The following is a 57671-nucleotide window of genomic DNA, read 5'->3' as shown; positions in this document are numbered from 1 at the left end:
ACTAATAGTCTATCTTTTGGAATTTTTGTTAAAATTTCGACTAGATTTTTTGCATTTTTAAATGTCAAAACCCCACCTATGCCAAAGTAAAAATTCCCAAATTTAACAAGTTCTAACAAAAGTGGTGATGCGTTGTAGCAATGAAGCACGGCCCCATCAAGCCTACTTGCATACTCTTTTAGTATGTTAAAACAGTCCTCGTTAGCATCACGAACATGAAGGATAACGGGCTTTTTTAGCTCAACTGCAAGGTCAAGTTGTTCTAAAAAAACTCGCTTTTGTTCTATTTTTTCTAAATTTTTTGCGCTCTCATCCTTTGGTAAACGAAAATAATCCAAGCCACACTCACCTATCGCTACGCACTTTTCATGCATCGCAAATTCCTTAACAACAGCTACATCAAAACCATCTTTATCATAAGGATGAACTCCAGAAGCAAAAAAGACATTGTGATTTTGCTCAGCTATTTTAGCTATTTTTGGTAAATCATTAATATCAGCTCCAGGATTTACTACAAATTTCACACCTTTTTCAGATGCCCTTTCAAGCACAGCGTCCAAGTCATCATTAAAGCGATTATCGTCTAAATGACAATGCGTGTCAATAATCACTCATAAACCTCTACACGGTTCTTGCCGCCCTCTTTTGCTCTATAAAGCGCCTCTGAGGCAAATTCTACCATATCATCAACCGTATAATCATACTGCCTAAATGAAACACCAATACTAACGGTTAAATTTATAGTTTTATCTTTATGTTTTACGCTTATTGCACCCACCTTTGATCTAAGTCCGACAAAATACTTTATCGCATCTTCGTTTGAGATGTTTTTTAAAACTACACAAAACTCATCTGCTCCAAAACGCGCAACTATATCATTGCCTTTTACATTACTAATAAGCGCCGAAGCAAGAGCCTGCAAAACCTTGTCGCCAACTTCGTGACCGTTAGCATCATTTATCTCTCTAAAATTATCAATATTTACAATGCCTATAGCAAAAGGCTCATCATTGTCATTTATATTAACCATATATTCATTCATGTTTTCATAAAAATATCGTCTATTAAAAGAGCCAGTCAAAAAGTCACGGTTGGCAAAATTTGCTATTTGCTGGATGTTTTCTATATTTTCTATGGTGTTATGAACTCGCACCGTAAGCTCTTCTTTGCTAAAAGGCTTTGCAAGAAAATCATTTGCACCACTTTTTAGAAAAGTCGCCGCACCGATGTCATCATTTGGCGATGTCATAGCTATAACACCAAGGTTGTTTTTATCAGCTTGAGAACGAAGCTCTTTTAGCACCTCAAGACCATTTTTAACTGGCATAGCATAATCAGTTATAACAAGTCTTATATCAGGATGATCTGCAAAATAACCCATCGCCTCCTCCCCATGAGCTGCTGTAAAAACTTCAAATTGTAAATTTTTAAGCATCCTTTTTAGCTCATTTCTTACAGTCATTGAGTCCTCAACTATCATGACTTTGTATTGCTTGTTCTTATAAAGTCTATCAACCATTGTAAATATAAAATTCACATCATCAACATTGCCCTTATAAACATAGTCGATAATATCTTTTTTTATAAAAGACTCTCTAGTTTTAGCATCTATACTGCCAGTTAAAACGATAACAGAAAGTCCTTTTAGCAAAGCATAATCAACCACTTCTCCATCTGGAGCATCTGGTAAATTTAAATCAAGCAAAGCCAAAAAGTACTCATCCTTATGTCTGTCAATGAGCGTCCTAGCCTCTGTAAAATCGTGAGCAACATCGACTTGCATATCAGTACTAACAGCCATTTTTTTAGCTATAAGCTTTGAGAGTGCCTTGTTATCATCAACAACTAAAATTTTTGACATCGTTCGTTCTTTCTATAATAATAAAGTGAAATTTTGAAATTTTAAATACACGACATTTTAGCAAAAAAATTTATCATTTAGCTTAAACATACATTAATTTGATTTAAGATTAAGCAAATTTTTAGCAAATTCTATCGCCTCTTTGCTTATATGCTCGCCACTTATCATTCTTGCAAGCTCGCCTACGCGCTCACTTTGATTAAGCTCTTTAACGCTTGAGCTGTCTGCATTTTTCTCAACCAAAAAGTGAGTATGGGCTTTTGAGCTAAGTTGTGGCTGATGAGAAATGGCAAAAATTTGATAAAACTCTGCTAGTTTTAAAAGCACATTTGCGATACTCATAGCCTCTTTTCCACTTAAATTTGCATCAATTTCATCTAAAATGATAACGCCATTTCCATTTTGTGTTATCTGAGTTTGAGCCGCTATAAATGCAAGTCGCAAGCGATTTAGCTCACCTGAGCTTAAATTTTTAAAGCTTGTCTCATTTAATTTTAAAATAACCTCATCACAACCAAGTTCATCAAGCTGCTTTTTTTCTACAAACAAAGATATCTCGCTCATATAAAGCTCACCAAGATAAGAGTTTATAAGTTGCTCAAGCTTAGGCAAATTTTGCTCTCTTGCAGTACTCAAAAGATTAGCAAGCCTTGTGGTTTCATCTTCAAGAGTACGAAATTTTATCTCAAGCTCACTTTTTTCAAAGCTTATATTTTCATACTTTTTAAGCTCCATTTTTCGCTTTTCAAGCACTTCTAGCGTCTCTTCTATACTTCCATAGCGTTTTATAAGTGAATTTAGACCCTCTATCCTATCTAAAACTCCTTCTATATCAATATCTTCAAGCTCTTCCATACTTAGGCTATCGCGGGCTATACGAAGCTCATTCATCGTCTCTTCAAAAAATGCAGTATCTATGTCGCTAATATGAAGCGCATCTAAAACCGCCTTTTCAGCGTGAAATACAGCCTCAGCCCTACTCCAAGCCTCGTTTATCTTATCTTTTTTACTAAGCTTCTTTTTTATCTGCATAAGTTCATCAAATTCGCCTATTTTTGGGCTTATACTTTCTATTTTAGAAATTTCAAAACTAGCAAACTCTTTTAACTCCTCAACCCTTTTTTCATCCTCTTGTATGGCTTTTAACTCCTTTGAAATTTTGCTAAATTCAAAAAATTTCTGAGAAAAGCTCTGTTTTATATCAAAAAATTTTGGATCTTTCTTGCATTCTAAAAGATCAAGAAGCTCTAAAAACCGATCGTTTTCAAACTCATTTGCCTCTTTTGCCGAAAGATATTTTATGTGTTCTTTTGCTATTGTGGCGAGATTTTTCTTTGATATTGTTTGAGAGTTTATAAAGTAACGCGTGCTCTTATCACGAAGCAACTTAAAGCTATTTATAGGCTCTGGCTCTATGCCAAACTCACTCATATCAAATGCAAAATCAACATCAGCTTCAATCAGCCTTGCTTCACTATCTTTTAGTCCAAAAACTGCCATTATAGCGCTCATAAGCACGCTTTTACCAGCACCACTCACACCAGTAAAAACACTAAGTCCGTCCCTAAAATTTAGCTCTACACTATCAAATCCAAGATAATCTTTTATCAAAATTCGCTCAATCATTATAACCCCAGTGCAATTTCTGTTTTAAAATTTGAAAATAGTCCTCATCTTGCTTGCGTACCAAATTCGTATAAATTTTACTTAATCCAACACTAACACCACTAAACTCACTCATACTAAAACTATCTTGACCATCTATAACAAGCACCTCATCGTTGCTAGCCCTAAGCTCGACGGTTAAATTTTTAGATAAAATGATAGGTCTTTGAGTTAGTGAGTGAGAACAGATTGGGGTTAATGAAAAAACATCACTAAGTGGATAGATTATCGCCCCTCCAGCACTCATATTATAAGCCGTTGAGCCAACTGGAGTACTTGCGATGATACCATCACCAAAGTAGGTGTTAAAATATTTTCCATTTAAAAATGCCTCAACTTTTGCGATGGAAACTGGTTTTTCGCGCATTATAACGGCGTCATTAAAGGCGACCTTATGAACCGTCTCTCCATTTTTTTTATGCATAAAAACATCAAGCATAAATGGTCTAGAAATTTCAAATTTTGCCTCAAAAAATTCTTTGAAAAAAATCTCACACTCATTAATGGTCACAGTTGTTAAAAAACCAAGATGTCCGGTATGTATACTCACTATAAAAGGTGAGATTTTAGCACTTTTTCTAGCAACAGATATAAGCGTTCCGTCGCCACCAAGAGAGATTAAAAGCTCGCACTCTCTAGCTAACTTTTCAAACCTAAAACCATCTTGCCCAATAGCTTTTGCTGTCAAATTTTCAAGCAAAATACAAACATTAAATTTTTTAAAAATTTCTTTTAAAATCGATAAATTTTTACCAAGGTCATTGTCTATTTTTGCGACTATGCCGACCTTTTTTATGTTTTTTATATCTAAATTTTTCATAGACATATTCTAACAAATTTTTGCTTAACAAAGCTACGCAAAAGCAAATTTTTAGTATAATCAGGCATTTTAAACTGAATTTTAAAGGAGTTTTTATGCGAAGCCATTATTGTGCCGATCTGTCAAAGTCTGACATCGGTAAAGAAGTTACGCTTTGTGGCTGGGTAAATACTTATAGAGATCACGGCGGTGTTATATTTTTTGACTTACGCGACCGCACTGGGCTTATCCAGCTGGTTTGTGATCCAGCAGACAGCAAACAAGCCCACGAAGCAGCCAGCAAAGTCCGTGACGAATATGTGTTAAAAATCAAAGGCAAAGTTCGTGCCAGAGGCGAAGGACTGGTAAATCCGCGCCTAAAAACTGGCGAGATCGAAGTCGTTGTAAGCGAGTTAGAGATCGAAAATCCAAGCGAGCCATTGCCGTTTATGATAGGCGATGAGAGCGTAAATGAAGACATCAGGCTTAAATATCGCTTTTTAGATCTTAGAAATGAGCGTTTGCAAAAGATCTTTCAAATGCGTTCAGCCGCTGCGATAGCCGCTAGAAATAGCCTTCAAAAAATGGGCTTTATCGAGTTTGAAACACCGATTTTAACGCGTGCTACGCCAGAAGGTGCGCGTGATTATCTTGTGCCTAGTCGCGTTTATAACGGGCAGTTTTACGCGCTTCCACAAAGTCCGCAGCTTTTTAAACAACTTTTGATGTGTAGCGGATTTGATCGCTATTTTCAGATAGCAAAGTGCTTCCGCGATGAAGATTTACGAGCCGATAGACAGCCAGAATTTACGCAAATCGATGTCGAGATGAGCTTTATCGAGCAAGAAGACATCCTAAATATGGCTGAAAATATGCTAAAAGACATCTTTGCAGCATGCGGATACGAAATACAAACGCCATTTCGACGTATGAGCTACCGCGATGCAACGGAAATTTACGGCTCTGATAAGCCTGACCTTCGTTATGGGCTTGAAATGGTCGATGTGATCGATATTTTCGAGCGTTCTAGCAATGAAATTTTCAGCTCTATCGCAAAAGACAAAAAGAAAAACCGCATAAAAGCCCTAAAAGTGCCAAACGGCGATAATATTTTCAGCAAACGCGAGATGAATCGCTTTGAAGAATTTGTGCGAAAATTCGGCGCTCAGGGACTAGGATACTTCCAGATGAAAGAGGACGGGCTAAAAGGTCCGCTTTGTAAATTTTTCTCTGAAAACGATCTTGCTGAGATAGTTTCAAGATGCGACTTAAAGCTTGGCGATGTGGTGTTCTTCGGCGCTGGAAAGAAAAAGGTCGTGCTTGATTATATGGGACGATTTAGAATTTTCTTAGCCGAGCAGATGGGCATCATCGATCAAGACAAGATGGAGTTTTTGTGGGTGCTTGATTTTCCTATGTTTGAGCAAAATGATGACGGATCATACTCGGCAATGCACCATCCATTTACACTGCCAAAAAATATCGACGAGCTAGATCTTGAAGATATCCTTTCTGTCGCTCACGATGTTGTTTTAAACGGCTTTGAGCTTGGTGGCGGAAGTGTGAGAATACATAAAAACGAAACTCAGCAAAAGGTCTTTAAGCTGCTTGGTATCGATGAAGCCGAGCAGAGAGAGAAATTTGGCTTCTTGCTTGATGCGCTTAGCTTTGGCGCGCCTCCGCACGGCGGTATCGCGATCGGTTTTGACCGACTCATCATGCTAGCGACCAAGTCAAGCTCGATCCGCGATGTGATCGCATTCCCTAAAACACAGCGTGCCCAGTGTCCGCTTACCAAAGCTCCAAGTGAGCCAAGCAACGAACAGCTAAGAGAGCTTGGGCTGCGTATCAGGGAGAAAGAGCAGAAATAATTATGCGTTGTTTTGTGAGTGTCTTTGAGATTTTGTAAATTTTACTTTAAAACCCCAAAATCATTTCGCGGACACAACCGCATTGAATTAATAAATTAAAGGCGAAACATCGCGACCAGCAAATGACTAAGGCAAAGCGAGACAAACCCATATTTTAAAAGGAAAAAAATGAAAAAATTGTTTTTAATCATCGGAGCTCCGGGAAGTGGAAAAACTACCGACGCAGATCTTATTGCAAAGGCTGATGAGAGTTTTGCGCACTTTTCGACTGGCGACTTGCTTCGTGCAGAAGTTGCAAGCGGCAGTGAGCTTGGCAAGCTAATCGATAACTTCATCTCAAAGGGAAACCTTGTTCCACTTGAAGTCGTTGTAAATACGATAATCTCAGCAATCAAAGGCTCAAATAAGCAAAACATCGTCATAGACGGCTACCCAAGAAGTATTGAGCAGATGAGTGAGCTTGACAAAGTCCTAGCTGCACAAAGCGAGATCATGCTAAAAGGCGTGATCGAAGTCGATGTGAGCGAAGCTGTGGCGCGTGAGCGTGTGCTTGGTCGTGCGCGTGGAGTAGATGATAATAACGAAGTCTTTAACAATCGCATGAAGGTCTATTTAGAGCCAATCGTTGCGATCCGCGAGTTTTACAAGGATAAAAATTTACTCCACACTATCAACGGCGAACGCAGTATAGAGCCAATCGTAGCTGATATGAAAGTGCTTATAAACTCACTACTTTAATTTTAGCCCACAAGGTGGGCTAAACAGCTTTTTGCCTTATAAATTTAACTTTTATCCAAAAAATATTACAATGACTACGAAAATTTTACATAAAGGATTTTTATCAAAACTCAATACATTACCCTTATAATGGGGGGGGGGAGGTAGCAGCATTACTACTTAGTGGCTGTGCAAAAGCTGGACTAAACACACCTATTCAAAACCATACAAATACAAAATTTCAAACCGCCTTTGCACTCTGCAAAGATGGCGAATACAACAAACAGATTGAGACAAAACTCAATTAGCTTCTAACCAAAGATGGCATCAAAGGCACCGCTCTGCAAATAAACTGCGAAGTTGGAGAATTTACTGAGGGCAATAGGGCTTTGAGATATTTTGTGGGATTTGGAGCAGGTAAAGGTAGCTCAAAAACAAAAGTCTCTCTCATTGACACCACTGCAAACAAAAATGTTACAAATTTTGAAGTTGAAGGTAGCATCAGAATAGGAGCTTTTGGTGGCGATGCAAAAGGCATGCTAGATGAAACGGCAGAAGAAATTTATAAACAAGTGAAAGAAAATTTCATCATAAAATAGTATAGTCTCACGGCTGGTAAATTTTAACATATTTACCAGCTAAAACTCATAATTTTAAGTAATTTTATCAGCTTAAAAGTATTTTTTTACTAATATAAGTGATAAATTTCACACAAAGGTATAAAATGGACATTTCAAAAATCAAAGTAGGCTCAAACCCTGATAAAATCAACGCCGTCATTGAGATACCTTACGGCTCAAACATCAAGTATGAGATTGACAAAGATAGTGGTGCGGTAGTGGTCGATCGCGTGATGTATTCAGCGATGTTTTACCCAGCAAATTACGGCTTCGTGCCAAACACTCTAGCTGCGGACGGCGATCCAGCAGATGTTTTGGTGCTAAATGAGTATCCGCTTCAAGCAGGCTCAGTCATACCTTGCCGTTTGATTGGAGTTTTGGTGATGGAGGATGAAAGTGGAATGGATGAGAAGTTGCTAGCAGTGCCAGTAAGCAAGATAGATCCGAGATATGATAATATCAAATCGCTTGATGATCTGCCAAAAATTACACTTGATCGCATTAAAAATTTCTTTGAAACTTACAAAATGCTAGAGCCTGGCAAATGGGTCAAAGTAAAAGACTTTGCCGACGCAAAAGAAGCACAAAAGATTTTAGACGAAGCTATAAAAAACTATAAATAAATTTTGGGGCATCTCCCCAAAATTTTACAAGCAAAGACATGAGGGTTTTATTTGTCATTTTAGTATTTTTAGTAGTATTATTTGCAAATAGCACCGAAAAACAAAAGATAGATATGCACGGCGGTAAATCTTATAATTACGGAAGTTTTAGCCAAAAAATGGATGCAAATTTTACTATTTTAAGAGATATTAACAAAACATACAAAATAAAATAAAATTTTAGCTTTTAATAAGCTTAGTTTTTGTATAATCTCAACTTCAATTCAAATGGGTTCATAGCTCAGTTGGTTAGAGCATCCGGCTCATAACCGGATGGTCCCAGGTTCGAGTCCTGGTGAACCCACCACTACTTATATTTCAATACTTTTTAATACTTTTCAGTATCTTTCACAAAATCCCTTAAAAAAGGCATTTAGCTACCTTTTATTTATTTCTTTTTGTTGCAATCTAATTTAAAATTTTCATAGTTTTTTAGATATAAAATATCTGCAATAGAATAAATTTTGATTATATTTTTAAAGTTTTTCTTTTTAAAATACTAATATATTTTGCTATTTCGCATCTAGAAAATAGATAACATAACCTATAAATAAAATAGTAAATTTGCGCCAACCTTAATAAAATACTAAAAATTTTCAGAACACAAATGCAACAAACAATCAGGAATGAAAAAGCTATACTTACTAATAGTTGTTATATAGTAAAACTTAGAATTTTATGGCTTTGAAGTTATAGATAAAATTGAAAAACTTATAAATAAAAAAGTAAAAACAAAACTACATCAGTGTTTTATCATAACAATATGTAAAAATGTAAGTATGAAAATACGGCTAAAAATAGCTGATTTATTAAAAAATAATATCGTTAATTATCAATTTGATGGCATGCATAAATATGGTGAAATTTTTTAATTACATTGATAAATTTAAATTTGATCCATTTGATAACAAATATACAAACATACTGCCTACCAAAAATTTTATCTTGACTATCTTCAGAAACAAAACGATACTGTTATTGCCAGTGATTTTTATTTTTAGGCAGTCACAACAAGAACAAAAAAGAGAATATAATCATATTTGCAAAATATAACCTTTACTAAAAAACATTGACTTATCGTAAAATTTTAGAAAATATCAGAAAATCAAAAGTTTTAATTGACTTTGTTATAGATATACATCTAAACTTTCACTTAGAACATTTGAAGCACTTAATCATAATAAAAAACCAATAACAACGAATAAACCATAAAATACTATGACTTTTATAATCCAAACAATATCTTTATACTAGATAATAACTTTAAAGAAATTGATAGTTTTTTAGCAAAACCTTACACCATTGACAAACAAATTAGGTCAAATATGGTTTTGGCAATTGGATACGATATGCACTAGATATTCGGTCATAAGAGACTATAAAATTATAAGATATAGAGTAAAATTATGACTTTAGTTCACTACAATTTACAAAAATTAAAGAATACCAATAAATAGCGGATTTTAATATTAAAACTTAGTATTTTTATAAAAAGTGGCTCCGGATGCTGGGTTCGAACCAGCGACCAAGTGATTAACAGTCACCTACTCTACCGCTGAGCTAATCCGGAACATATAAAAGAAGTCGTATTATAGACAAAAAAACGATTTTTGTCAATAAAATTTAGCTTAAAATCTATAAAATTTCAAGCTAAATTCTGTATTTTTACACAAAAAGTCCATTTACACTTTCATTATGATAGACGCGGCGTATAACTTCACCAAAAAGTGGTGCAACAGTTAGTACTTTTATACAACTATGGTCTTGTTTTAGAGGTATCGTATCAGTAACGACTAGCTCATCAAGATAGCCTTTGTCTAAATTTTCATATGCTGCACCGCTTAAAACTGGATGCGTACAAAATGCCATAACGCTAGTAGCTCCACGCTCTTTAAATACCTTTGCTGCCTTTACGATCGTACCTGCAGTGTCTATCATATCATCTACCAAGATAACATCTTTGCCATTTACATCGCCTATGACATTCATTACTTCGCTTTCGTTTGCCTTTTCGCGACGCTTATCGACGATAACCATATCAACATCAAGGGTCTTAGCAAGCGCTCTAGCACGAGAAACACCGCCTACATCAGGGCTTGCAACGATAGGATTTGGCAAATTTTTTGACCTAACATAATCAGTAAAAACCATGCTTCCATAAAGATTATCAACTGGTATATCAAAAAATCCCTGAATTTGCCCAGCATGCAAATCCATAGTAACCACACGGCTAATGCCAGCCGTTTGCATCATATTTGCCACAAGTTTTGCAGTTATTGGCACTCTTGGAGCGGCTTTGCGGTCTTGGCGAGCATATCCAAAATATGGCACTACTGCCGTTATCGAGCTAGCAGAGCTTCGCCTAAGAGCATCTGTAAGGATTAAAAGCTCCATTAAATTTATGTTTGCTGGGGCACAGGTCGGCTGAACAACAAAAACATCCTTTCCACGCACACTTTCGCCCACTTGCACACTAATCTCTCCATCACTAAAACGCTTGATACTAGCCTCACTAAGCGGAAGTGATAGATACTGTGAAATTTTCTTTGAAAATTCCAAATTTGCCGTTCCAGAAAAGATCTTATAACCCCTCATAATCCAACCTTAAAATTTATTTTTGCGCCATTTTAGCCAAAGTGAGCTTAATTTTTCTATCTTACTTGCTTAGATCCATTGCCAAAACAGTATTGCCATCGGCATCAGTAGCTATGTCAGCCATACCCATTATATTATAACCACAATCCACATAATGAACTTCACCAGTCACACCGCTAGCAAGATCGCTTAGCAAATACATAGCCGATTTGCCTACATCTTCGGTACTTACATTGCGTTTAAGTGGAGAATTTACCTCATTATATCGTAGTATCATTCTAAAATCACCTATTCCGCTAGCCGCTAGCGTCTTAATCGGACCTGCCGAAATGGCATTTACGCGGATATTTTTTGCGCCCAAGTCGTGTGCTAGGTAGCGAACCGCACTTTCTAGCGCCGCCTTTGCAACGCCCATTACATTGTAATGTGGCACAAATTTTGGACCGCCCAAGTAGCTTAGTGTAAGCACCGAACCGCCCTCTTTTAATACAGGTAAAACCGCTCTTGTAAGCGAAAGAAGCGAATAAACAGAAGTTTGCATCGCTACATCAAAAGCCTCTTTTGTGGTATTTATAAACTCGCCCTCCAAAGCCTCTTTTGGAGCATACGCCACAGCATGCACGATAAAGTCTATCTCACCTAGATCAGCCCTTATCTTATCAGCTATGCCCGCAAGATGTGCTTCGTTATTTACATCAAGTTCATATACAAATTTACTTCCAAACTCCTGTGCTATGGGCTCTACACGCTTTTTTAGAGCGTCATTTAAATATGTAAAAGCCATAGTAGCGCCCTGCTGACGACAAGCTTGTGCGATACCATAAGCTATTGATTTAGCGTTTGCAACGCCTACTATTAGACCCTTTTTGCCATTCATTATCATATTTGCTCCTTTTTGCTTTTATTTGTTAAGCATTTTAAAATAGCAAGAAAATTTAAAGCCAAGTATCTAGTATGACTAAAATTTTCTTACAAATTTTAACCCTCATTTGTCTTTATCAAATTTAAAAAATTTGCTGCATCCCAGCTCGCAGTACCTACCAAAACGCCATTACAGTTTGTGATATGGCAAATATCGCTAATATTTTTAGCATTTACACTGCCTCCGTAAAGAAGCGGTGCAGCGGTCAATGTACGGACAAAATCAAGCACCTGCGTTATCTGCTCTACACTAGCACTACTTCCAGATCCTATCGCCCAGATCGGCTCATAGGCGATGATTAGCTTGTCATAAGATAGGTTTATAAGCTCAAGTTGTGCTTTTAAAATTTCCCTTGTCTTGCCAGCCTCTCGCATCCATAAATTTTCGCCTATGCAATAAACCACCTGCCAGCCATTTTTAACAGCAAAATCAAATTTACTAAGCAAAAGCTCATCGTTTTCTTTTAAGACTCCACCATGCTCATGCAAAAGCTCGCGCCGCTCAGAGTGTCCGATAAGAACACTTGTTATGCCAAACTCATCTAAGTGAGCCTTGCCTATCTCACCAGTATAAGCACCACTTTGACAAGGGTAGAAATTTTGTGCTCCTATGCTAAATTTTGCCCAGGCAAAGTCATCTAATGCCGTAAAAGGCGGAAATATCAGCACCTTTTCATCATCCAAGCCATCATTTAGCACCTTTGCATACTCAGCAAAGCTTGCCCTTGTGTGGTTGCATTTTAAATTTGCCGCATAAATAAAACTATTCAAAGCTTGCCCTTCTAAGTGGTTTTACGCCCGGTAGCTCTTTGCCCTCTATAAGCTCCAAACTAGCTCCGCCACCAGTTGATATAAAAGTCATCTCATCAGCATTTCCAGCCCTTGCAACCACATCAGCCGTATCTCCGCCACCAACTACTGTTGTGGCATGAGTTTCGGCGATGGAGTGGCTCATTTTGATACTGCCTTTTGAAAATTTATCCATCTCAAAAACACCCATAGGCCCGTTCCACCAGATAGTTTGAGCATCAATGATAGCCTCTTGAAAAAGCCTAATAGACGCAGGTCCTATATCTAAACCCATCCAGCCAGATGGGATCTCTTGTGCTGTTACATATTTGACCGCCGTATCAGCCGAGAAGGTCTGAGCCGCTACAACATCAACTGGTAAATAAATTTTAACACCTAGCTCTTTGCCCTTTTTAAGCACCATCAAAGCCTCTTCAAGCAATTCCTCTTCAAGCAAAGAGTTGCCGATATTTTCGCCCAAAGCCTTTAAAAATGTAAAAGCCATGCCCCCGCCAATTATCAGCTTATCTACGCGTGGAAGCAAGTTTTTTAGGGCTTGTAGCTTACCGCTTACCTTGCTACCGCCTACAACTGCGACAAACGGACGAGCGGGCTTTTTGATAAGTCTCTCAGCAAAATCAATCTCCTTTTGCAATAAAAATCCAGCTGCCCTATGTTCCTCATCATAAAATTTTGTAATCGCCTCAACCGAGCTGTGAGCTCTATGACAAACACCAAAGGCGTCATTTATGTAAATTTCAGCAAACTCGCTCAAAGCCTTTGCCAAAGCTTCATCGTTTTTAGTTTCACCTTTTTCAAAGCGTAAATTTTCAAGTAGCAAAACCTCGCCAGCTTTTAAGTTTGCCACCTTTGTTTGAGCGTCTGTACCGATGACATCGCTAGCAAATATCACATCTTGATGAAGCGCGAAGCTTAGGCGTTTTGCAACTGGTTTTAGTGAAAATTTCTCTTCAAAGCCATTCTTTGGTCGCCCCAAGTGAGATGCTAAAATAATCTTGCAACCTTGATCTAGGCAGTAACGGATAGTTGGCAACGCCGAAAGTATGCGACGATCGTCAGTGATGTTTAAAAATTCATCCATAGGCACATTAAAATCGCACCTTATAAAGACGCTTTTACCGCTTAAATTTAGCTCTTTTATTGAGATTATGCCATCCATTTTAGCCCCTTTTTGATGCCCACACAGCCATATCGATAAGCCGTGCAGAGTAGCCCCACTCATTATCGTACCACGCCATAATTTTTACCATGTCATCGCAGATAACTTGCGTGATATCAGCAGCAATCACCGAACTATACTCGCTCGTGCAAAAGTCACTACTAACGCGCTGATCATCATCAACGATCATAATACCCTTCATCGCTCCCTGCGAAGCTTCGCGAAATGCGTTGTTTAGCTCTTCAACGCTAACAGCCTTGCCTAAAACTGCAGTAAGATCTACCATTGATACATTTGCCGTTGGTACTCTCACACTTTGTCCGTGAATTTTACCTTTTAAATTTGGCATAACTTTGCCGATCGCCTTTGCCGCACCAGTGGTTGTAGGTCCGATATTTAGGGCTGCGGCACGACTTCGGCGAAAGTCTTTTGACTTCACATCAACCAAACTTTGTCCGTTTGTGTAGGCGTGAATCGTGGTCATCAGTGCCTTTACGATACCAAATTTCTCATCTAGCACCTTTGTAACTGGTGCAAGGCAATTTGTGGTGCAGCTAGCATTTGAGATGATGTTTTGACCTGCGTAAGTCTCGTGATTGACCCCATAGACAAACATCGGCGTATCATCCTTTGCAGGAGCACTCATAACGACCTTTTTGATGCCCTTTGCAAGGTATGGCTGGCAGCTTTCAGTTGTTAGAAATTTTCCTGTGCATTCAAGCACGACATCAACCTCATAAGCAGCATAATCAAGCTCGTTTAAGTCTCTCGTTGAAAAAACTCTTATCTTTTTGCCATCAACTTCTATATGATCGTCATCTATAACTTTTACATCTTTTTTAAATTCGCCATGAACGCTGTCGTATTTTAACAAATACCTTGTCATGTCGCGTTTTGCAGTGTCATTTATCGCAACAAGCTCGCAATCATCGCGGTCTAAGATAATGCGTGCAGCGCACCTGCCGATACGCCCAAAACCATTGATAGCTATTTTTACAGACATTTTTACTCCTTAAAATTTGGAATTATCATAATTTTACAAAAAAAATTTACAAAAACAGCTAAAAACAAAAAATTTTCACGCCAAACCTAACTTTAATTTTATTATGCTACAATCACAAGATTTGATTGTAAGGCGAAATTTGAATATAGCATTTTTTGGCGGCAGCTTTGACCCACCCCATTTAGGACATGATAGCATAGTAAAAATGGCGCTTAGCGAGCTAGACATCGACAAGCTTATCATTATGCCAACTTTTATCAGCCCATTTAAAAGCCAATTTTCAGCACCACCAGAGCTTAGGCTAAAATGGGTAAAAAAACTTTGGAGAGAGCTAAAGCGTGTAGAAATTTCAGACTTTGAGATCACTCAAGAGCGCCCAGTTCCGACCATTGAAAGTATAAAGCACTTCTATGAGATTTACGACATACAGAAATTTTATCTCATCATCGGCGCCGATCATATCGGCTCACTAAACAAATGGCACGAGATAGATACGCTAAGGCAACTTACACAAATTATCGTAGCCGAACGCGATCACATCGTCATACCTGGCGAATTTGCCAAAATGGACATACGCGTTGATGTTTCAAGCTCAAAAATACGCTCACATCTTGCGACCGAGCAAATCCCAAGCTCAATAAAAGATGAAGTTATTAAATTTTACCAAGGAAAAAAATGCAAAAGCGAATAGAAACAATAGTTAAAATTTTAGACGAGAAAAAGGCGGAAGCGATCGAGGTTTTTGATATGAGCGATCGCGACTATTTTGTAAAACAGGTCATCATAGCAACGACGATGGCTGAACGACACGCACTCTCACTGACAGATGATTTAAAAGAAAAGCTTAAACCAGCTGGCGAGCAGTTTTTAGGCGTTGAAAGCTCTGGGGAGTGGGTTGTGTGCGATCTTGGCGACATACTTATACATCTTATGAGCTCAGAATATCGAGCTAGATACAACATCGAAGAATTTTTAAATAAGATAAAAGATAATAAAACCATTTAATACAAGGAGAAAAAATGAGTATGAAAAAAGTTGGGCTTTTTGCCTTAAGTTGCTTGCTTTTAGCAGGTTGTGCGGTAAAAAACAAGGATGCTATGCTAGACGCACAAGTAGCAAATGAAGCTGTTGATGAGAGCAAAGCGCTCATACTTTTCTTGGTTGATTCGTCTGAGTCGATGTTAAAAAATGACCTTGACGCAAATATCACCCGCATGGACGCAGCACAGAAAAATTTAAAAGATATAGTTCAAATTCTAGATCTTAGCAAAGCAAATTTGGGACTTATAAACTTTGGCGGCAAATGTGAAGTAACAAATAGCATAAAAGCTACTGGCAACACAAACTACTTCACAGCAAAAGTTGATAACATAAAAGCAGACGGTTATACTCCGCTAGCAGATAGCATAAAAGCTGCAAATTCTATCATCAAAGAGCGTAACGGCAAAAATGTACACATAGTACTTTTAAGTGACGGACTTGAGACTTGCGGTGGCGATCCAAAAGCTCAGATGAGCCAGCTAATCAACGATAATCCAGATGCAAAGATAAGTGCTTTTGTGTTGGGTTATGATGTTGATGATTTTGCTAAAAATCAACTTAAAGACCTACTAAGAGGTGAAGGCAGATATTTTGATATCGCTGACACAAGAGAGATGTCAAATGCCTTAAATGCCATCGTAACACAAACCGAACTAAATAGTGATGGTTGGGAAGATGGGGTTTATAACTTTGGTATAAATTTTGACCTAAATAGCGATGTTATAAAGCCTGAATTTTTTGAAAATGTTCAGAAATTGGCTGATTATATGCTAAAAACTGGCAACACAATGCAAATTCAAGGTCACACAGATAGTACAGGTCCTGATGAGCTAAATCAAGCGCTATCTGAAAGAAGAGCAAATTCTGTAAAAAATAAGCTTATCGAGCTTGGAGTAGATCCTAGCAAATTAAGCGTGGTTGGATATGGGGAGTCTCAGCCAAAAGTTGATAACACAACAGCCCAAAACAGATATACAAACAGACGCGTAGAAGCGCACAATGTAAACTAATCTACCTGGGAGCTCTCCCAGGTTTTTTAACTCTTAATAAATCAACATTTAAAACATTTTTTGATACAATATTTAAAATTTTAAAAGGAGTAAAAATGGCAAAAGATGCAAACGGAAATGAATTAAAAGATGGTGATAATGTAACTCTCATAAAAGATCTAAAAGTAAAAGGTGCTGGATCAACTCTAAAACGAGGGACAATGGCAAAAAATATACGCCTAAGCGATAATGATAAAGAAGTTGAGTGCAGGATCGATAAAATGGGCGTCATAGTCCTAAAAACAGAATTTTTAAAAAAGGCTTGATCGACTAAGATTTATTTTATACCTTGAATCAAAAAGCCAAATATCACATACTTGCCAACTTTACTGGTTTTGCTAAAGTATAAAAGTATGATTACCAAAAGCGAGCAAAAATGACAGATGAGTTTTATATGCAACTAGCCATAAACGAGGCTTGGAAACATCAGCTTTTAACCTATCCAAACCCAGCTGTTGGGTGCGTGGTGATTGATAAAAATGGTAAAATTTTAAGCATTTCATCTCATAAAAAAGCTGGTTTTATGCACGCTGAACCAAGTGCTATACTGCAAGCACTTTGCGCTATTTCTAGCGAGTTTGCAAGCGCATTTTTGCGCGAGTATCAAATGGGCTTTAAACTAAAAAGTCAAAACATTACTAAAATCTTAGAAAATGAAAACTTGGACGCTAAATTTTGCTATGATTTTATACTTAAAAATCACTCAAATTTATTAAAAGGTGCGAGCGCTTATGTCACTCTTGAGCCATGCTCACATCATGGCAAAACCCCGCCGTGCGCTAGTTTGCTAGCAAATCTGGGCTTTAAAAAAGTGGTGATAGCAAACTACGATGAGAATGAGATCGCAAGTGGCGGTGTAAAAATTTTAAAAGAGGCTGGCGTTGAGGTAGTGTGCGGGGTTTTAAGCAAGCTTGGTAGTAAGCTTTTAGAGCCATTTACGACATGGCAGAGTGGAAATTTTAGTTTTTTTAAGCTAGCTCTTAGCGCAAACGGCGTGGCTACAGGTGGCGTCATCTCAAATCAAGCAAGTCGCACCCATATGCACGCACTGCGCTCGGTTTGTGATATGCTAGTCATCGGTGGCAACACCGTTCGCATAGATCGCCCCACGCTTGATACTAGACTTATAAAAGATGGCAAGTCGCCTGATATACTCATCTACTCACGCTCACAAAATTTTGATAAAAGCATACCGCTTTTTAGCGTGAAAGATCGAAATGTAAGTATAAGCGATAGCCTAAAATCAGCCTTTGATAGAGGGCTTGTGATGTTTGAGGGTGCCCAGGGTTTGCTAAATGCGCTACCTTGTGAAGTAAAATGGGCACTAGTGTATCAATCAAGTAAATTTAAAAACACCCAAAATTTAAGATCCGAGCGCAAATTTGAGCCACTTCATAGCATAAATTTTAATGATGATACAGCGACTTGGTATAGGATCAAATAAGTCTTTGCCCGCCTACATAAAGCCCTAATGCGCGCTTTGTGTGAAGTATGAGCTGTGTTATAAGCGTGCCCTCATCTATCTCATCAAAGCCAGCAAATACCGCGATGTCGGCTAATTTTCCCTCTTTTAAAATACCGTTTTCTAGCCCAAGTGCTTGCGCTCCGCCCTTCGTGGCTGCTAAAAATATAAATTTTGCTAGGCTATTTAACTCGTTTGTTTGATGGGTAAAAAGCACATTTCTAAGTTCGTCAAACATATTCAAGCTTATGTTTGAGCTAAGTCCGTCTGTACCAATATTTAGGCTTACATTTGCCTTTTTTAACTTGGCTAAATTTAGCGCTCGCTTACCAAGTAGTCTATTTGAGCTAGCGCAGTGAGTAACGCTGTGAAGTCCGCTTTCAAACGCACTAAAATCGCTTTCATAAACGCAGTGTGTAAATAGCGTCCTAATCCCACTAAACATCGAAAAATAGCCCTCTTTTGTGTAAAGTGGCTTTGGATCTGGTGTAAAGCGTTTAAGGTGCGATTTAAACTTACCAGAACCGTTTTTTAGCCACCTTTGCTCATGCAAGCTTTCCATAAAGTGCGTGGATACGACTAGGTTTTTGGATTTGACCAAGTTGATAGCCATTTTGGCTAGTTTTGGATGAATTGAGTAAGGTGCGTGAAGCGAGATGGCGGGTGTAAAGAGCTTGTTTTGATAGCAAGAGCTTTGTAAAAATCGCTCACTAAAAGCTTTGAAATTTTGCTCCACAAATGCCTCATTTGAGCCTAAAATTTCGTTAAAAAATACAACTCTTGCTTGCGAACTTGCTAAAATTTGTAAGTCCTTACCAAAGCTAGATATCGCTCCTATCGTGCCTACGCCACTTGCCAGCATGGAGTTTAGCGCACTTTGCATTATCTTATCATCACACGCTAGCTTTGCGCCATTTTCTACGATCGAGCTAAGCCAAGCAATAAAATCACCATAAATTAGCTGAGTTTTGTTTGCGCTAAACTCAAGGTGTGTGTGCGTATTTATGAGGGCTGGGGTAATGATAGCGTTGCCAAGATTGCTGAAATTTGCACCTTTAAAACGCTGTTTTAGCTCGCTCTCATCGCCGATAGCTAAAATTTTCTCATCAAAAGCTATGCAGGAATTTTTGTGAATAGTGAAATTTTCATCGCAGGTGATTATAAATTTTGCTTTTAAAATTTGCATATTTACCCCTTTTCTTGGGATAATTGTATCAAAATAGGAATAAAAATAAGTAAAAAGTGTGAATAAAGGCGGAATTCCGCCTTTTAATTAGTTTGCACGAGTTGCAGCGTCTGGAGTAAATAGTGGTTTATTCATAAGTTTAAACGCACCAATAAACTCTTGACCTTTTGGACTTGTTATCCATTTGATGAAGCGATTGGCATTTTCTATATCGGTTTTAGCGCAGTGTTTTGGGCTAACTGCGATAACTGAGTAGAAATTTTTAAGATCATTGTCGCCTTCATTGATGATGACCATTTCAGGGTTGCCATTTTTGTTGCTTTCATATTTTATATATGTACCACGGTCTGTTAGAGTTACGCCTTTTTGCTCAGCGGCTGCATTGATAGTAGCTATCATGCCTTGACCGATTTGAGTGTAAAAGCCATCTTTTTCAGGCACTTCGCCAATAGCTTTTTTCCATAGACCTTTTTCTTTATTATCTGTGCCTGATTTATCACCGCGTGATACAAATTTGATATTTTCAGCTTTGATTAGCTCAAGTGAAGCTTTTAGATCTTTGCCTTTAAATTTATCTGCGATTGACCTATCTGCGATTAAAACAAAGTCGTTATACATTACAGGCTTGCGCTCTACGCCGTAACCTTTTTCAACAAATTCTTTTTCTACTTTTGGTGAATGCACGAAAAGTATATCAGCGTTGCAGTCTTGTCCTAGTTTTAGTGCCGCACCTGTGCCAACAGCTGTAAATTTCACATCCACGCCAGTATCAGCCTTATAAACCTCTACCATCGCATCTAGCAAGCCAGTGTCAGCTGTGCTTGTAGTTGTAGCCATGTTTAAGTCGGTGTCAGCTGCAAACATCGCAGAAGCCAAAACTAGCGAACTAAGTAAAATTTTTTTCATATTCTCTCCTTGTATTTGGGTTGGTTTTAAAAATTTTCTGCTATTATAGCATATTAAGTTAATATAATAATACATATAAAAGGAATTTTCTTGGATTTCATTTTAGATGGAATTTTAAGTGCTTTTGGACTGCTTTTTAACGGGGACGAATCAACTTACTCAGCTATATTTGCCACACTTAAAAGCTCTAGCGTATCAATCATTTTAGCACTTTTATTAGGACTTCCGATAGGTTTTATTTTAGGATTTTACAAATTTGCTGGGTTTAAGGCATTAAGGCTTATTAGCGATACCATGCTTGCAATGCCAACAGTTGCCATCGGACTTATTATCTACGCCTTTATCACGAGAAATGGACCACTTGGAGAACTAGGGCTACTTTTTACCCTAAAAGCCGTAATGCTCGGACAGTTTGTACTAGCACTACCCATTATCGTTTCACTAAGTGCTAGCGTAGTTGAAAATATGGATGAAAAGCACCGCCTAACTATAATGTCCTACCGCCTAGAGCCACTTGAATGCGCACTGTGTGTGCTTTATGAGCTTCGCTACTCGCTTATGGTGGTTGTTGCCACTGCTTATGGGCGCATCGTTGCTGAAGTTGGTGTAGCTATGCTAATAGGCGGAAATATAAAGTATTTTACCCGCACCATCACAACCGCCATCTCACTAGAAACAGGTAAGGGCGAATTTAACATGGGTATCGCTCTAGCCCTTGTGTTAATCGCCATAGCTTTTGGCGTAAATTTATTAATTCATGCACTAAAAAGGCTAGATAGATGATAGAAATTTCAGATCTAAAATTTCAATACAAAAACTTTGATGTGCTTGATATTAATAGTTTGTTTATAAATACAAATATAACAACTGCGCTTTGTGGCTCAAACGGAAGTGGCAAAAGCACACTTTTAAAGTGTATAGCTGGGCTTTTAAAACCAAAAAGTGGCAGTGTAAAAATTTGGGGTAAGACCGTATCTAAAATGAGTCAAAATGAACTAAAAAACATAGCCATCATGCTACCAGAACCAAGCCTTTTAAAAAGAAGTGTACGAGAAAATTTTAAATTTGCCCTAAAAAGCGTGGGAGCGCAAGATAAATTTAATGAGCGAACGCAAGAAACGCTGTCGCTTGTAGGGCTTGATGAGAGTTTTTTAGAGAAGAGGCACTTTGAGCTAAGCTCAGGGCAAAATAAACGCGTGGCATTTGCCCTGCTTTTAAGCCTAAGAGCTAGATTAAATTTACTTGATGAGCCTACAAATGCCGTTGATTTAAGCACGGCTCGTCTTTTTAGTAAAGCCATCGAATATGCTAAAAAGGAGTGGGAGTCAAATTTCATCATCGCAAGCCATGATGAAAAGTGGTTAAGTGCAATAAGTGATGAGAGTGTATTTTTACACAATGGACGGATTAGTGAATTTGAGTTAAAAAATATATATGAAGCAATTAATGGTGTGATAAATTTTGGTGAATTTAGCCTTGTTTTGCCACAAAATTTACAAAATTCAAAGAAAGTCGCTATAAATCAAAATTTAGTCCATATAAACCAACCAAATGCAAATTTTAGCGGTATATTACACTCAGTCTCTCTTTACTATGGTAAAAACGCCCTTGTTAAGATAAAGGCTGGCGACTTTTTGATAAAGTGTGTTATAGAGGCTACTCGTATCAAAAAAGAGGAGCTCACAACTGGTAAAATAGTAAAATTTAACATCGACAAGCGGGCTTTTTTAAGCATAGAATAGTAAAATAATAAAAAACAAAGTTAAGGATAAAAATGATACAAACTTGCCTTTTCCCAGCTGCAGGATATGGCACTCGCTTCTTGCCAGCGACTAAATCTTTACCAAAAGAGATGCTTCCTATACTTACAAAACCGTTAGTACATTATGGTGTTGATGAGGCACGCGAGGCTGGCATGGACAGTATGGCGTTTGTTGTTGGGCGTGGCAAGAGAGCTTTGGAGGATTATTTTGACATTAGCTATGAACTTGAACATCAAATAGCCGGCACAAATAAAGATCCGCTACTTGCTGATATTCGCGCCCTTATGGATAGCTGTAAATTTTCATTTACTAGACAAAATGAGATGAGAGGCCTTGGGCACGCTATATATACTGGAAAGACACTTGTGCGTGACGAAGCCTTTGGTGTGATATTAGCAGATGATCTTTGCATAAATGAACACGGGGAAAATGTCCTTTCTCAGATGGTTAAAATTTACGAGCGCTACCGATGTAGTATAGTTGCCGTAATGGAAGTTCCTATGGATGCAACAAGAAGCTATGGAGTTATAAGTGGGCGAAATATCGAGGATGATCTCATAATGGTTGATGATATGGTTGAAAAGCCAGAGCCTGATAATGCACCAAGTAACTTAGCAATAATTGGCAGATATATCTTAACGCCAGATATTTTTGATATATTAGAAAGAACAGAGCCAGGGAAAAATGGCGAAATTCAAATCACTGACGCCCTAAAAACACAGGCTAAGCAGGGTATGGTTTTAGCATATAAATTTAAAGGCAGGAGATTTGACTGTGGTTCTATCGATGGCTTTGTAGAAGCAACAAACTACTTTTATGAAAAAGAATATGGTCAAAAATAACTTTTTTTTTAACCTTGCTAAAAGTGCTGATATATCTGCTTTTGTTACTCGTATAAACGATGAGTTTGCAAGTGGTGAGGTTGGGTACTACCATCTTCCATCAATCGCAGCTGAAATTTTAGAACAGACAAAAGAGTACGAAAAAAACCTTTATAATATAAAAAATATCGTACTTGTAGGCATTGGCGGAAGTAGTCTTGGAGTAAAAGCTATACATACCATGCTTGATGTAAAAGAGCCAAAAAGAGAGCTTTTTTTCCTTGATAATGTAGATCCGCATACATTTTTAAGCGTTACTAACAAGATTAATTTTAGTGAAACTCTATTTATCATAAGCTCAAAATCAGGCACCACAATAGAAACCATAAGCTTATTTAAATGTATATTAGAACTTTATAAACCAAGCGATATGTCTAAAAATTTTATGGTCATAACAGACCCAAATACAAGCCTAGAGGTCTACGCAAAAAGTAAAAACTTACCAGTTTTTAACATCCCAGAAAATGTTGGCGGTCGCTTTAGTGTTCTAAGTGCGATTGGCATAGTTCCACTTATGCTTTGTGGATACAATGCAAGAGCTATTTTAGATGGTGCAAAGGCATGTCAAACACGCTATATAAAGGAAGGTGATGAGAGTCTAGTCGCAAAGGCTTATCACTACGCTACACACATAAATGCTCATATAAATGTCATCTTTAGCTACTCTGATCGCTTTTTTGAATTTAATGACTGGTATGTCCAGCTTTGGGCAGAAAGCCTGGGTAAGAAAAAGGGATATAAGCGTGTTGGACGAACACCTATTGGACTTATTGGGAGTCGTGACCAACATAGCTTTTTACAACTCATAATGGACGGAATGAAAGATAAAACAATAACTTTTATAAAAATAGCACAAAATGAGGCTATAAAAATTCCAAATACCTCACTTTCTGGACTTGAAGGCTGTGACTTTGTGTCTGGACTTGAACTTGCAGAGCTACTTAATATGCAGTGCGATTCAACCATAAAAGCTCTTGTGCAAGAGGGATTAAGTGTCGATGTTATAGAGCTTGACAGGCTTGATGAGTGGCACATAGGATATCTCATCTACTACTATGAGCTACTAACTTCAGCTACTGGTATAATGCTGGGCATCAACACCTACGATCAGCCAGGCGTTGAGATTGGCAAACGCATTTTAAAAACAATGCTTTTAAAGTAATTTTATTTTCTTAAATATAAGGTGGTAAATTTACCCCTTTATCCCCTTTTTTAACTTTCGTACTAAAAATCTAGCAGAGTGTAGCTCGTTAAATAGAGACTTTTCTATACAAAGAGGTCTGCCAGTTATTAAATCACAAAGCAGTGTCGCTCCAAGAACAGCCGTACCAAGCCCTCTTGAACCATGAGCAAAATTTACAAAAACATTTGGCTCATAGCTAGCCCTTAAGGCACTTGGCTTTTTCTTGCTCCAAAAAAGATCACCAAAATCACGCATATAAGCTGCCTCATCATGCAATGCTCCTATAATAGGAAAACGATCTGAACTATAGCTTCTATACCCTACTCTTGAGCCTAAAATCTCTACCTTACTAAGGTCATTTTTTTGTATTTTTTGAGATAAATCTTGACTTAAAAACTCGCTTATTTTTTCTAAATTTTCAGCATCATCACCATCTCTTGGCAGGTCATAAATTTCATTTCTAGAGTATGTTGCACCCGCCACTTGAATACCATCTTTGGCTGGCGTGATATAACCTTTTGCACTCAGTGCAGCCGATATATCAAGTATCTCATCGACATGAGTTACTTGACCTCGCACCGAGCTTATAGGTAGGTTTTTAAAAATTTGCACACTATGACTACCTGTTGCAAAGATCAAAATATCTGTTTGCACACTCTTTTGTTTATCAAATTTAACACTTATTTTACCATTTTTAAGGTGTTTATGACTTATATATCGGTGCTTAAAAAGTATATTTTGCCCACGAGCTGCTATCTTACACATCTTTTTAGGGCGAGCAGTTGCTCCATCTTTGATAAATACCGCTGGATAGGGCCTTGCCATCATATCAAAAGAAAAAATTTCATCATTTACTCCCTTATGCAGAAAATATCTACTTTTTAGCGTATCATCAAAAGCAAATTCCCAAGCGCCGTTAAATTCTATCTCTTTTTTACTCATTGTATTTTTATAAAAATTTACAGCTTGCAAAAAGGCATTTATATGCATACGACCAAGATTTACATCTGGTTTTGTTAAAAGCGGAACAAGTATGCCACAGTGGTTACCAGAGCCATTTGTGGCTAGCTCTTCATGCATCTCTGCGATAGTAGTTTTAAAACCAAGAGCACTAAGCATAAACGCGCTCACACACCCAGCAACACCAGCGCCTATTATCAGTACATTTTTACCATTTGAAGGCTTAGGACGGCTAAAATATGGCTCTTTGATAAGCTTGCTCTTTTCATTTAGTACAGCATGACTCATCTGGCGCTTTTTTGCATAACCCTTACGAAGCTCTAATAAAAAACCAGATAAGGCAAAATTTTCACGCACGATTTTTGCGCAAGAGTATGTTCTAGCAATAGCTTTTACTCTACTAAGACGAGCTATATGATTAAAAATTTCAATACTCCACATTGTTTCATTTTTACTCGGTGCAAATCCATCTAAAAACCAAACATCAGCTTGAAAATCCAGCTCTTTAAGCATCAAGCTTGCATCGCCAAGGCAAAGATCAAGTGTTATATTTGAGGTAAAATTTATACGATGAATGCCAGAAACTCGGGGTGGTAACAGCTTTGAAAGGCGAGTAGCATCTCGTTTTAGCGTGCCAAGTTTAGCATAGATTTCAACCATATCTTTAGCATCCATCAAAAACGCCTCTATGCTTACAAAGTGTAGTTTTTTGTGGCTATTTTTAAATTTTTGACAAAGGTTTAAAAAATTTAGCCCAGCACCAAAGCCAAGCTCAGCTACGATAAAAATATCTTGATTATCCCAAATTTCATCAACTGCGCTAGCAAAGACATATTCACTCTCGGCCCTTGCACCGTCAGTGTTAAAATAAATGTCGTCAAAATCCTCACTGTAAGCTGTATCACCCTTAAAACTTAGCCGTGGCTTTTTCATCTTTGTGTCTAAAATTTGTTGTTTCGAAAATATGCCGCTACACCGTCAGCGATACCCTTTGCAAGGGCATCTTGATATGCATCCTCATACAATCTAGGTCCTTCAACTGGATGTGTTATATAGCCTATCTCTACTAAAACTGCTGGCATAAGCGCACCTACAAGCACCCAAAAAGGTGCCTCTCTTACACCACCATCACTCACTCCCTTATATCTTGCTCTAGTATTTTTTAATAACTCACGCTGAACATCGATAGCTAGTTTATTTGAAGCGATGATCTTTTCACGGTTTAAGAAATTTAAAAATGTTTGCTGAGAGAAATAATTCATCTCTTCAATGTCAGATTTATTTTCAAGTGCAGCGGCATTTTTACTACGCTCAGAGCGTGCTGGCGAGAGGAAAAATGTCTCGATACCATCCATAGTTTTAGCTTTGGTGGCATTTGGAGCGGCATTTGCATGCACTGAGATGAAAAGATCAGCCATCTTGTCGTTTGCAAATTTTGTCCTTGAACGAAGATTTATAAAAATATCTGTGCTTCTAGTAAAATAGACCTTGTGTCCTTGCTTTTGAAGCTCCTTAGCAAGTTTTTTTGAAACTGCTAAGACGGCTATTTTTTCTTTTAAATTTCCATTTACTGCCCCAGGATCATTGCCCCCATGTCCAGGGTCTATGACAACCACAAGAGAGGGTATCTTTTTGTTTGAATTTATGGCTAAAGGAGCTTGTTTTGTCTGGCTTTGCTGCTTTGGTTTTGTTACGGCTTTATCCTTTATAGAACTACTTTGCTTTGCATTATTTACAAATTCTTTATTTGTTAAAATAAGCATATTTCCAGCAACTTGTATATCAATATTACTTTGAGATGTATCGCTAAATACTATGCGAACCGTACTTTTGTCAAATTGACTTATGCGTATCTCATCAACTAAAAAGTTTTTATAAGTAAGACCTTTGCCATTTAAAACGCCCTTTATATCTATGACATTTCGGTATTTATTGTTGTTATTTAGGGTAAAAATTTTAAGCTCATTTGAGGAAATTTCTTGATTAAATTTTAAATTTAAAACATTATCTCCCTTGCTGGCGCTAAGCAAATAAATCTGACTAGAGTTGGGCGACTTACTTTGACTAGAGTTTTTTGTATCACTTGCGCGACCACCTAGTTTTTTTAGATCATTTTCATAGCCACTAGAATTTAACCCAAGTGCCTTTGAACTTTGAATAAGGCGGGTAAGAGCTTGCATTTTTAAAGCATTATCGCTTTTTAAAATAGCGTTCATATAAAGCTTTTTAAGATCCTCATGAATTTTTGTCTTTACATTTTTTGAGCCACCATCAAAACTAGCATCAAATCTTTCAATAGCAGAGTTAGCAAATAGCGACAAAGCCATTAGTAAAAGGACAAAAATTTTACGCATTTTCACCATGAGTAAGCTTTTTTATAAGCTCTTTTACACTTATAATCTCTTTTAATTTATATCCATTTGATCCAGTAAAAAACAGACCTGTCTCTTTTATGCCACTAAAAGCATCAAATAAACGATCCGCGATACAATACCCAACCTCTTTTGCCTCTTTACCACGCTGGCATGGGGCTACACAGTTGCTGATACACTGAATTTTTGGTGCTAGCTTCTTTTCTATAAGGGAAAATAAATTTGTATTTATACCACGAGCTGGATAGCCAACCGGACTTTTTATCAGCTTTATATCCTCCTCTTTTGCCTCTATTAGCATTTGTTTTAAATTTTCATGTGCATCGCATTCATGTGTGCCTATAAACCGCGTACCCATTTGAACGCCATCTGCACCAAGCTTAATAGCCTTTTTGATATCCTCTTTATCCCAAATTCCGCCCGCTGCAAACAATGGAAAGTCGCTCCACTCTTTTATCTCAGCCTTTACTTGAGGGATTAGCTTTTCAAGCTGATACTCAGGATCTAAGCACTGCTCATATGTAAAACCTTGATGACCGCCGCTTAGCGGACCTTCAAGCACAACTGCATCTGGTAAGCGATTGTAGCGTTGCTGCCAGCGTTTGCAGATGATTTTAAGAGCTTTTGCAGAACTTACTATGGGAACTAAAGCTACATGTTTAAAATTTTGCGTAAATTCAGGCAAATTTGTAGGAAGACCCGCACCTGAAATAATGATATTAAAACCAGCTTCACAGGCATCTTTTACAACCCTTGCATAATCATTTGCCGCATACATTATATTTACTCCTAACGGCATATCCCCACACCTTTTGCGAGCATTGTCTATGATGGCTTTTAAGCCTTCACGAGAGTAAAAATTTTCACTGCCTAGTGGCTTTAAATTTAACTCTTTGCTGATATGAGCGCGGTTTTCATAATGTCCAGTACCGACTGAGCTTATAACACCAAGCGCGCCTTCTATGCTAACTGCTGAAGCAAGCTTATCCCAGCTGATACCAAGCCCCATGCCACCTTGAATGATTGGAATTTTTATCTCATATTGACCTATTTTTACTGGCTGAAGTTGCATTATTTTACCTTTAGTTTTGCAAATTTTTTCTTGCCTACTTGCAAGACATATTCGCCTGCCTCAAGCTTAAGCTGCTCATCTTTTATCTTTTGCTGATCTATGCTAACAGCGTTTGCTGCGATATCTCTGCGCGCTTGTGAGTTTGTTGGAGTTAGCTTGCACATACTAAGAGCCTCCACTATCCAAGCAGGCGCGCTCATCTCAAAACAAGGCATATCACTTGGCAATTCGCCACTTGCATGCACGCTATTAAACTCATCTCTTGCCTTTTGGGCTGCTGCTTCATCATGATAGCGAGCTGTGATCTCAAAAGCAAGGTCCTCTTTTGCCTTTTTAGGATGGTACTCGCCTTTTTCAACGGCTGTTTTAAGGGCTAAAATCTCATCATTTGACTTTGCGCTAAGTAGCTCATACCAGCGCCACATAAGCTCATCTGATATGCTTAAAGTTTTAGCAAACATATCATTTGCATTATCTGTCACGCCGATGTAATTACCCAAGCTTTTGCTCATCTTATTTGCACCATCAAGTCCCTCAAGAAGTGGCATCATGATGACAGCTTGCTCTTTGCCAACATTATAAACGCGCTGAAGGGTGCGCCCCATGAGTAGGTTAAATTTCTGATCCGTTCCACCCATCTCGATATCACACTTCATCGCGACGCTATCATATCCTTGAAGTAGTGGATACATAAACTCGCTTATACTTATCGGAGTGCCTGCTTTTAGGCGTTTTTCAAAGTCATCACGCTCTAGCATTCTAGCTACTGGAAATGTGCTAGTAAGCTCTATAACGCCAGCAGCGCCTAGCTCGTTACACCAAGTTGAGTTAAACATGACCTTAGTTTTGTTTGGATCTAAAATTTTAAAAACCTGCTCTTCATAGGTCTTAGCATTTTTCATAACAGTTTCGCGGTCTAGCTTTTTTCTAGTTACTGACTTGCCACTTGGATCGCCGATTTGTCCTGTAAAATCGCCTATTAAAAACTGGATAATCGCTCCGTGCTTTTGCAAAAGTGCCATTTTGGTTAAAATAACAGAATGCCCTAAATGAAGGTCTGGAGCTGTTGGATCAAAGCCAGCTTTGATGTAGAAATTTTCACCCTTTTCATAAAAATTTTTTATCAAATTCTCAACGCGTTGCTCATCTATCATCTCGGCAACACCGCGTTTTATCTCTTGCATTATCTTAGACAAGTCAGCCATTTTCTCTCCTTTTAGTTATTATGATAGGGATCATTTAATGACACAAAGTCAATAACCTTAAAACGATCTCTAAGCTTATCACGAACATCGTTTGCATCGATATTTTCAGCAATCTCAACACTCATCACAAAAAGCTCACCAGCTACATCAGTACTCTCATTTAGTTTAATGGTCGCTAAATTTACATCAAGCCTTGCTAAGTAGGTCAAAAACTCAGCCAACGCACCCTTACGATTTTCTAAATTTAAGATGATTTTGTAGCGATGAGGAGCATTTCTTGTCCATTTTACAAATATCATCGGCACACCTTGCTCCATCAGCTTTGCTGAACGCTCGCAAAGCTTGTGATGTACGCTCACACTATGTCCATACTGAAAGCCTATGATACTATCGCCCCTTTTTGGATTGCAACAATAATCAAACTCGACATTAGAAATTTTATGGTTTGAGTATATCACAATATTTTCAAATTTTTGTTTTTTTACCTCATATTTATCACCAAGTCCTAGTAAAAATGGGCGCTCTTTACGCACATTTTTTTTAAGCATACTCACAACATCTTTTAAAAATACCGAATCTGTTGCTATCTTGTGTAATTTTTTAGTTAAATTTTCATTCTCGCACCATTGCAAAACTTTTGCTTTTGGTACATCAAATATATTTACCAAAATATCAACGGCAGCGTTGTGATTAATATCTTTTATCTTTTGCTTGCAGTAAGAACGAATAGTAGCCCTGGCTTTTCCTGTGCGAACGCTACTGATCCACGAACATCGGTACTTTGGCTCATCATCAGTTACTATACGAACTATGTCGCCATTTTTTAACTCAGTTAAAAGGGGCATTTTTACTCGATTTATGTAAGCCTCTTTTGCGTAAAGTCCAATCTGAGTATGCACCTCATAGGCATAATCAAGCGCGGTCGCACCTCTTGGCAGGGTAAATATCGTACCTTTTGGCGAATAAACAGCTATATCTTCGATATAAAGGCTATCTTTTGCATACTCATAAAGCTCTTCTGGGTTATTCTCAGCCTCATTTTGCATACTTATGTCGCTTAACCAGTCAAGCTTTGGATTTAACAAACCCTCTTTTCCGTTTTTATACTTCCAGTGGGCGGCGACACCGTATTCTGCTGTTTTGTGCATATCATAGCTTCTGATTTGTACTTCAAATATACTTTTATCATCAAATATCGTTGTATGTATCGTCTGGTAGCCGTTTTGCTTTGGAAGTGCCACATAGTCTTTAAATCTTGATATGAGAGGACTAAAATTTATATGCAAATTCCCAAGCGCAAGATAACAGCTTTGTGGGTCATTGACCAAAATTCTAATCGCCAATAAGTCAAGTACCTCTTCGATAGAGATACCCTTGCGTTGCATTTTTAGATAGATAGAGTAGTGGTGTTTTATGCGTTTTTGTATCTCAAAACTACCGTCACTAAAACCATTTTGCAGTAAAAGCACTGAGACTTTGTCGTAAAATGCGTTAAGCTTAAGTGCAAGTTGCTGCTTATGCTCATTTAAGTAACTATCTATTTTTTCATACTCTTGTGGCAAAACATATCTAAAACTCAGATCTTCAAGTAAATTTTTTATAGACGAAATTCCAAGTCTATGGGCTATGGGTGCATAAACCATAAGCGTCTCTTCGGCTATACGCTTTTGTTTTTCAGGTTTTAAAGCCTGAAGCGTTAGCATATTATGCAGTCTATCACAAAGTTTTACGACTAAAACTCGTACATCTTCTATAGATATAAGAAGCATACGACGAAAAGTTAGTGCCGAGTTTGCCAAGCGTTCGTTGCTATCAGAGCTTGCGAGCTTATCCTCGCGGATACTAACAATCTTTGTAAGCCCCTCAACAAGCTTTGTTACCCCATCGCCAAAATCAGCTCTAATATCAGATAGCTCTGCGCTCGTATCTTCAACAACATCGTGCAAGATAGCAGCCATAAGCATATCTTCATCACCACCCATATAAGCAACAATCGATGAGACTAAGATGGGGTGTATAGCATAAGGCTCGCCACTCTTTCTATACTGTCCTGCATGCGAAGTAACACAATAATCTATCGCCTTTTCTACTTGAGCAGAAACAGGAAACAGTGAAAAAAGAAGCTCCTTAGCCGCCTGAACGCTACGACAAAGTCTTATCTCTTCGATTAGTTCATCTATAAAGATGTTATTTTTCTTCAACAAATGCCTCTAAGCCGATCTTGCCTTCAGCCACTTCAAGTAGCGCAATGTCTGCAAATTTCATCTTGCTTGTATCAGACGCGACCAAAACATTTGCGCCATTAGCAAGTGCCTCAGCACGCTTTGCAACGATAAGCGAAAGCTTATATCTGTCATCTCCAACTTGTTTTAGTGCTCTTGCTGTTATTTGTTCTGTTCTCATTTTTTTTCCTTTAAATTTTATTTTACGATTGAATAAGCTGCATTTTCTTCGTTTTGTATAATGCGTAAAAGATTACCCTCTTTAAACATGTTACAAACTAAGATCGGCAGTGAATTATCTTTTGCTAACGCTATAGCGGTATCATCCATAACTTTTATATCATCTTGCATAGCCTGCTCGTAGCTTAGTGATTTTAATAACTTTGCATCATCAAATTTATTTGGATCTCTATCATAAACTCCATCTACTTTTGTAGCTTTAATAATCATATTTGAACCAATCTCAATCGCTCGTAAAGTAGCTGCAGTATCTGTTGTGAAGAAAGGATTGCCCGTACCAGCAGCAAATATCACGACTCTATTTTTTTCTAAATGACGGTTAGCTCTGCCAACAATAAATGTTTCACAGATAGCCTCCATCTTTATAGCGCTTTGAACGCGCACATCAAGCCCACTACGCTCCAAAGCTTCACGCATAGCTATTGAGTTTATAACGGTTGCTAGCATACCCATGTGATCACCACTTGTTCGTCTTATAATTCCATCTTTTGCAGCACTTACGCCACGGATAATGTTGCCACCACCAATGACTATACCAACCTCTATGCCAGCTTCTATTAAACTTTTTATCTCATCAGCTATAAATTTTAGTATCGAGCTGTCTATACCAAAACCATTTGCACCAGCCAAAGCTTCACCTGAAAATTTTACCAAAACACGCTTTTTCTTGCCCATATCTTACTCCTTAAATTTTGCCAATTTTACCAAAAAAAGCTTTAAAAGCGGCTAATATCGTTACTTTCCGCCGATAAGTTCGAGTGGATCAATGTGGTAATTTTTTTGCGTAACTTCAAAAGTTAGCTCATCTCTAATGCGTCCTATTATTGCGCCCTTTTGCACTCTTGTGCCGACTTTTATATTTGGCGCGATATGACTAAGGTGAGCATAGATGGTGTGTATATTATTCTCATTTTCAACAATGACAACATTTTCAAGTAGTGGAGTTTGTTTAGCAAAAACAACTTTTCCATTTAAGACACTTTTTACCTTTTCGTCTGGGGTGTTCGAGCGTAGCACAACAGACTCATTAAAAATTTTGATATTATAAATCGGATCAACATAGTTACCAAATTTTTGCTTTACTGTATAATTATCAAGTGGGGCGATAGTCTTTGCACCAGTATAGCGCTTAACAGTACTTTTTTGATATCCAGAACCCACCTGCCTTACGCTATCAGAACTATCAGCTTTTTTGGCTGCAGCCGCTTGTTCTTTAGCTCTAGCAGCCTCTTCATCTTCACGCTTTGCGATGATAGAAAGCTCTTCAAGTGTCTTTCTTATCTCATCTTGTTGAGACTGAAGTTTTGCTAGCTTTTTAGTATAAATTTCCTTATCTCGGCGCAAATTTTCAAGAGTGCTTTTTTGCCTATCGCTAAGACTTAGCAGCTCAGACTGCTTGCTTTTATACTCTTTTATGCTGTCTTCTATCTTGTTTATTTTGTCAGATTTATTTTTGATCAAATTTAATGTAGCCTCATAGTCTTTTGCCATCTTTTTAAAATCATCTCTTAAGACATTGTTTAACTTAGCCAAAATTTGAGTTGCGACTATGCTCTCCTCGCTCTCACTAACACCTTGATCATCTAAGATAAGATCGAGCGAAAAGTCCTCAGCTATGATACGCACGATGTTTTGCTCTATCTCTTTTTGTGTTTGCATAAGATCTTTGTTTTGTGATGTTAGCTCTTTAAGCTCTTTGTTTGCTTCAGTCGCATTACCTTCAAGAACTGAAATTTGAGTTTTGAGCTTAGCGATATCTGCATTTATATTTTTTAAATTTTTATCCCCATTTATGATGTCGCTAGCAAGCTCGTCAAGTTTTTTATTTAGTTGCAAACTCATCTTTTCGCTTGATCTTAGCGTCTTTTTTGAGTCACTAATCTTTTCTTTTGTGCTAGGCGCACCAAGCAAGGCACAAGAAAGTAGAATGAGTACTAGAAATTTCTTATTCAACTTACTTAGCCTTCGCCATTACTACACTAACAACAAACATGCTAAGCAAAAAGGCCACACCAGCAAGCACAAACGCCTCCTCAAGCATAATGGAAGGTAACACAATGTCTATTTGTGAAACCATACTTGCTACTTGCGAGAAATTTGGCAAAAACTCAAACAAACAAACAACAGCAATGGTCGCGATGATAGCATCAAGCACAGCACTTTTATAAAGCACAGCACTTTTTAACATAAAAGATGCCCCAAAAAGGCTCATAATCTCGATACGCTCCTTATTTTGATATATCCAAAGGCTTATCTGTCTTGCCATTAAAAGCGTGCCAATAACTGCTATAAGTCCCATAAATACATACGAAAGAGTGCGTGTTATGTTTAAAATTTTATAAACTTTATCGTGTGTTTTTGAAAAAGTCTCGATCTTTGTAATGCCATCTAGTTTTAAAAGCTTTGAACGAATTTCCTTCATATACTCAGTGCTTGGAAAGGAATTTAGTTTAAGGGAGTAAAATTTTGGCAATGTGTTTTGTAGTATTGATAAATTTTTAGATGAGATGTCATTTGAAAGGCGCTCAATAATCTTTTGAGTTCCTAAATTTTCAAGCGATCTAAAAGTTGGGACTATCGGTCGGATAAAATTTTCATCTATCTCTTTTGTTGTTACTAGTACTATATTATAGTCGTTTGCCATGAGTTGCTCGTAGTTTTTAACGACCGTATTTGAAAGAAAACTAAATTGTATGCTAGCTAAAATAGCTACTAATGCCAGGATAAATCCAATGTTGTTTTTAAGCGATCTCATTAACATCTCCATCATTTATAACAAAATGGCGGTAAGGTATGCGAAGCGTGGTTGGAATATGGTGCGTAACAACAACTATAGTAGTTCCAAGATACTCTTTTGCTGAGTTTAGAAGCGACCATATAACATCGCTAGAGTACTCATCAAGGTTGCCCGTTGGCTCATCGCAAAGCAAGATGTCTGGATTATGTGCTAAAGCCCTAGCCATGGCTACCCTCTGCTGTTCGCCACCACTTAACTCAAGTGGATACTTGTGTGCTTTATGAAGCATATTTACATGATTTAGAAGTTTTGCAGCTTGGGCTTTGCAGGTGCTTTGAGAAATTCCTTTTATGATTAACGGAAGCATAACATTTTTCTCTACGCTCCACTCATTTATAAGACGGTAATTTTGAAAGATGATACCTATTTTTTGTCTTACTTTATTTAAATTTTTCTCACTAATGTCTATCAATGAGTTTAAACAAACCTCAAGCGCGCCCGCCCTAGGCACTATCTCTCCGTAAAGTGATTTTAAAAGCGTTGATTTACCGCTTCCGCTTTTTCCAGTGATAAACACAAAGTCGTTTTTTCTAATATCAAAATTCGCATCTTTTATAATAATCTCTTCATGTTCGTATGAGAGCATCAAATTTCTGGCTTGTATTATGCTTTGCATTTTACTAAAATTTCCTTTATCTTCTCATGTGCTTGCAAATTTGTACGCGTTAAAAGTGGTTTTTTTATAAAGTACTCACATTTTTTATCTTCAAATTTTATAAAGCTATGCTCTGGTTTATTAAACGATCCAAACGCAACCCTAATGACTACGATGCCGTTTTCATTATGATAAATTTCTTCAAAATGGACAAAAAAATCATCGCATTTTATCGTCTCATTTTTAAAGCTTTGTATTACTTTTTTAGTATCATAAATATCTAAAAAAACCATATCATCAAGCGCAACCAACTCATCACTTTGACTTTTAGCTGTATAAAATAGGTCAAAAATATCCTTATCTTGGCTCTTCCAGCGGTCTTCATATTTACTTGAGACTTCAAGATCGACATTTTTTTGTATTGAAATTTTTGAATTTCTTAGCTCCAAAAAAGTCGCACAAGTAAAATCAACATACATCTTACTGTCGCTTCTAAGCTCAAAAACACCACCCACTTTTAGCACACGCTCACACTCTGTGGCAAACTCAGATGAAACCACACGGCGATGTGGGCTATCATCCCATGGAACTGGAAAATGCAGGTAAATTCTATCTATAATATTTGAGCCAACAAGTGATAAAAATAGCCTTGCATCGGTATTTAAAAGCTTGATATTTTGTAAATTTTGAACACTTGCAAGCTTGCTTACTTGCTCTATGCTTGGCTTATAAACTTCTATACCAATAAATAGGGCATGTGGGTTATTTTTAGCCTGAAAAAGCAAGTGCCTTCCAGAGCCAAAACCTATCTCTATAAAAATTTTATCATAGTTTTTGATAAAATCTAAAAGCTCTAAAATTTTATCGCCTTCAACAACACTTGCAAGCTTTTGAGGCTCTTTTTTGCTCTTGTTTTGTATAGCTTCACTAAGTATATCATCCGCTAGGTTGTCTTTATAAAAACAAAGTGCCTTTTGAAGAGATGAGATTCTTGCTGGCTTACTTAGCTTATCACCTTTTACAACAAAATTTCCATCACTTTTTTGTTTTAAAGTTATAAAAAATGTCTCTCCCAAGCTTTGGGCGCAAATAAGCTTTTCGTTTCTACCTTTAACCTCCCAAAGCAACCCTACTTGATCTTTTGCAAAAGGATATTTTATGGGTTTTAGTTTTTTTGCTATGAAATTTGGCATTATTTTGTACTTACTTTTATAGTGTTTGAGGCTTTTGATGTGATACCGTATTCATCAACCGCCATTATCTTATACTCATAACTTTGACCCTGCTGCAAAGCTGTATCTGTGTAGGTAGTTGCATTAATGCCATTTATCTTTTTGTCTGTACCACCGCTTCGTACTATCGTATAAGAATTTGCTCTAGCAACCTCACTCCAAGAAAGATATATGCTGCTACCATCAAAATTTGCTGATATTAGTACTGGTGCAGCTGGTTCGCCAAGCGTCATGCCAACAATACCTTCATCCTGCCTTAAGCTTTCAAGCTCATCTTTATCTACAACAGTTATTTTATAATACATCGTAACACCATTATCATTTACAAGGTCTTCATAACTGTTGCCACTAACTTTTGCGATATGCGAATATGGTAAAAATTTACTTGAAGTCCTATATATATTATAGTGCGAAAAGTCATCAAAACTCACACTATCCCAAGTTAGTATGATCTTTTTTGGGGCGTTTTTGCTTGCTACTATATTTTTTACCCCCTTAGGGTAACTCCTTTGTTGTTGCTGTAACTATCTCGCTTGGTTTTGAGAGCGTTTTTTGTGCAGTTTTTACATGCACCGTGTATCTGTATGTGTTACCAGGCTTTACTTTTTGATCGATAAATTCGGCACTAAGTCTGCCCTTAACCTCTGCAACTTCACTAAAATCACTAGACTTTGCGTCAGCTCTTTTTATCACATAGCTTATGACGCTGTTATCTGGATGTGGGCGCCAGATAAGCTTTACTCTATTTGGAAGTCCATTTATAGCTTGTACAAATGGGACAGAATTTAAAAGTGGTTTTGTAGCAACCTTTACGGTTTGGCTAGCTGGCGAAACCGCATTGCTTGAGTAGCTTCTAATCTGATACGAATATGTGGTCTCTGGCGCCAAATCCCTATCGACATAATGCGTTGCATAACGGTCATTTATATGACCAACAACAAAAAATTTATTATCGCTTGGGTTTAGCCTATAAAGATAGTAGCCAAGCACATTTTCATCATTAATCGGAGTCCATTCAAAGCCAATCTCAGTCGTGTCAGCTATGGTTAAAAAGTTATTTATAGTTGGTAGCGACGCGCTTTGTTGAGTCGGAACTTTTGAGCCACAACCAGCTAGGATGATCGCAAAAAGCGGCACTAAGAGAGCTAGGGCAAATTTTTTCATCAAGTAACTCCTTGGTTATTTTTTTCTCTAATAAATTTTTAAAATCTTCATACAAAGGTGCTATAAACTCAACCATCTCGCCACTTCTGGGATGAATGAAGTAGAGCATATAAGCATGAAGCATAACTCTATTTATTTTACCTTTTTCGCTCTTAAATCCGTATAAATCATCACCCAAAATATATCGATTTATCGAAGAAAGATGCACTCTTATCTGATGAGTTCTGCCAGTAAAAAGCTTTGCAGCTATCAAATTTACGCCATCATTTGAAATTAAATTTAAAAATGCGCTTTTTGCCTCTTTTGCCCCACTAACAATAGCCCTTTTTAGCCTATTTGAGCTATTTCTTCCGATAGGGCGATCGACTATGCATTTTTCTTTAAGTGCTAAATTTGTGAGCGCAAGATAAATTCTGCCCATGCTTTTATCACTTAACTGAGCAGATAGTGCGGCGTGAGTAGCGTTATTTTTAGCTACAACAATAGCTCCACTTGTGCCCTTATCAAGCCTGTGAACTATACCAGCGCGCACATCTCCGTTTAAATTTGAGAGCATACAACCTTTTTTCTCTAACCACTCAACCATACTAGCCTCTTTTACACTTGGCGCACCATGAACCACTACATGAGGCGGTTTGTTTAAAACAAGCAAGTCATCATCTTCATAAATGATGGGTATATCAAATTTGACTTCGTATTGACTTACGCTCTCTTTTCTTTCACCAAATTTTACGCAAATTTTATCATCTGGCTCAATTTTTAGAGAAGCTTTTGTTGCTGGTTTTAAATTTACGCTTACAAGGCTATCTTTTATCAAATTTAGAGCTTGATTGCGTGAAATTTTAAGCTCATTTGCAACTGCAATATCAAGTCTTTGTGGCTGTGTCGGAGAAAATTCAACCAAATTTTTACCTTTTCGTGTTATAATTAAGCTAAAAACAAGGTTAGCTCATTTGATAGTTTTTGATAGGCGTATTTTAACACATTTTGACTTTTTACAGCCTTTGCTCGTTGTACCAATTATAATTTTTTCACACATTTTAGTTTCAGAAGCAAGCCAAATGCTAGCAAATAAACAGCTTGTGTATTTTGGTGTTGGCTTTGTTGTTTTTTGTATATTTTTTATATTTCCCATTAGAAAACTTGAGTGGCTGATACCTAGTTTTTACTGGCTTTGTATCGGACTTTTAATCGCAGTTGAAATTTTTGGAGCAAGCAGACTTGGAGCACAAAGATGGCTTGAGATACCTTTTGTTCATTTTACTATTCAGCCATCTGAGTTCATGAAGCCAGCTCTTTTGCTAATGCTTGCCTATCTTATAAAAAAGCGACCGCCACCAGAAGAGGGATACGGGATAAAAGAATTCTTACGCCTTAGTATATATATACTTTTGCCTTTTATTCTCATCATGAAAGAGCCTGATCTTGGGACTGCACTCGTACTTTTGCTGGTTGGATATGCTGTGCTTTTTGTTATAGGTGTTGATAAGAAAATTTGGATTACGATTTTTATTGCTATTGGTGTTTGCGCGCCTTTAATATATGAAAATTTGCACGATTATCAGAAGAAACGCATTACAGATTTTCTCTCTGAAGAGCCAAGCTATCATGTAAAGCAAAGCATTATAGCCATAGGTAGTGGCGGACTTGCTGGTAAGCCAAAAGATGAGGCTACACAGACACATTTTAAATTTTTACCGATTGCGACGAGTGATTTTATATTTGCTTACAATATTGAGCGTTTTGGCTTTTTTGGAGCACTTGGCGTACTTGGAATTTATGCACTTTTAATTTTTCATCTATTAAGCCTAAACTACATACTCAAAAAGGACTTTTTTACGCAAGTTATTACAACTGGACTTGCGATACTAATATTTATCTATGTTGGAGTAAATGTGTCTATGACGATAGGCTACGCGCCAGTTGTAGGGGTTCCTTTGCCATTTTTTAGCTACGGCGGAACTAGCTTTATAACATTTATGGTTCTTTTTGGAATTTTGCAAAATTTGCTTACATTTAGATTTGACTTTACAGGGAAATTTTTACAAATTCAAAAGTAAAATTAAAAAAGTGGGCTAAGTTGCCCACAAATATTTTTATGAAAGTCCTGAAATTTCTCCATTTGCCGTATCTATCTTCATGCCACATGCAGCAGGAATTTTCGCAAGCCCTGGCATAAGCATTATCTTACCACAAACAGCGACTATAAAACCAGCTCCAGTACGAATCTCTAAATCTTTTACACTAAATTTAAAATCTTTAGCCCTTCCTAAAAGAGTTGCATCATCACTAAAGCTATACTGTGTTTTGGCTATACAAACTGGCATAGCTTCAAGTCCTAGCTCTTTTATCTTTGTAAGTGCTTTTTGTGCAGCTTCTTCAAAAATAACATCACTTGCACCATAAATCTTAGTAGCTATCTTTGTAATCTTGGTTGCAATGTCATCATCTAGCCCATAAGCAAAGTTTATTTTGCTTGGCTTTTCACACTCTTCAAGGACAAATTTTGCAAGTTCTATCGCGCCTGCACCACCTTTTGCAAAATTCTCACAAACTGCCATTTTAACGCCATTTTGCTCACAGTAATCACGAACGATTTTGATCTCTTCATCAATATCAAAACCAAAGCGATTTAAAGCTACGACTACATTTTGTCCAAATTTATCTTTTAAATTTTCGATATGTCCGCCTAGATTTACTATGCCATTTTTTAGAGCCTCTTCATTTGCAACACTAAGCTCTGTCTTTTGCGCTCCACCGTTGTGTTTTAGTGAACGGATAGTAGTTACTAAAACAACAGCATTTGGTGCCAAATCAGCAATACGACACTTGATATCAAGAAATTTTTCAGCACCAAGCTCTGAGCCAAAACCAGCCTCAGTAACTACATAATCAGCTAAATTTAGTGCAGTTTTTGTGGCTACTATAGAGTTGCAACCATGTGCGATATTAGCAAATGGTCCACCATGAACCAAGGTTGGAGTTTGCTCAATAGTTTGGAACAAATTTGGTTTTATAGCATCTTTTAAAAGTATGCAAACAGCGTCCGCACAACCCAAATCTCGTACATAAATAGGTTTGCCATCTTTATCATAAGCAACCATGATATTTGAAATTTTTTCTTTTAAGTCTGCAAGACTAGTTGCAAGGCAAAGTATCGCCATAATCTCACTTGCAGCAGTGATGTTAAATCCATCTTCGCGCTCTACGCCATCAGCTTTACCACCCTGTCCAACGGTTATAAATCTAAGCGCACGGTCATTCATATCCATGCAGCGCTTCCATAAAATTTTATCAATATTTAGCGGGTTGTCTTGATGTAAGCTGTTATCAAGTATGGCTGAGATAAGGTTGTTTGCCGATGTTATAGCATGAAAGTCGCCAGTAAAATGCAAATTTAGATCTTCCATCGGCGCAAGCTGTGAGTATCCACCACCAGCAGCTCCCCCTTTTATACCAAAAACTGGGCCCAGAGATGGCTCACGAAGAGCTAGGCAAACTTTTTTATTTAGCTTACTTAATGCGTCTGCAAGCCCTACTGAAGTTGTTGTTTTGCCCTCTCCAAATGGAGTTGGATTAGTTGCGGTAACTAAGATGAGTTTTGAGCTTGAAGCTTTAAGACGAGGGGAAATTTTACCTTTGTATTTTCCATAAAGTTCTATGTCATCTTCACTAAGCCCTAGCTTTTGCGCTACTTTTACTATATGTTCAAGCTTTGCTTGATGTGTTATCTCAATGTCACTTAGCATTTTACCACTCCAAATATGTTTTTGCTTTTTTTATCTCTGAAATTTTTATTTCACAAATTCCATCACTATTTTCAACAGCTATACTCTCATCATCAGCTTTAACCAATCTACCAGAAATTTTTAACTCTCCAGCCTGCAACTTTACAAGCTCGCCTATACTCAAAGCAAACTGTCTTGGGTTAGTTAGCTTTCTTTCTAGTCCTGGACTACTTACTTCAAGTACATAGTCTCCAGAAACTGGCGGAGTAACATCATATATAGGCGAGAGCAAACGGCTTATCTTTTCGCAATCATCAAGACTTATACCATCTTTTTTTGTGATATAAACTCTATATATGGTTCTACCATTTTCACTCACAATCTCAGTATCATAAAGCTCTACTCCACACTCTTTTACAAGTTTCTCTAGCTCATTCATCTTTTTTTAAATCCTTTGAAATTTTATCAAAAAGCTTATCCATATGATTTTGATACTCTAGTCTATCATCAAATTTAAAGTGAAAATTTGGTGCTTTATACCAGCCTTCAGCAGCCATGCAATGGTTTTGTAAATGCTTTGAAACTCGCCTTAAGTGCGATAGTATATAGCCTTGCTCATACTCATCAAACGCCATCTTATCAAGATATACAAAGGCGTCATATCGACCTTTTTTGCACTCAACATCGGTAACACAAAGCCCTTTTAAAAGCCCATCTTCAAGTGTAGCAAGAGCCTCTGGGATAAGCTCTTTTAATACACTTTCAGTTCTTAGTCGCTTAATCTCATGTGGATTCATAGCTTGACTTGCTCCTCAATCTCCTTAAAGCTTTCGATATAATCATTTTCACGAATATCATTATATCCTTCTATGCCAACACCGCACTCATAGCCTTTTGCTACCTCTTTTACATCATCTTTAAAGCGCTTAAGCGAGCTTACCTTGCCCTCATAAACTACAACACCTTCGCGTATAAGGCGAATTTTTGCTCCTCTGTTAATGCTACCTTCAGTAACCAAGCAGCCAGCTATCGCGCCTATTTTTGGAACATTTATAACTTGACGAACGACAGCTTGACCTAACTGCTCTTCGCGTATAATAGGCGACATAAGTCCGCCAAGTAGAGCTTTTACATCGTCTATTAAGTTATATATAACATTATATGTTTTTATCTCAACGCCATTTTCTTTTGCTTTTTCTTTTATCTCTCCAGTTGGTCTAATATTAAAGCCTAAAACTATGCAGTTTTCGCTAGCTGCCGCGAGAGCGATATCACTTTGCGTTATGCCGCCAACACCAGAATGTATTATATTTACCTTTACCTCTTCATTTGCTAGCTTTTCAAGGCTTGCTCTTAAAGCCTCCAACGAACCTCCAACATCGGCTTTAATAATAACTGGAAGTGTTTTTAACTCACCTTCTGCTATCTTAGCGCTAAGCTCATCTATACTAACTTTAGTTGATTTGCTAAGCTCTTTTTGGCGTAGATATTCAGCCTTTTTCTGGGCGTACTCTCTAGCCTCTTTATCGGTTTTAACACTTATAAGAGTCTCTCCAGCTTCAGCCACTTCACTAAGTCCAACTATAACGCCGCATTCACCTGGTTTTATCTCTTTTAAAGCACCGCCTTGATCATCAAGCAAGCTTCTTATCTTTCCATATGCTACACCAGCAACCACTGTATCACCCACCCTAAGAGTACCATTTTCAACTATAATAGTAGCAACTGAGCCTCTACCTTTTTGCTGTGAACTTTCAATAATAGTCGCCTTTGCACTTGCTTTTGGGTTTGCTTTTAGTTCTAAAATTTCAGCCTGCAAAAGCACAATGTCAAGCAAGTCATCTATACCCATACCAGTTTTAGCTGATATAGGCACAAACTCATGACTTCCGCCCCACTCTGTTGGCATTATATCAAGTTCAGCCAGACCAGTTTTAACTAAATCTGGATTTGCCGACTCTTTATCCATTTTATTTATAGCTATAATAATAGGCACTCCGGCCACTTTAGCATGAGATACTGCCTCTTTTGTCTGAGGTTTTACCCCATCATCAGCAGCAACAACTACGATAACAATGTCAGTTACCCCTGCACCTCTTTGCCTCATGGCGGTAAAGGCTTCATGTCCTGGAGTATCGATAAAAGTTATGTTTTTACCATTTTTATTAACCATATATGCACCAACATGTTGAGTGATACCGCCAGCCTCGCCAGCTGCTACACGCGACTTTCTTATATAATCAAGCAGCGATGTTTTTCCATGATCAACATGCCCCATAATTGTGATGACTGGAGCTCGGATTTGCAGATTATCGTCATCTTTAATCCCCTCTTCATATGCCGCAACATAGTCAAATTCTTTTTGATCATCTATGATATTTACTTCGACATTAAACTCATCGGCTAAAATTTCTATAGCATCTGGGTCAAGGAAGTCATTTTTAGTAGTCATCATACCAAGCATAAATAGTTTGCCTATTATCTCGCTTGGTTGTTTGTTTAGTTTTTCAGCAAACTCATAAACGCGAATTTCGCTTGGAATTTCAACTGATGTTATAGTCTCGTTATTTTGGCTCTTCTCTGGTTTTTTATGCTTTTTACGAGAGCGTCTTTGTATGCCACCCTCAAAAGGATTTACAGTCGCATTTTGTGCATTTTTATAGACGCTTGGCTGCTTTGCCTTTTGTGTTGGTTGTGGAGTTGGGGATCTAAAAGTAAAGTCTGGAAGCACCACTACATCTTCATCTTCAAGGACAATATCAGCAAAGTCACTAGCACCTAAAAAGTCTATCTTCTCGCTACTACCTTTTTTAGAATTTACAGGCTGTTTTTTAATATCTTTCTTTTTCTTTTTAGTATCATTGCCAATACTCGAGAACATATTTTCCAAATTTTTTGGCACCATTGGCTCTGAGTTTAGGGCTCTTTCTGTGCGTTTTGGTGCGCTTGCTTGCTCGTCGCTCTTTTTCTTTACAATAACAAGACCTCTTCGCTTTTGGCTAATCTCAGCAAGACTCTCTTTAGCAACTTGTTTTTCTGGCTCTTTTAGCTCTATTTTTTCTTGCATTTGACTAATGACTGGCTCTTTTTTAGGCTCAACTTGCGAGACTTCAGCTACTTTTTTCTTTTTTGCTAGCTCTTTTTCGCTCTTAGTTTCTTTTAGTTTTTCATCTTTTACTGGCTTTTTGTCGGCTTCATCTTTTGTTTCAATCTTTTTTGTAGGTTCTTTTTTTGCCTTAGATTCAGCTTTTTTCTTTTTAAATCTCTCTGGAATTTCGCCAGTCGTTATATATTCATAAATCGCCTCAGCATCCTCTGGGCTGACCGCATTTGAGTGAGTTTTAACCTTTAGTCCAAGCTCTTGTGCCTTCTCTAGTACCTCTTTGGCTGGATAGCCAATCTCATTTGCGATTTCTGAAATTCTAATGTTTGCCATTTAAGAGCATCTCCTTTAAACTTAAACCTTCCAAATTTACGCCCTTTGCGTATCTGTCAAGTATCTTTTTTAAAATTTTTTCATCTTTTTTAAGACATTCATCACATAGGTAAAAGCTGCGTCCATTTCCAGCACCAAACTCAATATTGCCGCTACTAACTCGGTATCTAAAAAGCTTGTGCTGTGATAGTTTGATTTTACAAGCTACGCAGGTTCTTATGGGATTATTTTTGTTCATTATATCTTTTTTTAGCTTTTTTTTAGCTTTGCAGGATAATAAATCCATCATTGTCAAACTCAAGTATGCAAACTTTAAAATTTACAAATCTCTCAGCCAGCTTTTTTTGCAAATTTTGAGCATCTGTAGCGTAGGCTATGTTTAAAAAAGTTGAGCCTGAGCCAGAAAGAGTGCTCATCAATGAACCATTTTCATAAGCAACTTTTCTAACTTCAAAAAGCTCGCTAAGTTCGCACATTCTGCGATCTTCGTGCATCATGTCAGTAGCTGCCACCTTTAACATATCATAGTTTTTACTAGCAAAGCAAGATGTTAAAAAAGCAGCATGAGAGAGGTTATTTACACACTCTTTCATTGAATAAGTTTTAGGCAAAACGCTACGAGAATGGTGCGTACTCATGGGCATATCAGGTATCACAACGACTGCTTTTAGGCTTGCGTCTATCTGAAATTTATTTGTAAAAACGCTATCATTATGAACTACGGCACTTATAAATCCGCCATGAACGGCTGGAGCGATGTTGTCTGGATGATTCTCATAAAAAAGTGCTTTATTTAAAATAACACTTTTTTGAGCCTTAAATCCAGCCATAGTGTATGCGCTAGCGATAGCTGATATAATAACAGCTGATGAGCTTCCAAGACCTCTTGAAAATGGGATTTTATTATCAAAAATCATCCTAAAATTTGCACTTTTACCAACAAGTTCGGAAAAAATTTCATTAAAAACACTTACAAAAAGGTTATTTCGTTTTAAACTAGTATTCTGACTTCCTTCGCCATTTATCGAAACCGATGAAAAGCTTGCTGGCTCGATACTAACTTCATTATAAAGCTTTAAACTAAGCCCAAGCGCATCAAAGCCAGGACCTAAATTTGCACTCGTGGCTGGAACTAAAATTTTCAATCTTCCCCCTAAACTGCTGCTATAACATACTCTGGCAGTGTTTCATTATTTAAATTTAAACTATACAAATCATTTGGCAAAACAAATGGTGATGGCTCAGTCTTTTTTAAAATAACACCTTCTTTTTCCATTACAAAACTAAGGGATTTATTTGCCTTTACTGCTCCGCCGTCATTTAGTTCAAAACCACTAACAGACATAAACTTACACCCTTTTACTAGGCAAAATGTCTTTAAAATTATATAAGCAACCTTTAAACCCATAAAGCTTCCGGGTGTATTTGCATAGACTATTTTTGTAATAGTATAGTTTTTACTAAGTTCATCAAGAATTCCAACAAGTGCCTCACTAGTATGCTCATCACTACTTATATCTTGAAATTTTTTACCACTTTCATAAAGTCCAACAAGAAGTGGCGAGCTAAGAGAGATGATTAAAATTTCAATACTTTTTATGCAAAAACCCTCTCATACTCTTTTAGAAGTTTCGCATCAAGAGTTGCAAGCTCGTAGTTTTTAGCATCGGCAAATATCGCAAGGGTTAGCTTATGATTTAGATCATGGCTTCCAGCAAATGCAAAATAATCTCCCATCAAAGGCGCTTTAAGCAACGCCAAATCACCGATAGCGTCAAGAATTTTATGTCTTACAAACTCATTTTCAAATCTCAAACCTTCAGGATTTAATATGCGATTATCATCAATAGCAACGGCATTATCAAGCGACGCACCAAGTGCTAAATTTTGGGATTGCAACTTTTGCAAATCTTTTAAAAAACCAAAAGTTCTAGCCCTTGCTATCTCTTTTATAAAATTTGTTTTACTAAATTCAAAAACATGTCTTTGCTCACCGATAACTGGATGGTCAAATTTTATAGTATAGTCAAATTTAGGCTCTTTTGAAGGGACGGCACGAACAAATTTATCACCCTCCCTTACCTCGACTTCGCGTCTTATAATAAGCACTTTTTTGCCTTCATCAAGCTGCCTAACTCCGGCCTCATCAAGTAGCATACAAAAACTTATAGCGCTTCCGTCCATTACTGGAACTTCGTTTGCGTCAAGTAAAATTCTAATATTATCTATCCCATATCCATTTATGGCAGCCAAGAGATGTTCAATGGTACTTATAAAGCCATTCTGGTTGCCTAAAACTGTTGCCATTTGTGTATTTATAACACTTTGTGGCTCGGCACGAAAGCTAATACCAAGATCTGTGCGAGTAAAAACTATGCCCATATTTGCTTCAAGTGGCTCAAGTACTAGCCTTATAGGCTCGCCCTTGTGAAGCCCTATACCAACAGTTTCAACTCGTCTTGCTATGGTTGTTTGTTTCACTATATTTTCCTTTAAATTTACCACTTTTTAGTTTTTATCTATCATAGCTTTTGCTGCGTCTAAAACGCTAGTTACATTATCTTTTATCCACTTTTTATCCATCCACTGCTGCGGTCTTACCTCTTCGCCTTGCACGATGATACCAAAGTGAAGGTGATCTCCAAGTGCAAGACCAGATATGCCAGTGGTGCCTATTTGCTGACCTGAAGTAACCCTATCGCCAACTTTTACACTCATACTTGAACAGTGCGCATAAAGCGAGTAAAGACCAAAACCGTGATCAATAACTATATTTTGTCCATAAATCCCATTTTCTTGAGCAAACACAACCTCGCCGTCATTACTCGAGACTATCGGAGCTTGAGCCACTGAAGCAAAATCTATTCCCATATGCCATGACTCGCTTATTTGCTCGCCATTATAAGTGTAAAATCTATGATCAGCAAAGTCAGCAACCTTCTTGCCGTTGCGCAACGGATAGAATGTTTGCAGGCTAAAATTTGATATTTGATCTGTTGGGATCTTTGATGTTACAGCTGCGATACTTTGTTCGTTTGAGTCGCGCAAAGTTTCATTTATAAAACGCATCTTTTCAAGTCGCCCTAAGCTTTGAGGATCTTTTGCGTAAAGCTCGGTAAGCTCGGTAACTTTCCCATCTATAAAGTTATCTCTTAGCTCTATCGTTGAACTTTTGTATTTAAAATTTTGTAAGAAATATCTTATATAAGATCTATTTTCATTACCTGCACTATCCCTTGCTACAACTTCAGCACGAAAATTTTCCCTAGCCGCTGGCCAAACTACAAGAGCAGCATAATATCCATCTTTATAAAACGGCGTTACTGCAAATTTCTTTCCATAATCGGTTTGGACATAGACCTCTTTTAGATCATTATCTGCCACTTTAAACACAACAACAGCACTACCACCCTTTGTTATGGCGTAAGAATTTGAGAGTATATAAAGGTCTGGTTTTGTAGTATCAACTATCACTTTTACATTTTTTTTCTCTTTATTCCCACTAAAAAAATTCCACTTACTTATATCTACAACCTCTATATTCATATCATAGCTATCTTTTTTGTTACTAAAAAATCCTGTCTTTGGAAAAGTTAAATTTAAGTCAAAATTTTTAAGCGGAGTCTCTAGAATTTGATTTAACATATTTATCTCATTTTGCCCATCGCTCATGCTAACACGAACAAATTTTACACCACTATCATCTTGTATATTTATCTGAACTGGTGAGCGCAAATTCCAGTAAATTGTATCATTTATGGCTATAACTGGTTTTTTTCTCTCAAAATTTTCAGATGTATATAAAAACCACAATCCAGCAAAAATAACTACCAAAAGCCCAAAAAGTGCAAAGGCAGATGCACTAATACCTCTTCTCAAAATAAAAATCCTAAAAATTCAAAATAAAATCGTCTCTATTCTACTAAAAAATCAATAAATTTTAAGTTAATCTACAAAATTTCTCGTATCTTTCTAGCGTCACTCATCCAGCTATTTAGCTCTTCCCAATGCTCATTTTCTATGAGTTTTTCACACCTACTAAGCTCATCTTTAAATACTCTTATGGCCTCTAAAATATTATCTTTATTTTGTTTAAAAATATCTCCCCACATGATAGGTGAAGACTTTGCGACACGGATCATACCGCGAAAAGTTGGACCACCAAGCGCCATGATATGTCGCCTATCCTCTTCTTTTAACACTCCACTCGCAAGTGAAAACGCTATAGCATGCGGTAAATGCGATATAAGTCCAACATGATGATCGTGTTCAGCTGCACTCATAAAAACTATTTTCATGCCAAGATGTGAGAAAAGTTCAACCGAGCGTTTTACATGCCTTTCATGGCTCTCCTCAAAGTCGCAAACCACAACAACAGCGTCCCTGTAAAGCTCTTTTACTGCAGCTTGAGGACCTGAGTACTCGGTACCAGCCATTGGATGGGCAGGGATAAAATTTGGGCGAATTTTTTGAGGCACGGCTTCAATTATCTTTTGTTTTGTTGAACCAAGATCGATAATAGTAGTGTTTTGCGCTATATCTTCAAGCTCTTTTACTATTTTTATTATACTTTCGACTGGGATTGCTAAAAATATAATATCACACTTTTTTTTCATCTCATCAAAGCTTAAAATTTCATGAACAAGCCCTAGTTCAAGCGCCTTTTCTTCATGTGCTTTGTTTAAATCATAGCCACTTACACATGAGATTAATTTTTGCTCCTTAAGAGATAGTCCAAGCGAGCCGCCTATCAAACCAAGACCTATAATGCCTACTTTCATACAAAACCTTTTGCAAATTTGTTAATTTTAAAAATAAATATGCTATTATACGACATTTATACTCAAATTTTAGGTTAAATGATGAAAAAAAATTTATTTTTGCTACTTTTAGCATTTTCGGCAGCCAATGCTGAGCAAATTCAGTCTGTAAATTTTAATGGACTCATACACATCTCACCAGATGTTGCTCGTGAAATAAGTGGGCTTAAAATAGGCTCGCAGCTAACAGGTGAAAATAGCGACAAGGCTATCACAAACCTCTTTAAACAAGGATATTTTGAAGATATTTATCTTACTAGTGATGGCACTGGAAATATTGTTATAAATTTAAAAGAAAAGCCAAGCATAGCTAGGGTTGATCTAAAAGGTGTTGTTACAAACGATAAAACCGCGATCGAGTCTCTAATAAATATAAAACCAGGAAATATGTATGATGAACTTAGTATCGAAAAAACAAAAGAGCGTATACGCCAGTACTATGAGTCAAAAGGCTACTTTGATACTGTCGTAGATGTTGAAAAAAAGCCAGTTGCGGACAATGAAAGCTCACTATTTTTAACACTAAATATAAACCGTGGCGAAAATATGATAATAGAAAATGTAAATTTAGTCGGGGCAAAGAAATTTGACTACGGCGATGTTGAACCTATCATAGCAAATAAAAGTCGCGAGTGGGCAGGCTGGATGTGGGGTCGCAATGATGGCAAAGTAAGGCTCTTTGAACTTGAGAATGATCCACTTCGTATACAAGATAAATATTTTCAAAAAGGCTACCTAGACGCTACCGTCTCAGCTCCTTACCTAAACGCCTCTTTTGATAACTATACAGCAGATCTTACATACTATATAAAAGAAGGTAAGCCATACGATGTTTCAAGCGTAAATATCGATGCTCCTGAGTATTTAGAGCTTGATAAAGATGAACTTATAAGTGACTTTAAACTTGAAGCTGGCGATAGAATGAACTCAGAACACCTAAGACGCGACATGAAAAAGCTTGATGACTTAGTAGCCGATAAAGGATATGCCTTTGTAAAAGTCTCACCAAATACACAAAAGTATGATGATAACCACACAGTTGATATAACTTATGAGGTTGATCCTGGCGAGCAAGTGTATATAAGAAATGTTAAAATTTCAGGTAACGAGCGCACAGTTGATCGTGTTATACGCCGCGAACTTTACCTAACAGAAGGTAGCTTATATAGCAGGACGGATTTGCAAGATTCAACTGACGCACTAAAACGCACAAGCTACTTTGATGATGTTGAGATAAAAGAAGAAAGAGTTGATGCAAATACAGTTGATCTAATAGTTGATGTAAAAGAAGCATCTACGGGAACTATAAGTGGTGGTATCGGCTATGGAAGCTCTGATGGACTGCTTCTAAGCGCCAGCCTCTCGGACTCAAATATCTTTGGCTCTGGCATGAAAGGTACGATAAGCGTTGATAAGAGTGATGATGAGCTTTCTGGACAAATAGGTATAACAAATCCAAGAATTTTTGATAGCGAATACAGTCTTGGTGGTACGATATATGCAAATGACTACGATTGGGATAACTACGAAGAGAAGTCGTATGGCTTTAACCTAACCGTTGGTCGCAAAATCACTAGAAATTTAAGCGCTTCTTTAAGCTATGTTATAGAGCAAAGTGACATTTCAGGACTAAATAAAGTCCTACAAGAGGTCGGATATAAAGAAGGAAAAAATCTAAAAAGCTCACTTATACCAGCCATCAGCTACAATAGCACGGATGATTACTACCTACCACGACGCGGTATTTTAGCATCTACATCGTTTGAGTTTGCAGGCATTGGCGGAGATGAAAAATTTGTAAAAAACAGAACTGATTTTAACTACTACTTAGGTCTTAGAGAGTATATTGATTATGACTTTATCTTAAGATACAAATCTAGCTTTGGAAAAGTTTGGGATAATGGCTATGTGCCTATCAACGAAAAGCTATATCTTGGTGGCATAAGAAATTTGCGTGGTTACGAAAGTAGATCTGTTTCACCAAAAGTACTTGCTTCAAATGGTCAGTGGTATGAAACTGGCGGTGAAATTTCATTTAATAACTCAGCTGAAATCAGCTTTCCTTTAATCGACCGTGTCAAAATGCGCGGTATGGTTTTTTATGATTATGGTATGATAGGACAAAAAAGTGTAAGCGAGATAAAACGCTCAAGCTACGGTGCAGGCATTGAGTGGATAACGCCTATTGGACCACTTCAGCTGATATTTGCAAAAGCACTTAATAAAGCTCGCAACGATGACACAAACTCATTTGAATTTACAATAGGTCGTCGCTTCTAAAACAAAGAGAGCTTTTGGCTCTCTTTTAAAATTTAGCTCAAATTTGCTACAATTTTCTTTTTTAAAAGGAAATTTATGAAAACTTTAACGATTATTGATACATTTGGATTTTTCTTTCGTCTTTACTACGCCATGAGCGGATTAAAAAACAAAGATGGCAAACCAAGCGGTATGGTAAGTGGATTTGCAAATTTTATATTAAATTTAAAAGAAGAGTATCAAAGTGACTACATCATATTTGCCCTTGATAGCAAAGGAAAAACACTGCGTCACGAGCTTACAAGAGAGTATAAAGCAAACAGAAGCGAACCTCCAGCAGAGCTAAAAGCACAGCTTCCAATTTGTATAAAAATGATAGAAAAAATGGGTCTTTGTGCCATATCGCGCGAAGGATACGAGGCTGATGATATAATAGCTAGCGTAGTCAAAGAGTGCAAAAAAGAGGGAATTTTTGCTCGCATAGTAACTCATGATAAAGATCTTTACCAGCTTATAGAAGATGGAAAAGTAAGCATATATAGCCCGCAAAGCAAAATAGAGCATAATACTCAAAGTTGTATCGAAAAATACGGAGTAAAACCTGAGTTTATACGCGACTATCTAGCACTTACTGGAGATAGCTCTGATAATATCCCGGGCGTTAAAGGCATAGGGAGCAAGGGGGCAAAAAAGCTCATAGATGAGTTTGGTGGTATCGAGCAAATTTATGAAAATTTAGCACTCATATCAAACGAACGAGTTAGAAATATGCTCATAGATGGTCGAGATAGTGCATTTTTAAGCAAAAAACTTGCAACACTTTTTGATAATGTTGATGTAAAAAAAGAGCTTAGTAAGGCCAAGTTTCCACAGACAAACCCTCTTTTAAACATCATAGAAATTTTAAGAGAGTATGACCTAAATCGCATTTTAAAACATATCGAAAATGACGCAAAAAGTGAAAATGTCTCACTTGGATTTGAGCCAGTTTTACTTACTAAAAAAGATGAGTTAGAGACACTGCTTTCAGATATAACAAACCAAACTATCGTGGCTTTTGATACCGAAACAACAAGCATAGACACACAAATTGCAAAGATAGTGGGTTTTAGCTTTTGCTTTAACGAACAAAAAGCCTACTATGTCCCAATAGCTCATAACTATTTAGGTGTTGGCGAGCAGATAGAGCAAAGCGTTGCAAAATGGGCAATAGAGCAAATTTTTAAAGGTTGCGTGATTGGTCAAAATTTAAAATACGACCTACAAATAGTTGCCAAAAACTACGGTATAAATCCACCCAAAAACCTAAAAGATACAATGGTACTAGCTTGGCTTAGTGAGCCTGGCATTGCAGTTGGCATGGACGCTTTAGCAAAGCGACTTTATAACTATGAAACTATAAAATTTGAAGATGTTGTAAAAAAAGATGAAACCTTTGCAAATGTTGCTCTTGAAAATGCCGTTAAATACGCAGCTGAGGATGCATGGATAACGCTTAAGTTTTACAACACCTTTTTAAATACTTTGGATAAAGAGCTTTTACAAATAGCAGATGAGCTAGAATTTGACTTTGTTAAAACACTTTTTGAAGTTGAAAATAACGGTATAAAGCTAGACACCAACAAGATGAGCGAACTATTAAACTTGCTAAATTCTCGCTTAAAAACACTAAGTGGTGAAATTTATGAACTAAGTGGCGAAAGCTTTAATATAAACTCAGTCAAACAGCTTGGCGAAGTACTTTTTGAGCGTCTAAAACTTCCAGTCAAAAAAAAGACAAAAACAGGATATAGTACTGACGAGAGTGTTTTAAATGAGCTAATAAACGAACATCCAGTGATAGAAAAACTACTAGAATATAGGGAGCTTTATAAGCTAGTTAGCACCTACTGCGAGCCACTTTTATCGCTTGCTAGGAAAGATGAGAACTCAAGAATTTATACAAGTTTTTTACAAACTGGTACAAGCACTGGTAGGCTTTCAAGCAAAAATCCAAATTTACAAAACATACCAGCTCGTGGAAGGCTTGCCAAAGATGTCAGATCAGCATTTATAGCAAAAGATGGCTTTAGCCTTGTTGGACTTGATTATAGTCAAATAGAACTAAGGCTTTTGGCTCATTTTAGCCGTGATACTGCACTGCTTGATGCTTTTAAAAATGATGAGGATATACACACAAGAACGGCTATTAGCATATTTGGCAGCACTGATGATCAAAAAAGAGCGGTTGCAAAAAGTATAAATTTTGGTCTTATTTATGGCATGGGGGCAAATAAACTAAGCGATCAAATAGATATCTCACGCGCAGAAGCAAAGGAGTATATAGAGCGCTATTTTAGGGCTTTTCCTAGCATAAAAGGCTTTTTAGAGAGTCTTAAAATTTCAGCTAAAAATGATGGTTTTATAACCACGCTTATTGGCAGAAAACGCTTTTTTAACTTTAGCAACGCAAGCCCTATGCAAGTAGCCATGCAAGAAAGAGAAGCTGTAAATACAAAATTCCAAGGCTCGGCAGCAGATCTTATAAAGATGGCAATGGTTAAAATTTCAGCCATCACAAACGATCGCGCAAAGATGCTTTTGCAAATTCATGATGAGTTGATATTTGAAGTAAAAGATGAGTATGCACAAGAATTTGCAGAGCATGCAAGGCAGATAATGCAAAATATTTATACTCTTAATGTTCCGCTTAAGTGCTCGCTAAATATAGCAAAAAACTGGGGTGAGCTAAAATAGTGCACTAGAGCTTGTCTTTAAATTTTTGCTGATTACCCATATAAACAAAGCTTAGCACCTCAGCAACCGCACGAAATAGCTTTTCAGGTATGGCGTCATTAACCTCACAAATTTTATAAAGCTCTCTAGCAAGTGGCGGATTTTCCACGATCTCAACGCTATTTTCAGCCGCTATCTTCCGTATTTGCAAAGCTATGAGATCTACACCTTTTGCGACCACAACAGGTGCATTATCTTGCGTTTTATCATAACGGATAGCCACAGCGTAGTGAGTTGGGTTTGTTATAACAACATCAGCGGCTGGAATTTGCTGCATCATACGCTTACGGCTAGCCTCCATCTGAACACGACGAATTCTAGCCTTTACCTGCGGATCACCGTCCATTTGTTTATACTCATCTTTTATCTCTTGCTTACTCATCCTAAGCCCCTTAAAGTACTGAAAACGAGTTATCATAAGATCAGCAAGTCCTATAACCATAAGAACGATAAGCATTACTCCAACCAAAATAAGCATCTTATCCATAAGCCAACCAAGCTGATCAAACATCCCAAAAAACAGTACATATGGCAGCTCTTTAATAAACTGTAAAAAAAAGTAAAATCCAACACCAAATACAGCCGCGACCTTGACTGTTATCTTGACGCTTTCAATAGCCTTTTTCATTGAAAATAAATTCTTTAATCCCTTAATTGGGTTTATCTTATTAAGATCAGGAGTGATAGGCTTTGTTGTAAAAATCAGACCAAACTGCATAACATTTGCTATAACTCCAGCAATAGCTACACAAACACAAATAGGCAGTATCATTAGCAAAAATCGCCACATAGTATTCATGGCGATTAGGTGGATAGTTTTTAGCGTAAGCTCAACACCGATAAATTTCGCATAGTACTCATAAAGCAAAACAACTTGATTTTTTATAAAACCTATCATGCCTATAAGCACACCTATGCCTATACAAAGCGTAATAAAGCCCGCCATATCTTGGCTTTTAGGGACATTACCGTCCTTTTTGGCGTCTTCTATCTTTTTGGAGGTGGGTTCTTCTGTTTTTTCTTCGTCTTCGCCAGCCATTATTTCTCACTAAATTTTTCTGGCATTATAGCGGATTTTTGCTATTTTTACTACCTAAAAAGAGAAATTTTATCTTAAATACTTAAAAATATCTAATAATAAAATTTATTAAAAATTTAGAAAAGTTATATTATCATTACATTTTTATAATTTATCTTAAACAAAATGAGTAGTTATGAAAACTAAGTTTTTTATACTAAGTTCAGTTGCTCTTGCTAGCTCATTATTTGCAAACGATCTTGCAAAACAAGCACTTGATTTTAGCATTATGCCTATTCCAAGTGATGAAAAAGCACTAAATAAAATGATAAATGAAGCTGCACCAGACGCCAAAGAGCATCCAAGCACTAAGGCTAGATATGAACTTGGCAAACGCCTATATTTTGACCCTCGCCTTTCAAAGTCGGGCATTATCAGCTGTAATACCTGTCACAACCTAGGACTTGGCGGAACTGATGGTGTGCCAGCCTCAACAGGCCACAAATGGACTCCAAACCCACATCACATAAACGCTCCTACTGTTTATAACTCAGTCTTTAACTCAGTTCAGTTTTGGGACGGAAGGGCTGCTCATCTTTCAGCACAGGCTGCAGGACCAATGACTGCTGCACCTGAAATGGCAAGTACGCCAGAGCTAGTCGTAGAGCGCTTAAAGTCTATCCCAGCCTATGTTGATGAGTTTAAAACAGCTTTTAATAGCGAAGTAACTTTTGACTTAGTAAATGCCGCCATAGGTGTCTTTGAGCGAACTCTTGTAACTCCATCAAGATTTGATAAATTTCTACTTGGAGACAAAAAAGCACTAAATGATGCAGAGAAACAAGGACTAAAAACATTCCTAGACAAAGGATGTGCAAGCTGTCACAACGGAATAAATTTAGGCGGAACGCTACAACCGTTTGAAGTAGCTGCAAAGTATCAGTTTGCAAATATTGGCGACTTCAAAGGCGATGCAAACGGCATGGTAAAAACTCCAACTCTTCGTAATGTTGAGCTAACAACACCTTATTTTCACAATGGTGCTATTTGGTCACTAAAAGAGGCAGTTCAAACCATGGGTAGCGTACAACTTGGCATAGAGATAAATGACAAAGAAGCAAATGAGATAGTAACATTTTTAAATTCACTAACGGGCGATATGCCAAAGGTTGAATATCCAATGTTTCCTGCTTCAACTGATAAAAATTCAAAACCAGAGCTTGATTATTAAAATTTGGGGCGGTATGCGCCCCATAAACTACTTAAAATTTAGCTTAAATTTATAATATTTTAGATATAATCCGAGCCTTAACCAACAAAGCTCCATAAACTTTTAAATAAGTGCTTTTTGGTCTTACCAAATTTAGAAAGGATAGCATGAAATACGCTATTATCAAGAACGGCGGTAAGCAGTATAAGGTAAGTGAAGGTCAGTATCTTAACCTTGATCACTTTGCAGCTGAGCCAAAATCAAAAGTCGAAGTTACGGATGTTTTAGTCCTAAATAACGGCGAATTAAAGGTAGGTGCGCCATTTGTTAAGGGTGCAAAAGTTGTCTTAGAAGTTGTAACAGAAGGTAAAGACAAAAAAGTCGTTATCTACAAAAAACGCAGAAGAAAAGA

General features: G+C 37.4%; 55 protein-coding genes and 2 tRNA genes (2 of these 57 running past the window's edge). 20 read left to right on the top strand and 37 right to left on the bottom strand.

Annotated elements, in window-relative coordinates; translation table 11 throughout:
• From U5B17_RS01170 to U5B17_RS01155, 4 genes are all read right to left on the bottom strand, one after another.
• Nucleotides 1-611, bottom strand: partial view of a TatD family hydrolase gene (locus U5B17_RS01170; protein WP_430803535.1) — the 5' portion only. 175 nt of this gene lie to the left of the window's left edge; the window shows 611 of its 786 coding nt (coding positions 1-611); its start codon is at nt 609-611; its stop codon lies off the left edge, out of view.
• Nucleotides 608-1861: a GGDEF domain-containing response regulator gene (locus U5B17_RS01165; protein WP_430803534.1), complete on the bottom strand. Its 1254-nt coding sequence runs from the start codon at nt 1859-1861 to the stop codon at nt 608-610. The genes U5B17_RS01170 and U5B17_RS01165 overlap by 4 nt, the downstream gene beginning before the upstream one ends.
• A gap of 93 nt (nt 1862-1954) precedes the next feature.
• Entirely contained in the window at nt 1955-3487 is a 1533-nt protein-coding gene (locus tag U5B17_RS01160; RefSeq protein ID WP_430803533.1) for an AAA family ATPase, read from the bottom strand.
• Nucleotides 3480-4346, bottom strand: a complete 867-nt coding sequence (locus tag U5B17_RS01155) for an NAD(+) kinase (protein ID WP_430803532.1) — start codon at nt 4344-4346, stop codon at nt 3480-3482. The genes U5B17_RS01160 and U5B17_RS01155 overlap by 8 nt, the downstream gene beginning before the upstream one ends.
• 95 nt (nt 4347-4441) lie before the next feature.
• On the opposite strand from U5B17_RS01155, the gene aspS reads away from it, so the two are divergent.
• From aspS to U5B17_RS01125, 6 genes are all read left to right on the top strand, one after another.
• Nucleotides 4442-6196 carry an aspartate--tRNA ligase gene (gene aspS, locus U5B17_RS01150; protein ID WP_430803531.1) on the top strand — a complete coding sequence of 585 codons (1755 nt, stop codon included), beginning with the start codon at nt 4442-4444 and terminating at the stop codon, nt 6194-6196.
• A 168-nt stretch (nt 6197-6364) separates the two neighbouring features.
• Nucleotides 6365-6934: an adenylate kinase gene (locus U5B17_RS01145; RefSeq protein WP_430803530.1), complete on the top strand. Its 570-nt coding sequence runs from the start codon at nt 6365-6367 to the stop codon at nt 6932-6934.
• Between the two features lie 305 nt (nt 6935-7239).
• Complete coding sequence (locus U5B17_RS01140; RefSeq protein WP_430803853.1) at nt 7240-7512, top strand: DUF4410 domain-containing protein; 273 nt, start codon at nt 7240-7242, stop codon at nt 7510-7512.
• A gap of 125 nt (nt 7513-7637) precedes the next feature.
• Nucleotides 7638-8156: an inorganic diphosphatase gene (gene ppa, locus U5B17_RS01135; protein ID WP_229932000.1), complete on the top strand. Its 519-nt coding sequence runs from the start codon at nt 7638-7640 to the stop codon at nt 8154-8156.
• Between the two features lie 38 nt (nt 8157-8194).
• On the top strand, nt 8195-8371 hold the full coding sequence (locus U5B17_RS01130; RefSeq protein WP_430803529.1) for a hypothetical protein: 177 nt from the start codon (nt 8195-8197) through the stop codon (nt 8369-8371).
• A 54-nt stretch (nt 8372-8425) separates the two neighbouring features.
• Nucleotides 8426-8502, top strand: a tRNA-Ile gene (locus U5B17_RS01125).
• A 1188-nt stretch (nt 8503-9690) separates the two neighbouring features.
• Here U5B17_RS01125 and U5B17_RS01120 read toward each other — a convergent pair.
• The 6 genes from U5B17_RS01120 to gap form a co-directional block, all read right to left on the bottom strand.
• Nucleotides 9691-9765: transfer RNA gene (locus U5B17_RS01120), tRNA-Asn, on the bottom strand.
• A gap of 95 nt (nt 9766-9860) precedes the next feature.
• Nucleotides 9861-10790, bottom strand: a complete 930-nt coding sequence (locus tag U5B17_RS01115) for a ribose-phosphate pyrophosphokinase (RefSeq protein WP_430803528.1) — start codon at nt 10788-10790, stop codon at nt 9861-9863.
• A gap of 61 nt (nt 10791-10851) precedes the next feature.
• Nucleotides 10852-11673 (bottom strand): enoyl-ACP reductase FabI, encoded by an 822-nt coding sequence (fabI, locus tag U5B17_RS01110; protein ID WP_430803527.1) that lies wholly within the window; start codon nt 11671-11673, stop codon nt 10852-10854.
• Nucleotides 11674-11768: 95 nt separating this feature from the next.
• Nucleotides 11769-12482, bottom strand: a complete 714-nt coding sequence (locus tag U5B17_RS01105) for a triose-phosphate isomerase (protein WP_230056055.1) — start codon at nt 12480-12482, stop codon at nt 11769-11771.
• Nucleotides 12475-13680, bottom strand: a complete 1206-nt coding sequence (locus U5B17_RS01100; RefSeq protein WP_430803526.1) for a phosphoglycerate kinase — start codon at nt 13678-13680, stop codon at nt 12475-12477. Before U5B17_RS01100 ends, U5B17_RS01105 begins: the two co-directional genes overlap by 8 nt.
• Before the next feature lies 1 nt (nt 13681).
• Complete coding sequence (gene gap, locus U5B17_RS01095) at nt 13682-14683, bottom strand: type I glyceraldehyde-3-phosphate dehydrogenase (RefSeq protein WP_430803525.1); 1002 nt, start codon at nt 14681-14683, stop codon at nt 13682-13684.
• A gap of 139 nt (nt 14684-14822) precedes the next feature.
• Here gap and nadD point away from each other — a divergent pair, with 139 nt between their 5' ends.
• From nadD to ribD, 5 genes are all read left to right on the top strand, one after another.
• The gene (nadD, locus tag U5B17_RS01090; protein WP_430803524.1) at nt 14823-15374 is read left to right on the top strand and encodes a nicotinate (nicotinamide) nucleotide adenylyltransferase; all 552 of its coding nucleotides are present in this window, start codon (nt 14823-14825) and stop codon (nt 15372-15374) included.
• On the top strand, nt 15359-15688 hold the full coding sequence (rsfS, locus tag U5B17_RS01085) for a ribosome silencing factor (RefSeq protein WP_430803523.1): 330 nt from the start codon (nt 15359-15361) through the stop codon (nt 15686-15688). Before nadD ends, rsfS begins: the two co-directional genes overlap by 16 nt.
• 14 nt (nt 15689-15702) lie before the next feature.
• Nucleotides 15703-16734: an OmpA family protein gene (locus U5B17_RS01080; RefSeq protein ID WP_430803522.1), complete on the top strand. Its 1032-nt coding sequence runs from the start codon at nt 15703-15705 to the stop codon at nt 16732-16734.
• A 95-nt stretch (nt 16735-16829) separates the two neighbouring features.
• Nucleotides 16830-17039 (top strand): alkylphosphonate utilization protein, encoded by a 210-nt coding sequence (locus U5B17_RS01075; protein WP_430803521.1) that lies wholly within the window; start codon nt 16830-16832, stop codon nt 17037-17039.
• Between the two features lie 110 nt (nt 17040-17149).
• Nucleotides 17150-18217, top strand: a complete 1068-nt coding sequence (ribD, locus tag U5B17_RS01070) for a bifunctional diaminohydroxyphosphoribosylaminopyrimidine deaminase/5-amino-6-(5-phosphoribosylamino)uracil reductase RibD (RefSeq protein WP_430803520.1) — start codon at nt 17150-17152, stop codon at nt 18215-18217.
• On the opposite strand, the gene mqnF is transcribed toward ribD, so the two are convergent.
• Together mqnF and tupA are read right to left on the bottom strand one after the other, a co-directional pair.
• Nucleotides 18210-19421 carry an aminofutalosine deaminase family hydrolase gene (gene mqnF / locus U5B17_RS01065; RefSeq protein WP_430803519.1) on the bottom strand — a complete coding sequence of 404 codons (1212 nt, stop codon included), beginning with the start codon at nt 19419-19421 and terminating at the stop codon, nt 18210-18212. The two genes, ribD and mqnF, sit on opposite strands and share 8 nt — an antisense overlap.
• An 87-nt stretch (nt 19422-19508) precedes the next feature.
• Nucleotides 19509-20327 (bottom strand): tungstate ABC transporter substrate-binding protein TupA, encoded by an 819-nt coding sequence (tupA, locus tag U5B17_RS01060; protein WP_430803518.1) that lies wholly within the window; start codon nt 20325-20327, stop codon nt 19509-19511.
• 90 nt (nt 20328-20417) lie between these two features.
• On the opposite strand from tupA, the gene tupB reads away from it, so the two are divergent.
• Genes tupB through U5B17_RS01040 form a run of 4 tightly spaced genes read left to right on the top strand, consistent with a single transcriptional unit; the run spans nt 20418 to nt 24133 of the window.
• Entirely contained in the window at nt 20418-21110 is a 693-nt protein-coding gene (gene tupB, locus U5B17_RS01055; protein WP_430803517.1) for a tungstate ABC transporter permease TupB, read from the top strand.
• The gene (tupC, locus tag U5B17_RS01050) at nt 21107-22069 is read left to right on the top strand and encodes a tungstate ABC transporter ATP-binding protein TupC (RefSeq protein ID WP_430803516.1); all 963 of its coding nucleotides are present in this window, start codon (nt 21107-21109) and stop codon (nt 22067-22069) included. The genes tupB and tupC overlap by 4 nt, the downstream gene beginning before the upstream one ends.
• Nucleotides 22070-22101: 32 nt before the next feature.
• Nucleotides 22102-22932, top strand: a complete 831-nt coding sequence (galU, locus tag U5B17_RS01045; protein ID WP_430803515.1) for a UTP--glucose-1-phosphate uridylyltransferase GalU — start codon at nt 22102-22104, stop codon at nt 22930-22932.
• A complete protein-coding gene (locus U5B17_RS01040) occupies nt 22919-24133 on the top strand; it encodes a glucose-6-phosphate isomerase (RefSeq protein WP_430803852.1) in 1215 nt (404 codons plus the stop codon). The genes galU and U5B17_RS01040 overlap by 14 nt, the downstream gene beginning before the upstream one ends.
• 30 nt (nt 24134-24163) lie before the next feature.
• Here U5B17_RS01040 and mnmC read toward each other — a convergent pair whose 3' ends face one another.
• From mnmC to U5B17_RS00970, 14 genes are all read right to left on the bottom strand, one after another.
• A complete protein-coding gene (gene mnmC, locus U5B17_RS01035; protein ID WP_430803514.1) occupies nt 24164-26047 on the bottom strand; it encodes a bifunctional tRNA (5-methylaminomethyl-2-thiouridine)(34)-methyltransferase MnmC2/FAD-dependent 5-carboxymethylaminomethyl-2-thiouridine(34) oxidoreductase MnmC1 in 1884 nt (627 codons plus the stop codon).
• An 8-nt stretch (nt 26048-26055) separates the two neighbouring features.
• Entirely contained in the window at nt 26056-27468 is a 1413-nt protein-coding gene (locus U5B17_RS01030) for an N-acetylmuramoyl-L-alanine amidase (RefSeq protein WP_430803513.1), read from the bottom strand.
• Nucleotides 27461-28558 (bottom strand): nitronate monooxygenase, encoded by a 1098-nt coding sequence (locus U5B17_RS01025; RefSeq protein WP_430803512.1) that lies wholly within the window; start codon nt 28556-28558, stop codon nt 27461-27463. Before U5B17_RS01025 ends, U5B17_RS01030 begins: the two co-directional genes overlap by 8 nt.
• Nucleotides 28558-29763 (bottom strand): tyrosine--tRNA ligase, encoded by a 1206-nt coding sequence (tyrS, locus tag U5B17_RS01020; protein WP_430803511.1) that lies wholly within the window; start codon nt 29761-29763, stop codon nt 28558-28560. Before tyrS ends, U5B17_RS01025 begins: the two co-directional genes overlap by 1 nt.
• 11 nt (nt 29764-29774) lie before the next feature.
• Nucleotides 29775-31964 carry a RelA/SpoT family protein gene (locus U5B17_RS01015; RefSeq protein WP_430803510.1) on the bottom strand — a complete coding sequence of 730 codons (2190 nt, stop codon included), beginning with the start codon at nt 31962-31964 and terminating at the stop codon, nt 29775-29777.
• Nucleotides 31951-32166: a DNA-directed RNA polymerase subunit omega gene (locus U5B17_RS01010; protein WP_430803509.1), complete on the bottom strand. Its 216-nt coding sequence runs from the start codon at nt 32164-32166 to the stop codon at nt 31951-31953. Before U5B17_RS01010 ends, U5B17_RS01015 begins: the two co-directional genes overlap by 14 nt.
• A 17-nt stretch (nt 32167-32183) precedes the next feature.
• Complete coding sequence (pyrH, locus tag U5B17_RS01005; RefSeq protein WP_430803508.1) at nt 32184-32900, bottom strand: UMP kinase; 717 nt, start codon at nt 32898-32900, stop codon at nt 32184-32186.
• A gap of 60 nt (nt 32901-32960) precedes the next feature.
• Nucleotides 32961-34178 carry a murein hydrolase activator EnvC family protein gene (locus U5B17_RS01000; RefSeq protein WP_430803507.1) on the bottom strand — a complete coding sequence of 406 codons (1218 nt, stop codon included), beginning with the start codon at nt 34176-34178 and terminating at the stop codon, nt 32961-32963.
• A gap of 1 nt (nt 34179) precedes the next feature.
• Nucleotides 34180-34980, bottom strand: a complete 801-nt coding sequence (locus U5B17_RS00995; protein WP_430803506.1) for a cell division FtsX domain-containing protein — start codon at nt 34978-34980, stop codon at nt 34180-34182.
• A complete protein-coding gene (locus U5B17_RS00990) occupies nt 34967-35638 on the bottom strand; it encodes a cell division ATP-binding protein FtsE (RefSeq protein ID WP_430803505.1) in 672 nt (223 codons plus the stop codon). Before U5B17_RS00990 ends, U5B17_RS00995 begins: the two co-directional genes overlap by 14 nt.
• On the bottom strand, nt 35626-36810 hold the full coding sequence (gene trmB / locus U5B17_RS00985) for a tRNA (guanosine(46)-N7)-methyltransferase TrmB (RefSeq protein WP_430803504.1): 1185 nt from the start codon (nt 36808-36810) through the stop codon (nt 35626-35628). The genes U5B17_RS00990 and trmB overlap by 13 nt, the downstream gene beginning before the upstream one ends.
• The gene (locus tag U5B17_RS00980; RefSeq protein ID WP_430803503.1) at nt 36810-37280 is read right to left on the bottom strand and encodes a fibronectin type III domain-containing protein; all 471 of its coding nucleotides are present in this window, start codon (nt 37278-37280) and stop codon (nt 36810-36812) included. Before U5B17_RS00980 ends, trmB begins: the two co-directional genes overlap by 1 nt.
• A 64-nt stretch (nt 37281-37344) precedes the next feature.
• Complete coding sequence (locus U5B17_RS00975; RefSeq protein ID WP_430803502.1) at nt 37345-38013, bottom strand: fibronectin type III domain-containing protein; 669 nt, start codon at nt 38011-38013, stop codon at nt 37345-37347.
• Nucleotides 37904-38917 (bottom strand): RluA family pseudouridine synthase, encoded by a 1014-nt coding sequence (locus U5B17_RS00970; RefSeq protein ID WP_430803501.1) that lies wholly within the window; start codon nt 38915-38917, stop codon nt 37904-37906. The genes U5B17_RS00975 and U5B17_RS00970 overlap by 110 nt, the downstream gene beginning before the upstream one ends.
• 49 nt (nt 38918-38966) lie before the next feature.
• Here U5B17_RS00970 and U5B17_RS00965 point away from each other — a divergent pair, with 49 nt between their 5' ends.
• Entirely contained in the window at nt 38967-40073 is a 1107-nt protein-coding gene (locus tag U5B17_RS00965) for an FtsW/RodA/SpoVE family cell cycle protein (RefSeq protein WP_430803500.1), read from the top strand.
• A 36-nt stretch (nt 40074-40109) separates the two neighbouring features.
• Here U5B17_RS00965 and U5B17_RS00960 read toward each other — a convergent pair whose 3' ends face one another.
• The 10 genes from U5B17_RS00960 to U5B17_RS00915 all read right to left on the bottom strand — a co-directional run bounded on the left by U5B17_RS00960 (nt 40110) and on the right by U5B17_RS00915 (nt 49958).
• Nucleotides 40110-41762 carry a formate--tetrahydrofolate ligase gene (locus tag U5B17_RS00960; protein WP_430803499.1) on the bottom strand — a complete coding sequence of 551 codons (1653 nt, stop codon included), beginning with the start codon at nt 41760-41762 and terminating at the stop codon, nt 40110-40112.
• A 1-nt stretch (nt 41763) separates the two neighbouring features.
• Nucleotides 41764-42180 carry a ribosome maturation factor RimP gene (gene rimP, locus U5B17_RS00955; RefSeq protein ID WP_430803498.1) on the bottom strand — a complete coding sequence of 139 codons (417 nt, stop codon included), beginning with the start codon at nt 42178-42180 and terminating at the stop codon, nt 41764-41766.
• The gene (gene rbfA / locus U5B17_RS00950) at nt 42173-42538 is read right to left on the bottom strand and encodes a 30S ribosome-binding factor RbfA (RefSeq protein ID WP_430803497.1); all 366 of its coding nucleotides are present in this window, start codon (nt 42536-42538) and stop codon (nt 42173-42175) included. Before rbfA ends, rimP begins: the two co-directional genes overlap by 8 nt.
• On the bottom strand, nt 42535-45177 hold the full coding sequence (gene infB, locus U5B17_RS00945) for a translation initiation factor IF-2 (RefSeq protein WP_430803496.1): 2643 nt from the start codon (nt 45175-45177) through the stop codon (nt 42535-42537). The genes rbfA and infB overlap by 4 nt, the downstream gene beginning before the upstream one ends.
• On the bottom strand, nt 45164-45415 hold the full coding sequence (locus U5B17_RS00940; protein ID WP_430803495.1) for a DUF448 domain-containing protein: 252 nt from the start codon (nt 45413-45415) through the stop codon (nt 45164-45166). The genes infB and U5B17_RS00940 overlap by 14 nt, the downstream gene beginning before the upstream one ends.
• A 22-nt stretch (nt 45416-45437) precedes the next feature.
• Complete coding sequence (gene thrB / locus U5B17_RS00935; protein ID WP_430803494.1) at nt 45438-46322, bottom strand: homoserine kinase; 885 nt, start codon at nt 46320-46322, stop codon at nt 45438-45440.
• An 8-nt stretch (nt 46323-46330) separates the two neighbouring features.
• Nucleotides 46331-46522 (bottom strand): hypothetical protein, encoded by a 192-nt coding sequence (locus U5B17_RS00930; RefSeq protein ID WP_430803493.1) that lies wholly within the window; start codon nt 46520-46522, stop codon nt 46331-46333.
• Between the two features lie 251 nt (nt 46523-46773).
• Nucleotides 46774-47658 (bottom strand): UDP-3-O-acyl-N-acetylglucosamine deacetylase, encoded by an 885-nt coding sequence (lpxC, locus tag U5B17_RS00925; protein ID WP_430803492.1) that lies wholly within the window; start codon nt 47656-47658, stop codon nt 46774-46776.
• A gap of 27 nt (nt 47659-47685) precedes the next feature.
• A complete protein-coding gene (gene pgp6 / locus U5B17_RS00920; RefSeq protein WP_430803851.1) occupies nt 47686-49059 on the bottom strand; it encodes a peptidoglycan metallopeptidase Pgp6 in 1374 nt (457 codons plus the stop codon).
• 68 nt (nt 49060-49127) lie between these two features.
• Nucleotides 49128-49958, bottom strand: coding sequence for a prephenate dehydrogenase (locus U5B17_RS00915; RefSeq protein ID WP_430803491.1), 831 nt, complete (start codon nt 49956-49958; stop codon nt 49128-49130).
• A gap of 81 nt (nt 49959-50039) precedes the next feature.
• Here U5B17_RS00915 and bamA point away from each other — a divergent pair, with 81 nt between their 5' ends.
• Together bamA and polA are read left to right on the top strand one after the other, a co-directional pair.
• Entirely contained in the window at nt 50040-52277 is a 2238-nt protein-coding gene (gene bamA, locus U5B17_RS00910; protein ID WP_430803490.1) for an outer membrane protein assembly factor BamA, read from the top strand.
• Between the two features lie 75 nt (nt 52278-52352).
• A complete protein-coding gene (polA, locus tag U5B17_RS00905) occupies nt 52353-54992 on the top strand; it encodes a DNA polymerase I (RefSeq protein ID WP_430803489.1) in 2640 nt (879 codons plus the stop codon).
• A 4-nt stretch (nt 54993-54996) separates the two neighbouring features.
• On the opposite strand, the gene flhB is transcribed toward polA, so the two are convergent.
• On the bottom strand, nt 54997-56070 hold the full coding sequence (flhB, locus tag U5B17_RS00900; RefSeq protein ID WP_430803488.1) for a flagellar biosynthesis protein FlhB: 1074 nt from the start codon (nt 56068-56070) through the stop codon (nt 54997-54999).
• Nucleotides 56071-56245: 175 nt separating this feature from the next.
• On the opposite strand from flhB, the gene U5B17_RS00895 reads away from it, so the two are divergent.
• Entirely contained in the window at nt 56246-57280 is a 1035-nt protein-coding gene (locus tag U5B17_RS00895; RefSeq protein ID WP_430803487.1) for a cytochrome-c peroxidase, read from the top strand.
• 146 nt (nt 57281-57426) lie between these two features.
• Nucleotides 57427-57671 carry the 5' portion of a 50S ribosomal protein L21 gene (gene rplU, locus U5B17_RS00890; protein ID WP_430803486.1) on the top strand. 67 nt of this gene lie beyond the right edge of the window, so only the first 245 of its 312 coding nucleotides appear in the window; the start codon lies at nt 57427-57429; its stop codon lies off the right edge, out of view.

It is taken from the genome of Campylobacter australis, from assembly GCF_050586305.1.
In the GTDB taxonomy this organism is placed as follows: Bacteria; Campylobacterota; Campylobacteria; order Campylobacterales; family Campylobacteraceae; genus Campylobacter_A.
The sequence above is the reverse complement of the archived record's forward strand: the minus strand, read 5'-3'. Positions and strand labels throughout refer to the sequence as shown.

Bases quoted from the DNA above. Each gene is read 5' to 3' on its own strand.
- ppa (WP_229932000.1), top strand. From the start codon at position 7,638: ATGGACATTTCAAAAATCAAAGTAGGCTCAAACCCTGATAAAATCAAC.
- trmB (WP_430803504.1), bottom strand. From the start codon at position 36,810: ATGCCAAATTTCATAGCAAAAAAACTAAAACCCATAAAATATCCTTTT.
- rimP (WP_430803498.1), bottom strand. From the start codon at position 42,180: ATGAATGAGCTAGAGAAACTTGTAAAAGAGTGTGGAGTAGAGCTTTAT.
- rsfS (WP_430803523.1), top strand. From the start codon at position 15,359: ATGCAAAAGCGAATAGAAACAATAGTTAAAATTTTAGACGAGAAAAAG.
- U5B17_RS00930 (WP_430803493.1), bottom strand. From the start codon at position 46,522: ATGTCTGTTAGTGGTTTTGAACTAAATGACGGCGGAGCAGTAAAGGCA.
- polA (WP_430803489.1), top strand. From the start codon at position 52,353: ATGAAAACTTTAACGATTATTGATACATTTGGATTTTTCTTTCGTCTT.
- U5B17_RS00990 (WP_430803505.1), bottom strand. From the start codon at position 35,638: ATGCAAAGCATAATACAAGCCAGAAATTTGATGCTCTCATACGAACAT.
- U5B17_RS00915 (WP_430803491.1), bottom strand. From the start codon at position 49,958: ATGAAAGTAGGCATTATAGGTCTTGGTTTGATAGGCGGCTCGCTTGGA.
- U5B17_RS00960 (WP_430803499.1), bottom strand. From the start codon at position 41,762: ATGCTAAGTGACATTGAGATAACACATCAAGCAAAGCTTGAACATATA.
- U5B17_RS01145 (WP_430803530.1), top strand. From the start codon at position 6,365: ATGAAAAAATTGTTTTTAATCATCGGAGCTCCGGGAAGTGGAAAAACT.
- U5B17_RS01075 (WP_430803521.1), top strand. From the start codon at position 16,830: ATGGCAAAAGATGCAAACGGAAATGAATTAAAAGATGGTGATAATGTA.
- U5B17_RS00940 (WP_430803495.1), bottom strand. From the start codon at position 45,415: ATGAACAAAAATAATCCCATAAGAACCTGCGTAGCTTGTAAAATCAAA.
- galU (WP_430803515.1), top strand. From the start codon at position 22,102: ATGATACAAACTTGCCTTTTCCCAGCTGCAGGATATGGCACTCGCTTC.
- bamA (WP_430803490.1), top strand. From the start codon at position 50,040: ATGAAAAAAAATTTATTTTTGCTACTTTTAGCATTTTCGGCAGCCAAT.
- U5B17_RS01030 (WP_430803513.1), bottom strand. From the start codon at position 27,468: ATGCGTAAAATTTTTGTCCTTTTACTAATGGCTTTGTCGCTATTTGCT.
- U5B17_RS00995 (WP_430803506.1), bottom strand. From the start codon at position 34,980: ATGAGATCGCTTAAAAACAACATTGGATTTATCCTGGCATTAGTAGCT.
- tupA (WP_430803518.1), bottom strand. From the start codon at position 20,327: ATGAAAAAAATTTTACTTAGTTCGCTAGTTTTGGCTTCTGCGATGTTT.
- mnmC (WP_430803514.1), bottom strand. From the start codon at position 26,047: ATGAAAAAGCCACGGCTAAGTTTTAAGGGTGATACAGCTTACAGTGAG.
- U5B17_RS01010 (WP_430803509.1), bottom strand. From the start codon at position 32,166: ATGAGAACAGAACAAATAACAGCAAGAGCACTAAAACAAGTTGGAGAT.
- gap (WP_430803525.1), bottom strand. From the start codon at position 14,683: ATGTCTGTAAAAATAGCTATCAATGGTTTTGGGCGTATCGGCAGGTGC.
- rbfA (WP_430803497.1), bottom strand. From the start codon at position 42,538: ATGAATCCACATGAGATTAAGCGACTAAGAACTGAAAGTGTATTAAAA.
- U5B17_RS01040 (WP_430803852.1), top strand. From the start codon at position 22,919: ATGGTCAAAAATAACTTTTTTTTTAACCTTGCTAAAAGTGCTGATATA.
- U5B17_RS01080 (WP_430803522.1), top strand. From the start codon at position 15,703: ATGAGTATGAAAAAAGTTGGGCTTTTTGCCTTAAGTTGCTTGCTTTTA.
- aspS (WP_430803531.1), top strand. From the start codon at position 4,442: ATGCGAAGCCATTATTGTGCCGATCTGTCAAAGTCTGACATCGGTAAA.
- U5B17_RS01130 (WP_430803529.1), top strand. From the start codon at position 8,195: ATGAGGGTTTTATTTGTCATTTTAGTATTTTTAGTAGTATTATTTGCA.
- U5B17_RS01025 (WP_430803512.1), bottom strand. From the start codon at position 28,558: ATGCAACTTCAGCCAGTAAAAATAGGTCAATATGAGATAAAAATTCCA.
- U5B17_RS00975 (WP_430803502.1), bottom strand. From the start codon at position 38,013: ATGAAAAAATTTGCCCTAGCTCTCTTAGTGCCGCTTTTTGCGATCATC.
- U5B17_RS00895 (WP_430803487.1), top strand. From the start codon at position 56,246: ATGAAAACTAAGTTTTTTATACTAAGTTCAGTTGCTCTTGCTAGCTCA.
- ribD (WP_430803520.1), top strand. From the start codon at position 17,150: ATGACAGATGAGTTTTATATGCAACTAGCCATAAACGAGGCTTGGAAA.
- tupC (WP_430803516.1), top strand. From the start codon at position 21,107: ATGATAGAAATTTCAGATCTAAAATTTCAATACAAAAACTTTGATGTG.
- flhB (WP_430803488.1), bottom strand. From the start codon at position 56,070: ATGGCTGGCGAAGACGAAGAAAAAACAGAAGAACCCACCTCCAAAAAG.
- infB (WP_430803496.1), bottom strand. From the start codon at position 45,177: ATGGCAAACATTAGAATTTCAGAAATCGCAAATGAGATTGGCTATCCA.
- U5B17_RS01155 (WP_430803532.1), bottom strand. From the start codon at position 4,346: ATGAAAAATTTAGATATAAAAAACATAAAAAAGGTCGGCATAGTCGCA.
- tyrS (WP_430803511.1), bottom strand. From the start codon at position 29,763: ATGGCTGACTTGTCTAAGATAATGCAAGAGATAAAACGCGGTGTTGCC.
- U5B17_RS01160 (WP_430803533.1), bottom strand. From the start codon at position 3,487: ATGATTGAGCGAATTTTGATAAAAGATTATCTTGGATTTGATAGTGTA.
- mqnF (WP_430803519.1), bottom strand. From the start codon at position 19,421: ATGCAAATTTTAAAAGCAAAATTTATAATCACCTGCGATGAAAATTTC.
- pyrH (WP_430803508.1), bottom strand. From the start codon at position 32,900: ATGGGCAAGAAAAAGCGTGTTTTGGTAAAATTTTCAGGTGAAGCTTTG.
- fabI (WP_430803527.1), bottom strand. From the start codon at position 11,673: ATGATAATGAATGGCAAAAAGGGTCTAATAGTAGGCGTTGCAAACGCT.
- U5B17_RS01115 (WP_430803528.1), bottom strand. From the start codon at position 10,790: ATGAGGGGTTATAAGATCTTTTCTGGAACGGCAAATTTGGAATTTTCA.
- U5B17_RS01100 (WP_430803526.1), bottom strand. From the start codon at position 13,680: ATGGATGGCATAATCTCAATAAAAGAGCTAAATTTAAGCGGTAAAAGC.
- U5B17_RS01165 (WP_430803534.1), bottom strand. From the start codon at position 1,861: ATGTCAAAAATTTTAGTTGTTGATGATAACAAGGCACTCTCAAAGCTT.